Raw genomic sequence first — 57,671 nt, forward strand, 5'->3', positions numbered from 1 at the left:
TCCAGTGCTGCCGGCTGCGCTTCTCAGCGCGACCTGGCTGGCACCGTCTTAAGAAATTGACTGCGGTTTCCGCAATCTAGCTTCTTCTTGGGCTTGCTATTTGGTTTTCAAAGACCGAGTCGCTTGTGCCGCCAGCGACTTCTTGCTACCGTCTTCTTCGTTGCTGCCTCGCCGTCTTTTCGTCCGGCGGGGCGTCAGCTTCTATTTCAACTCGGCGTCTTTTATCAAGCTGCTTTTTCGCCGTCCTGCTGGCTTCCGGAGTCTTCAGCGCCGCCCAGTGGCTTCCGCTGCTTCTTCCGGAGGGGCGCGGCTTCTACCGCTTCGCCGCCCTCCCTGTCAACCGCTGCGCTTTGTTGACTCCCTCGACTCGCCTGCCCTTTTCTTCCGGGCTTCTTCGTCGGGGGCGCGGCTTCTACCACCGCCGCGTCTCTTGTCAACCCGCTGCGTTGACCACCGTATTCCGTATTTTCGTGCTGACTCGCTCGAAGTGTCTTCCGCGCCAGCGCGCGGGCTTCTTTGCGAGGGGCGCGGCTTCTATCACCGCCGCGCTTCCTGTCAACCGCTCGAGCGCCCCACTCCTGACGATCGACCGAACACCCCAGCTCCATCTCCCGTTGAGATGGCTACCCACTCACCTGCCACCCGCCCGCTGGTTCACGACCTCAACACCCACGCGCCTGATTCCGCTCCCAATGAAGATGAGAGATGTGGGTACTCGCGACCCGGCGGACGCCTGTGTGACGCCCGCGCAACGCGGCGAGGTGTGGTCGCTTATCCATCAAGCGATCGGGCTGCGCAAGAAGTTTGATTCCGAACACTTCCGCCGAGGCGGTCAGCCGCCGATTCCCAGGCCCAACTTCGACACGTCCACACGTCCGCGCCGGCAACGCTCCGCGACCACCACCGAGCGCAGCTCACCGTAGGCACGCTCAATGTCGTCATTCACCACGACGTAATCGTAGGACGCGATGCCCCGCTCGATCTCCGAGCGAGCCGCCAGCATTCGGCGCCGGATGGTTTCGTCGGAGTCCGTCTGACGATCCCTCAGGCGCCGTTCCAGTTCCTCCATGGAGGGCGGCAGCACGAAGATGGTCACCGCATCCGGGTGCTTGCGCTTGATGGCCTGACCGCCCTGCACGTCGATGTCGAAGATGGCCGCGCTCTTGCGGACACGCGCCTCGTCCACCACTGACTGGGGGCTTCCATAAAAGTGGCCGTGGACCTCCGCCCACTCCACGAACTCGCCGCGCTCAATCTTCGACTGGAAGGTCGCGACGTCGACGAAGTGGTAGTCCACCCCCTCGCGCTCCTTCCCTCGAGGCCTTCGGGTGGTGACGCTGATGGAGAACACCGCATCCGGCGTTTCCTTGAGGAGCCGGTGCGCAAGGGTGGTCTTCCCCGCCCCGGAAGGAGCGGAGAGCACGAGCAACAAGCCAGGCGGGAGCACGGTATTCTCGTTCATTCGACGTTCTGCACCTGTTCGCGGATGCGCTCGACCTCGGCCTTCATGGCCACCACGCGCACGGAAAGCTCGGCGTGCTGGCTCTTGGAGCCGGTCGTGTTCACCTCGCGGTGCATCTCCTGCACGAGGAAATCCATTCGACGGCCAGTGGGCTCGTTGCTGGCCATGAGGACACGGAACTGCTCCAGGTGACTCGCCAGGCGGGTGACCTCCTCGGCGATGTCCGTGCGCTCGGCGAAGAGCGCCACTTCCTGGGCCAGCCGCTGCGGGTCCACCGCGACGCCGCTCGCGAGCTCGGCAATCCGGTCGGTGAGCCGCTGCTGGTACTCCTGCACCGCCTTCGGAGTGAGTAGAGCCACTTCCTTGCTCCAGCCTTCCAGCAGCTTCACCCGGGCATCCAGGTCCGCATAGATGGCCTCACCCTCGACCTGGCGCATCTTCTCCAGCGCCGTGAGCGCCTGGTCCAGCGCCGCCTGGAGCGCCTGGGAGGCGGCGTCCAGCTCCACGCCCTTCTCTTCCAGGCGGACCACGCCGGGCTGGTTCGCCACCTGCGACCAGGCGACGTCTCCCGGGAGTCCCAGCTCGCTGGCCAACTCCCGGAACGCGCGCACGTACTCCCGCGCCAGGCCGAGATCCACGGTGGGGACCGTCCCCGACGAGGTGGGGGCCTGCCGCTTCACCAGCAGATCCACCGAGCCTCGGGCGAGCCGGTCCTTCACCTGCTTGGACACCAACGGCTCCTGGGACGACAGCTCCCGCGGAAGCCGCACCTTCACTTCACAGAACTTGTGGTTGAGTGAGCGCAGCTCCACGGAGACTTCTTCGTCCCCCACGCGCGCGCGGCCCGCGCCAAACCCCGTCATGCTCTTCAACATTGGGCGGTTGCTAGGGGCTTTCGGGTCCGAGGTCAAGCCGCGCGCTTGCACCGCCTCCAGTTCTGTGTAGGGTCCCGCCGCGAGATGTCCTGGCACAAGCGGCTCGAATCATGGGCGAAGCTGGCACTGGCGTTCGTGGCGTCCGCCCTGCTGTGGCGCCCGGGCCGCCGGCGGCGTCCTGGCACCCCACTTCCCGCGCCTCGAAAGGTGCTGCTCGTGCGGCCCGACAACCGCGTGGGCGAGGCGCTCCTCACCACGCCGTTGATGAGGACCCTCAAGGCGCACCACCACCCCGCGCCCGAGGTCCACGTCCTGGTGCACGCGAAGGTCGCTCGAGTCCTGAACGGGCACCCGGACGCGGACGTCATCATTCCCTTCGACCGGCGCAGAATCTGGATGGGGCCCCTGGCGCCTGGCATCGCCGCGCTGCGACGCGCCCGGTATGACGTCGTGGTCGACTGCGCCAACTGGGAGTCGCCCTCGGTCACGAGCGCGCTCGTGTCCCGGCTCGCGGGCCCCGAGGCTGTCGTCATCGGGCCCGACCTCTGGCCAGTGTCCCGCCTGCACTCCCTGCCCGTCCCCGCTCGAACGGACACGCGGAACGAAGCCGTTCAACGAACGCACCTGCTCACCCCGCTCACGAACGGCGCGGTGGCGCGCGGATTGTCCTTCCGCGAGCCCACCGTGGGCCCGGCCATCCGCGCCTATCTCGACGTCCTGGCCGGGAAACCCTTCGCGGTCATCAATCCCGGGGGGCGGCTGGGACCTCGGCGGATTCCACCCGCGGCCTTCGCCGCCGCGGCTCGGGCACTGGTGGCGTTGGGGCGTACCCCCATCGTCACCTGGGGCCCTGGGGAAGAAGCACTGGCACGTGGGGTGGTGGATGCCGCCCCTGGCGCCGAGCTCGCGCCCGCGAGCAACCTGGACGAGCTGGCCGCCCTGATGCGCGCGGCCGGATTCACCCTCTGCAACAACACGGGGCCCATGCACCTGTCCGTCGCGGTGGGTGCCCCCACGCTGGCCTTCTTCCTGCGGATGGACATGGAGCGCTGGGGCCATGCGTACGCCCCCCACCGCATGGTGGACCTCACCCCCCTGGTCGATGGTGCAGGGGGGCAGGGTTTGGAGGAGCGGGCCGCCGAAGAGGTCAGGGCGTTCGCGGCGAGCCTCCCCTCCTGAGGATTCACGTCCCGGACACGGGAGGCTCCACCACCGCGTGTTCGGGCGTCAGCCTGGGGATTCCCTCTTCCACGGGCCAGCTCAGGCGGCACGGCTCGCAGGAGACTTGCTCTTGAGCCTCCCGCGCCTGAAGCGGTGACTTGCAGTGAAGGCATCCCAGGACGGCCCACACCTCCGCGGCGATGAATGACACCGGCTAACCCGTGCCCTCGCGGCCCAGCCGCCGGGCCAGGTCCGTGGTGCTGTGGTCCTTCGGGTCTCCGGAGACGGCCGTTCGCCCGCCATAGGCGCGGACCTCATCGGCCTCGGGGATGCTGTCCGGGGTGTAGTCCGTGCCCTTCACGTGCACGTCCGGCTTCAACGCCCGGATGATGACGCGAACGTTGGACTCGTCGAAGACGATGACCCGGTCCGTGCAGGCCAGCGCCGCGACGAGTTCCGCCCGCTCGCACTCGGGGATGTAGGGCCGGCCGGGTCCCTTGTAGGCCCGGGTGGAAGCGTCCGAGTTCACCGCCACCACGAGGACATCCGCCAGGGCCCTGGCCCCTTCCAGGTAGCGGACGTGCCCCACGTGCAGCAGGTCGAAGACGCCATTGGCCAGCGCGACCGTGCGTCCTTCGGCCCGCCAGCGCTCGCGCTCTTCCGCCACCTTCGCGAGCGATTGGATTTTCTCGAGGGTGCTCATCTCGCGCTCCGAAGCTCTTCGAGCAGTTCATCGCGGGACACCGTCGCGGTGCCTGGCTTCTGCACCACCAACGCGCCCGCCACGTTCGCCAGCCGCGCCGCATCACCAAGCGAGGCCTTCGCGGCCAGCGCCAGCGCGAACGTCGCAATCACCGTGTCTCCCGCGCCCGTCACATCCACCGCCGCCTTCGCGCCATGGACGGGGATGAAGTCCACGCCTCCGTCCGCATCAAAGAGCGCCATGCCGTGGCGGCCTCGCGTCACCAGGAGCGCGCGGCACGCCAGCCGCTTCAACGCGGCGTGCCCCGCCTCCAGCATGTCCTCCTGGGTCCGAACGGGGCGCCCCGCGAGCGCCTCCAGCTCCGGCTCGTTGGGCTTGCAGACCGTGAGCCCCGAGAAGGAGGACAGGGCATAGCGGCTGTCCACACACACGGGCACGCCGTCCGCGGCCAGGCGACGCAGCACCTCGCGCACCTCGTCCCCCAGCACCCCCGCCCCGTAGTCGGACACGACCACCGCGTCCGCGTCCTGGGCGGAGCGTTCGACCTGCCGCGCCAGCGCCTTGCGCATCTTCGGAGGAAGCTCGCCCCGCTGGCCCCGGTCCAGTCGCAACATCTGCTGCCGCGTGGTGCTCACCCCACCGGCCAGGATGCGCGTCTTCGTCTCCGTCTCGATGCCGCGGCCGCTCACCGCGTCCAGTTGGATGCCGGACTCGGCGCAGAGGCGGCGCAGCTCCTTGCCCATCTCGTCCTGGCCCAGCGCGCCGACCGCGGAGACCTGCCCGGACAGGGCTCGCACGTTGGCCGCCACGTTGGCGCCCCCCCCGAGCTTCACCTCCGCGGACTCGTAGCGGACGATGAGCACGGGCGCCTCCCGGCTCACCCGGTCCGTCTGTCCGTAGATGTAGTGGTCGGCGACGAGGTCGCCCACCAGCAACACCTTGCGGCGGGCAAACGCGTGCGGCAGGCGGGCGAGCGACGGCATCGAACGAGCGGGCGAGACTGCGGCCATGGCGGCGGTTTGTCCCACAGGCGTCCCCACCTCACAAGCCGCGCGGTGCATCCTCCAATCCAAGCGCCCGCCGCAGATGGGACTCGCCTTCCAGGACGTCGACCCCCAGGCGGACCACCCAGGCCTCGAAGCCCGGCGGCAGACGCACCGCGTCCTTTTCCGTCGTCACCACCCGGGCCCCCTGCCGGGCCGCTCGCGCCTGGACGTCGCGCAGTTCGGCCGCCGTGAAGCGATGGTGGTCCGGGAACAACGCGGCGTCGCGCACGTCCGTCCCAAGTGCCCGCAGGGTCTTCAGGAAGCCCCCCGGCCGGGCAAGGCCCGCCAACGCGAATACCGGCTGGCCCGTGAGCGCTGCCACGGGATGAAGGTTCCCCTCCGGGTCCACCCAGGCCGTGGGCCGATAGCGCGTCCTCACCCTGGGAATCCCCGGGCTCGAGGGCAACCACCCGCCGAGCGTGTCCTCGGCCCTCGTGAGCGGGAGCACAGCGGATTCCGCCGCCGTGGCGGACGCCCTCAGCCAGAAAAGCGTCGCGCGGCGGAGTGACGCAGGGGGCTCACGCAACGGCCCTCGTGGAAGCATGTGGCCGTTGCCCAGCCCCACGGACTCATCCACGACGACAAAGTCCTCATCTCGCGCGAGGCGGCGGTGCTGGAACCCATCGTCCAGCAGCACCGTGTCCAGGCCGAACTCGTCCCGCGCGCGGTAGGCACTCGCGACGCGGTCCGAGCCCACGAAGAGCCGGACCTGGGGACAGCGACGCGCCAGCAGGAGCGGCTCATCGCCCGCGAGCTCCGAGGAAGGAAGCGGCTCCGACCCGATGAAGGTCAGCGGCTCACGCGAGGCGCGGCCATACCCGCGCGTCAAGATGCCCACCTTGCGGCCCGCTTGGACCAACTGCTCCGCCAGGTGGAGCACCGCGGGCGTCTTTCCCGTGCCCCCCACGTTGACGTTGCCCACGGAGATGACCTTGAGCCCCTCCACCCGCGCCGCGCGCAGCAGTCCCGCGTCGTAGAGCGCCGCTCGCACGTGCACGGCGGCAGCATACGTCCACGACACCAACGTGAGCGGCGACAGCAGGGCACGGCGGCCCCAGGGCTCTGGCGACGATGGGTAGAACACCCGCTCGATGGCGGTGGGGGCCTCCGGAGACGTCACGGGGCGCGCCTCGCTCGTGCATAGAGCGCGAGGACCTCCGCGGCGATCTGCTCGTTCGTCGGGTGTCGCACGGGTGCCCGCTGGGCGGACAGCGCCGCGGCGACCACGGCTTCGGGCGTCGGTGTCTCCACCCGTGCATCCGCGAGGTCCGGCAGGGCGCCTTCGTCCACCGCCACCACGCGGACGCCGCATGCGCGAGCCTGGGCCGCCGCGCGGGCACTCCAGTCATTGCCCAGCCCGAGCAGCCAGACCTCATCCAGCGCTCGCAGCCACCGCGCGAAGGCGTCCCCTTGTTGGTAGCCGGCGAACGTGACGGCATCCGTCAGCCCCAAGCCCTGGACCTGTTCGCGCGTCTGCTCCAGCAAGCCGCCGTCCCCCACGAGCACCAGACGCGCCCCGGGACGCTGCTTCCGATACAGGGCAAAGGCGTCCACCCCCACCGCGTGCCGGCGTGACGGCTGGAACGTAGAGACCATTCCGATGATGGGGGTGCCTTCGAGCCCGAGCTCTGCTCGCAGCGACCGCGCGTCCGGCGCCGGCTGGAACCGGGCGTCCACCAGGGCTGGCAGTACCTGGGCAGTCGCGCCCTTCCCCAACAAGCGAGGAAGCAGTGCGCTCGCCGGGACGGTGAAGGCGTCCGCGGCCGGGAGCGAGGAGCGCAATGAGCGCGGGGCGTGCAGCGAGCGCACCAGGATGGCTCCTGAAGGCCGTCCCCACCTCGCCAGCAGGTGGTCATGGCTGAAGTGCGAGTGCACCACGTCCACCGTCCGCGCCTTCAAGCGGCGCAGGTCACGCCACATCCGCCAGGGCGGGGACTTCACGGACAGCTCCATGCCCCCTTCGTCCAGCAGGCCGAGCGCCTCGAAGCGCGGAGCCGCGGGCTCCTCGGCCAGCACCTCCTTGCGCCGACGGTCCACCGCCACCGTGACGTCGTGCCCCGCGGCGCGCTGCGCCTGGGCCAGGAGCGCCACGTTCTCGGCCGGGCCGCTGTAGAAGGGACTCGCGAGCAGGTGGAGGATTCGCATCCGGTCAGCGCTCCCCGGCGGCCCGGTACACGTCGGCCAGGGCTCGCGCCTCGTGCTCCACGCCACACCGCCGCAGGGCCTCCTCGGCCGCGTTGCGGCCTATCTCCCTGGCGCGCTCGGGCTCCCGCATCAGCATGTCCAGCAGCTCGCGCAGCCCCTGGACGTCTCCGGGCTCGAAGAAGAAGCCCGTGCGGCCGTGCTCGATGAGCGTGTCCAGGTACGGCAGCTTCGAGGCCACCACGCAGCAACCCGAGGCCATGGCCTCCACATGCACCAGCGAATAACCCTCCGCGTACGAGGGGTGCACCAGCACGCTCAGCCCCTGATACCAGGGCTCGATGACGGACTGCTCGCCGGGCAACGCGATGCGGTCTTCGATACCCGCCATCTGCTGGTTCAGCCAGTCCAGGTCCGGCCCCTTCGCGAGCCCGACCAGGACGGGTTGCCAGTCGGGATGCTGGGGCAGCAGCGGGCGGAGGGCCTGCACGAAGTCCCCCTGCCCCTTCTCCCTCCGGATGCGTCCGATGACGCCGATGCCGCGACGCCCTCCCAGGCCGAGCTTGCGCCACGCCGCGTCCCGGTCCTCGGGCGGGTGGAAGCGCGTGAGGTCAATGCCGTGAGAGACGACCGTGGACGGCAGCGCGATGACGTCCGCGACCTGCTTCGTCAACGAGACGAGCGCATCCGCGCCCCTGGCGATGAAGCGGGTGAAGCCACTAGGCGCCATCGAGGTGTGCCGGGTGAAGACGAGGCGGACCTCCCGGCCCAGCAGCTTCAGCAGCATGCCCACCAGGAGCTCGTTGTTCCGGTGCGCATGCCACACCACGGGCTCGCGGCGCAGGCGGCGGAGCAGCTCCGGCCAGGTGATTCTGGGCAGCCCCTCACTCAAGCCCGAGCCGATGACGCGCGTCTCCGAACCCGAGTCCCTGACGAGCGCGGGCACCACCGTCTCCACGTGGCGCGTCACGCCCGTGTAGCGATGGTGGAAATGTGGGTGGACGATGAGCGTCATCGTGGGTCCGGCCTCCCGTGCGGAAACAACGTCGTCATCGCCTCCGCGTTCCTCTCACTGGCGCCCGAAAGCCGGCCCACCGTCTCCAGCGCCTGGGCGCCCAGGCTCGCGAGCCGCGCTGGTGATTCAAGCAGCGACACGAGCGCCAGCTCCAAGGCCGCGGCGTCCTGAACCTGGAGCCCACCCTGCCCCGTCAGCAACGCCACGCTGTCCCGAAAGTTGTCCATGTGCGGCCCGTAGAGCACCGGCTTCCCCTGCCCCGCGGGCTCCAGGATGTTCTGCCCGCCGCGCATCGTGAACGAGCCGCCGACGAACACCACCGTCGCCAGCCGGTATGCCCTCGACAGCTCACCGATGGTGTCCAGCACCACGACCTGGCCCCGCTCCGGATTGCCCTGCGAGCGCAGCCCCACGCTCAGCCCCGCCTCGCGCGCGAGTGCCACGATTCGCGCCGCCCGGTCCACGTACCTGGGGGCAATGACCAGCCGCAGGTCCGGCCACCGCTCGCGCAGCCGCGCGTACACGCCCAAGAGCGGTGCTTCCTCGCCCTCGTGCGTGCTGCCGGCAATCCACACCCGCTCACCCTGCGCCAGGCCCAGCGCCGTGCGCAGGCTTTCGTCCTCGGGCACCGGGCCCGCGGCGAGCGCGTCGAACTTCGTGTTCCCCGTCACCTTCACCCAGTCCGGCCTGGCACCGAGCTGCCGCGCGCGGACGGCCTCTTCCTCCTCGCGCATCAGGAGGAGGTCCAAATCCCGCAGCGGGTTGCCGATGAGGCGGAACAGCGTCTGGTACTTCCCTACGTTCGCTGGCGAGAAGCGCCCGTTCGTCATCACCACTCGCGCCCCACCCCGCTTCGCCGCGCGGATGAGGTTGGGCCAGATTTCGGTGTACTCCAGCACCAACACGTCCGGACGGATGGCTCGGACCGCGCGTCGCGTCGCGCCCCAGAGGTCGTAGGGGACGTAGACGACCCCGTCGATGTCGTTCGCCAGCCGGCCCTTCGCCATCGCGTAGCCGCTGTCCGTCATGGTCGACAACACCAGGCGGCAGCCCGGGAAGCGAGCCCGCAGCGGGCCGAACATCGGCGAGAGGGCCAGCAAGTCTCCCGCGCTCGCGCCATGCAGCCAGAGGATGGGCCCGTCCCCGGGAGGCAGGTGGCTGTCCGGACCATAGAAGCCCAGGCGCTCCTTCAGCCCATGGCGCGTCTTCCGGTGCAGTGCGAGCACCGGGAACAGGACCGCGAAGAGCAGGTAGGTGGCGAGGACGTAGAGGACGCGCATGGGCGGCTTTCGCGCCGTCTATCAGATGCCCGGCCCGCGGGGCAGCACGCGCACGGGGCTCGGCACCAGCCAGGGTCGCCATTCCGTCCCGAAGAAGCGCCCAGGAGCCCGCACCCACACCTCCACCTGCGCCACCCCCGGCTCGGTCAGCTCGACGGACCGGCCATCCGACTTCAGGCGAGCGCCTCCCCACACCCGCACCTGCACCGACTCCGCGTCGGGCAGCCCTGGGAGCCGGATGGTCAGCATGTCGCCTACATGCGCTTCATGCCGCACATCGTCCAGCCCCTCCAACGCGAAGCCCCCAGGCTCCCCCAGCGCGCGGAAGGCGCACAGGGCCTGACCACCGCCCAGGGCCCGGCCGACCTGCTTCGCCGCCTCCTCCGCGTCCGGGGGCAATGGGAAGGACACCTGCGCTGGCGGCAGGTACATGGCCAGGGACTCGAAGACGGCCCGGTACGACGGCAGGCCGTGTGCGTCATGTGCGCAGAACGCCACGCGCGGCCGCTCACGCGACAGCTCCAGGAAGCGGGCCGTGGGCTCCGGCTCCGGTGCGACGAGCAGCATCACCCCATGCACCGGGTTGGTCAGTGAGGCCCCCACCGCGGGCACCAGGCGGCTCACCGGGTTGCGCACCGCGTGCCGGAAGAAGGTGTCCGCCGAGTACAGCTCGAAGCCGGGCACCGCCTTCGCGCTCGCCTCGTCCTTCCAGGGGTTGCGCTTCTGGACGGGGTGCGCCAGCACCGCCGTGCCTCCCGCCGCCGCCACGGCGCGAACCGCGTCCCCCGGCGGCATCCACGCGCGCACGCCCTCCAGCGGGCGCGACATGCCGAAGGCCACGAGGTGCCCATCCGACGTCGAAATCTCCACGCCGTGCACCAGCAGCACGCCCTGGACGTAGGCCGGCGCTCGGAGCGCGAAGTCGTTGTGGTCGGTGAGCACCGCGAAGTCCAGGCCCGCGGCCCTGGCCGCCGCCGCCACCTCTTCAGGTGTGCCTCGACCGTCCGAACGCGTGGTGTGGACGTGAAAGGCCCCTCGCGCCCATCGGGGCGCATCGTCCTTCGGGAGCACCACCGGGTAGCGCGCCATGGACGCCGAGAGCGCGAAGAAGCCCGCATAGCCCAGGACCAGCAGCACCAACCCCAGGACGGCCCGGAGCCCCTTCCCCGCCACTGCCGTCAATCGGCTCACGCCGCGCCTCGCTCCGAGGAGCCCTCCGTCTGCATCCTCCACAGCGCCGCATACCGCCCGTCCCGATTCAGCAGGTCCGCGTGCGAGCCACTTTCGACGACGCGCCCCGCCTCCATCACGTTGAGGACATCCGCGTTCACCACCGTGGACAGCCGGTGCGCAATCACCAGCGCCGTGCGCCCCGGCAGCACCGCCGCCAGCGCCGCCTGCACCTCGCGCTCGCTCTCCGGGTCGAGGCTGCTGGTCGCCTCGTCCAGCACCAGCACGGGCGCCCGCGCCAGCACCGCGCGGGCGATGCACAGCCGCTGACGCTGGCCGCCGCTGAGCGTCACGCCCCGCTCGCCGATGCGCGTGTCATAGCCTTCGGGCAGCGCGCGGATGAAGCCATCCGCGTGCGCCACCTTCGCCGCCGCCTCCACCTCTTCCCGCGTGGCGTCCGGCCTCGCGTAGCGCAGGTTGTCCAGCACCGTGCCGTGGAACAGCAGCGGCTCCTGCGTCACCAGCGCGAACTGGGCCCGGACGCTCGTGGCCGTGTAGCGGTCCGCGTCCACACCATCCAGGAAGAGCTGGCCCTTCTGCGGCCGCTCGAAGCGCAGCAGCAGCGCCGTCACCGTGCTCTTGCCTCCGCCGCTGCCGCCCACCAGCGCCGTCACCTGCCCTGCCTTCAGTTCCAGCGTCAGGCCGTCCAGCGCGGGCCGGTCCCCGTAGGCGAAGCGCACGCCTTCAAGCTGGATGCTCCGGGACAGCGGCGGCGCGGGCACCGCGTCCGGCGCGTCCTCCACGGGGTGCTTCATGTCGAGCAGCGCGAAGAGCCGCTCGCCCGCCGCGCCCGCCTGCACCGCGAACTGCGTCACCCGACCCAGGTCCTTCACCGGCTGGTAGACCAGGATGACCGCCGTCAGCAGCGACAGCAGCGCCTCCGGCTCCATCAGCCGCGCGCTCACCGCATACGCCAGCGCGCCCGCCAGCGCCGCCGCGGCCAGCACCTCCATCAGCCCCGGCACCGCGCCCCGCGCCCACGCCGCGCTCACCACCGCCTTCTCGTGCGCCTGCGCGAAGGCGGAGAAGCGCGCCAGCTCCGCCTCCTGCCCGTTGAAGGCCTGGATGGTGCGCAGCCCGCCCAGCCCTTCGTGGAGCTGCCCCGCCAGGTTGCCGAGCTGCGTCTGGCCTTCCCGCGTCCGCTTGAGCACCTTGCGCGTCAGCTTCGAGGCAGGGAGCGCCGCCAGCGGAATCACCAGCAACATCAGGCCGCCCAGCATCGGGCTCATGGACAGCGCCACCCCCGCCAGGATGATGACCTGGAGGCTGTCGCGCAGGTACGAGCCCACCGTGTACATGGCCGCCGCTTCCACGGCGCTGACATCCGAGGAGAACCGGCTGAGCAAGTCGCCCATCCGCTCGCGCGCGAGCTGGGCGGGCGACATCGCGGTGAGGCGCTGGAACAGGTCGCGCCGCAGGTCCTTCACCACGCGCTGCGCGAACAGACCCATGAAGTAGAACTGCGCCAGGTACCCCACGCCCTTCGCCGCGCCGACGATGACCATCACCAGCGGGAAGCCCCACAGGGCCGCGTCGCGAGGCAGGTCCGCCAGCCAGGGCACGCGCTGGGCGCTGGCGAAGCCTGCCTCACCGCCCGACAACAGGAAGCGCAGCGCCGGGCCCGTGAGGTACGCGTACGCGCCCGTCGTCAGTCCCACCACCGCCATGCCGATGAAGGCGAGCAGGAGCACACCCGAATGAGGGCGCGCATAGCGCAGCAACCGCAAGAGAACCGTCCGCATCGCTAGCGCCCCACCTTGCGCAACGCCGCCTTCGCGAGCTGGGAGTACGGGTTGTACTCCAGCACCCGCTGCAGCTTCTTCCGCGCCAGCGGCGCGTCCCCCAGGTCCATGTCGATGATGGCGGAGATGATGTGCAACCGCTCCACGTACGGCCCCAGCGACAGCGCCTTCTTCAGCACCTGCTGCGCCTTCTGCGCCCGCACCACCGGCGCCCCCGTGGGCATCCGGTACGTGGCCCACGCGAGGTACGCGTAATACTCCGGCTCGTCCGGATTGTGCGACACCGCTTCCTCGAAGGACTTCGCCGCCAGCGGGAAGTCACGGCGCTTCAGGGCGGACTCGCCCCGGCGCAGCACGATTTCCGCATCCACGACCACCGCCGTGTTCCGCCCCACGTCCATCCGGCTGAAGAGGTACTGGAGGTAGGCCTTGCGCTTCTCCTCCACGCTCAACACCCGGTAGGACGCGGAGAGCCGGTCCTGCACCGACTCCAGCAGGTCCTTCAGGTCGGAGATGTCGAACTCGGCGTAGGTGTCCGGGTGAAAGCGCATCGCCGTCTCGTGGTAGGCGCGCTCCACCGCCTCCGCGTCCGCCGCGATGTCCAGGCCCAGCCCTCCGAAGTAGCTGCGGGTGATGATGCGCAGCGCTTCCTCGCGCAGCGAGGCCGCCGTCTCGGGCGGCAGGGCCTTGCGCTTGCGCGGCGCGATCCGGTCCGGCAGCACCGCCGCGGACAGCACATCCGTGCCCGTGGCCACGGGCGTCGAGGAGAACGTCACCCCCCCCGTCAGCTTCAGGAACCACAGGAGCGAGTACGCCATGCGTAGCTCGCCGCGCCCGTGCGCCAGCAGGTCCTTCAGCGAGATACGGCCGTTGACCTGCATCGCAATCTTCAGGTCATCCGTGTCCAGCCCCATGGCCTGCAGGTCGCGCCCGAACTCCTGCGAGCGCACCGGGTAGTCCCCCATGTGCACCCGCAGCGAGGCCGCCATCACCTTCATGGTGAAGCAGCGACGCGCGCCATCCAGCACCGGCGCCAGCGGAGGAACCTCCACCGACGCGACCTCCGACGTGAAGTCGTCTCCCGCGTAGAAGGCGTAGCGGCCCTCGCGCATCCCCAGCACCCGCTCCACCCGGTCCCGGTTGTAGTCGCGCAACAGTTGCAGCAGCTCCTCGCCCGCCGCCTCCACGCCCGCGTCCGCGAGCGCCGCGCCGATGCGCAGACCGGAGTCCAGCGCCTCCGTCACCCGCTGCGCCTGCTGCGGGTTGAGCACGCTCCGGGCGAGCAGGTAGCCAGGCAGGGAGTCCGCCTTCGCCGTGGAGTCGTAGCTCACGGGGCCGCCGCGCAGGAAGTACACGCGCCGGCTCAAGCCCCGGTGCGCCACCACGAGCACGCCGTCCCGGCGCAGCCGGTAGATGGAGTGGAACAGCGCGGGCAGCGGGTGGCCCTTCAGCTCGCCCGAGTTGACGGCGGGCCGCGACAACGTGGCCGCCAGCCCGGTGAGTGGCACCGCCTGCGCCGCGCGCACCAGCGACTCCAGCCGGGGCACCAGCTCGCCCGGCTTGAGCGGGTCCGCCACGTAGGCGTTCACCTTGAGGTCCAGCACCGAGCTCACGCCCCGCGCGCGTCCCAGGTGACCCTTGTCGATGGCGACGATGGGCACCCTGCCGCCCTGGCCGTGGCCTCGGATGAGGTGCACCACGTGGGCGCCTTCCACGCGCGGAAGGTCCACCGACAACACCACGACATCCGGGTTGTCCGCCGCGAAGTGCTCCAGCGCCGTCACCGGATCGTTCACCGCGCGAACGGTGTACCCAGCCTGGGAGAGCAGGCCTTTCAGGTGCTCGAGCGTGGGGGGGTGGCTCTCGGCGAGCAGAAGCGTCTTCAAGGGGGCCGCAGTCTACACCTTCACCCGCTCCCGCATCAGGTACGATGCGCGCCCTTCACATGACGAATCCCCCCCGAATCCTCGTCGTCGCCGGCGAGGCGTCAGGCGATACCCACGCCGCCGAGCTCGTCGCCGCCCTCCGGGCCCGCCGTCCCGACCTCACCTTCTTTGGCATGGGTGGTGCCCGCCTGGCCGCCCAGGGAGTGGAGCTGCTCTTCGACGCCCGGGAGGTGTCCGTCATGGGCATCACCGAGGTCCTGCCCCGGATTCCCCGCATCCTTCAGATTCTGAAGGGGCTGGCCGAGGCCTCCGCCGAGCGCAAGCCGGACGTCGCCATCCTGGTGGACATCCCCGACTTCAACCTGCGCCTGGCCAAGAAGCTCAAGGCGCTGGGGGTGCCCGTCGCCTACTACGTGTCGCCCATGATCTGGGCCTGGCGCCGGGGCCGGGTGCGCACCATCAAACGGTTGGTGGACCGGATGCTCTGCATCCTCCCCTTCGAGGAGGACTTCTACCGGGAGGCTGGCGTCAGCGCCCGCTATGTCGGCAGTCCGGTGGTGGAGCAGGTCCCCGCCCCCGACACGGCCGCGGCCTTCCGCGAGCGGCTGGGGCTGGCGAAGGACGCCCCCACGCTCGCGCTGCTGCCCGGCAGCCGGATGGGCGAAATCCGCCGCCTGCTCCCCGACATGGTGGAGGCGGCGAAGCGGCTGTCCGCCGAGCGGCCCGGACTCCAGGTCGTCGTCCCCGTCGCGCCTACCATCGACCGGGCGGAAATCACGTCCCGCTTCGAGGGCAGTGGCGTGACACCCATCCTGGTGGAGGGCCGGGCGCCCGAGGTCGTGGGTGCCAGCGACGCCGCGGTGGTGGCCTCCGGTACCGCCGTACTGGAAGCAGGGCTGATGCAGCGCCCCCTGGTGGTCGTCTACCGCGTGTCGCTCATCACCTACTGGGTGGGCCGGTTGATGCTGAAGGTGGCCTTCGTGTCCCTCATCAACCTGCTGGCGGGCCGGCGCGTCGTCCCCGAGCTGCTCCAGGGGGAGCTGACGCCCGAGCGCATCGCCGAGGAGGTCCGCCGCGTCTGGAGCCCCGGTGCGCCCCGGGAGGAGATGCTCCAGGGGCTGGCGGAGATGCGCGGCCGGCTGGGCGAGACGGGCGCGGCCACCCGGGCGGCGGAGTCCGTGCTGGAGCTGCTGCCCCCAGGCCGCGTTTAGGGTATGTCGGCCGGGTCATGAACCCAGCCCTGGTCTGCATCCCCACGTACAACGAGCGGGAAAACATCGAGGCCATCGTCCAGGCTGTGCTGGAGGCCGACCCCAGGGTCGACATCCTCATCGTGGACGACAATTCGCCCGATGGCACCGGGCAGCTCGCGGACGGGCTCGCCGCGCGGGACTCGCGCGTGCGCGTCCTCCACCGCGAGAAGAAGGAGGGCCTGGGCCGCGCCTACCTCGCCGCGTTCCGCTGGGCCCTGGCCGAGCAGTACACGTACATCCTGGAGATGGACGCGGACTTCAGCCACGACCCGCGCTACCTGCCCGGCATCCTGGATGCGGCCGAGGCCGGCGCGGACCTGGTGCTCGGCTCGCGTTACGTCACGGGCGGCGGCACGGTGAACTGGGGCGTGGGGCGGCAAATCATCAGCCGCGGCGGCAGCCTCTACGCCCGGTCGATTCTGGGCGTGGGCATCCAGGACCTCACCGGCGGCTTCAAGTGCTTCCACCGCCGGGTGCTGGAGGACATCGAGCTGGACTCGGTGAAGAGCACCGGCTACGCGTTTCAAATCGAGCTGACCTACCGCACGCTGCGCAAGGGCTTCACCGTGCGCGAGGTGCCCATCGTCTTCGAGGACCGGCGCGTGGGTCACTCCAAGATGAGCAAGAAAATCTTCGCCGAGGCTCTCACCATGGTGTGGAAGCTGCGGCTCACGGTGTAGGCACAGGCTGTCATGCCGGAATACGTGTCGCTGTTCCTCGTCTCGCTGTCGGCCATCTTCTTCGTGGTGGACCCCATTGGCGTCGTCCCGCTGTTCCTGGCGATGACGGCCGGGGACACGCAGGAGAAGGTGCGCCGCACCGCCATGCGCGCCTGCCTGGTGGCCTGCGGGATGATGCTGTTCTTCGCCCTCTTCGGCGGCGTCATCTTCAAGGTGTTCGGCGTGTCGCTGGGCGCCTTCCGGGTGGCCGGCGGCATCCTCCTGCTCATCACCGCGCTGGACATGCTCCGCGCCCGCCCGTCGGAGACGCGCACCACGCCGTCCGAGGAACAGGAAGGCGTGGTGAAGGAGGACGTGGCCATCGTCCCCCTCGCCATTCCGCTGCTGGCGGGCCCGGGCGCCATCGCCACCGCCATGGTGTTGATGGCCAAGGGCGACACGCTCGTCTCCGCCATCCCCGTGCTGGCCGCCGTCGTGCTGACGTTCGTGGCCAGCTACTTCATCCTCCGCGCCTCCGGGCTCATCCAGCGCGTGCTGCGCCAGTCCGGCGTGGCCATCGTCGAGCGGGTGATGGGCCTCATCCTGGCCGCCATCGCGGTGCAGTTCATCGCGGACGGCGTCAAGGAGCTGCTCAGGTAGGTCCGGGGATGGCCACCCACTCCGGGCCCCTGCGCTTCAGCAGGCCCTGCGGCTTGCCCTCCAGTGACAGCTCGTCGTGGCTGGCCCGGCGCGCGTCGTACGCGTAGCCGTCCTGGACCTCCTGCAGGTACACCACCACCGCGTCGAGCACGTTCTCCTGCACCACCTTGAAGGTGGCGTCACCGCAGCTGGGCGCGTCGCCGGAGAAGAAGCGCTCCAGCATCGCCTCCTCCGGACGGCGCACGTACACCACCACCGGCGCGGGCTCATCGCGACCGGCCGCGGCGACTTCGCGGACGACCTGGGATGGCACCGGCTCCCGCAGCAGCCGATGCACGAGCTCACACTTCTCCGCCTCCACGCCCTGACGCTCCGCGACACGCGACGGGTGCGCGCACCCCGTGCTCCCCAGCATCCCCAGCCCGAGCAACGCCCATACCTTCTGGTGGAATCGGTCCATGCGTCTTTTCCTCTCCCTCGGTGACTGCGCTACAGCTTTCGCCACCGCGGAGGGCGAGGCGCGTGCTGAAGCACGGGGTCCTCCACCGCGATGATGTATTCCGCGCGGCGGTTGCCCGCCTCCGCTGTCTCGTCGGGCGTCGCGACGGCCGGGGCCTCTTCTCCCAGCCCTTCGTAGAAAACGGGCACCCGCAGCCCCTTCTTCCGGAAATAGGCCGCAAGACTCTTGGCCCGCCGCACGGACAGGCCCTGGTTCTCCGCCGTGGCCCCCACTGTGTCCGTGTGGCCCATCACGTAGAGGCGCAGCGACGCGAAGCGCCCGTACTTCGCCAGCGCGTCCACGATGAGGGCGTGGCTCTTGTCCAGCTTGCCCCGCTCCGCCGCCGGGATGTCCGCGCGGCCCGAGGCGAAGTTCACCTCCTCGTGCGGAATGTCCACCTGCCACGGATACAGGTCGACGCCCGTGTAGAACTCCGCCGTGTCGAACGCACGGAGGGAGATCTTCATCACCCGCCCCTCCGCCGCCGGCCACGTCAGCTCCAGTGGCGTCCCCGCCGCCTCACCCTTGAATGGCACCTCGCCCTCGAAGGCCTTCTTCCCGGTGTCCATCAACACCGTCAGCTCCGCGCGCTTCGCGGGCCGGGACAGGACGAAGCGCAGCCGCCGCGCCGCCACGTCCACGTCCTCCTTGCGCACGTCCAGCGTCAGCGCGCCGTAGAGCTCCGTGTCGAAGGACAACGGCATCTCGCCCGATTCCGCGTCCGGGAAGCGCACCGTGAGCGCTCCCTCGTAGTGGAAGCGGCCCTCCGGCTGCTTCAGCTCGATGCGGCGCGTGAGGCCCGGATTCCCGCCGCCCTTCACCTCCACCACCTCCCCGTCGCTGCGCTTCAGCTTCACTTCAAAGCCCGCGATGGGCTCCTCGATGTGGACCAGCAGCGCCGGGAGCTGCTCCCCCAGCACGGCGCGCCCCTCCAACGAGACCCGGATGGCATCCGCGAGCGCCGGCATCGGCGAAGACAGAGCAAAGGTGAGCAGCAGCAGGCGGGCGTTCATGGCGCGGTGTAGTCCTCTGGCGTCACGGGCCGCGACCAACCGCGGCACGTGTGAGTGGATTCCTCCGCGAGGGTAGGACGAGGTGGCGTGCAGGGAAACGCTCCCCGCGGGGGACGTTGGAGGTGCGGCGGTATTCAATCACCCCCCGTCGCGGGGGAGCCCGGGCAGGGGAGCGAGGCGCTTGCCTCTCGTTACCCCTCCCCGCTGCCCGCCAGGCCATGGCGCTCCAGCAGGCGCCGCAGCTGCGTCCGGTGCATGCCGAGCGCCCGGGCCGTGGCGGCGACGTTGCCCCCATTCGCCCGGAGCGCCTCCTCCAGCCGGGCGCGCTCAGCCTCGTCCAACGGCTTGCCCCGGGAGGCCCCCTGCCCGGGAGTGGCCGCGGACGCCACCTGTGGCTCCGCGAGCGGCGGGCCGAACACCGCGCCGGCGGTGGGACTCAGGTGTCTTGCCTCGAGGCGCGGCGCCTCGTGAAGCAGCGCCTCCTGGGCGGCGCTGCGCACCTCCACGCGGAGCTCGCGCACGTTGCCCGGCCAGGCCCGCAACAGGCAGGCTTCGTGGAAGCCCACGTGCACGGGCAGGCGCGCCCCAAGCTCCTCGAGGAAGCGCTCCACCAGGAAGGCCACCTCCTCGGGGCGGCGGCGCAGGGGCGGCAAGCCAGCCTCCGGCCTGCCCAGGCGGAAGTAGAGGTCCTCGCGCATCCGGCCGCTGGCCACCTGCGCGCGCAGGTCCTTGTTTCCGGCGGAGCACACCCGAACGTCCACCTTTCGCGGCTTGGAGCCCCCCAGGGGGAGGACCTCGCGCGTCTCCAGCGCGCGCAGCAGCTTGGCCTGCACTGCCAGGTCCAGCTCAGCCACCTCGTCCAGGAACAACGTCCCGCCGTCCGCGGCCTGGAGGTAGCCCTCCGCGTCGTCCGCGCCGGAGAAGGCGCCGCGCCGCGCGCCGAAGAGGAGCCGTTCGGCGAGCCCCTGCGGAATGGCCGCGCAGTTGACGGCCACGAAGGGGCCCGACGCGCGCGGGCCGCGCTCATGGAACGCGCGGGCCACGCCTTCCTTGCCGGTGCCGCTCTCCCCGTGGATGTGCAACGTGAAGCCGTGCTCCGCCGTGCGCGCGACCTGGTCCAGCAGCCGCTGCATCGCGGGCCCTCGCACGAAGTCGCGCGTCATGACGACGCCGCGCCGGGCCACCGGCCCCACGTCCGCGCAGGGAAGGAAGAGCGAGTCCCCCATGCGGATGACGCGCTGGGCCTCGCGGGGCGTGCCGGCCACCAGGGGTGCCCCATCCACGAACGTGCCATTCTGACTGCCCTGGTCGGTGACCCAGAAGCGGCGGCCGTCGTACCGGACCTGGGCGTGGCTGCGAGACATCCGCGGGTCCTGGTCCGTCCCCAACGAAGCGGCGCCCCGTCCCAGCAACAGCGCGCCGTCCAGCGGCAGGGCCACCGCCATCGCGCTCCCCGCGCACAGGACGCGAAGCAGGCCCGGCACCGGGGCCTCGCCGGAGTCCACCCCTCGCCCCCTGGCGTCGCTCTGCTGCAAGGTCGACCGGTCGTGTTCCATGTGCCTCCATCCTACGCGTGTGTCACTGGCACACGGCACCGTGCCAGCGGGCTGTGCCACCCGGGCCCCAGCTCCGCGGCGCTGCGCCGTGGCGCCTCGTGTACAGGACCGGACCTCCGATGGCATGACCCTGGCTATGACGCGGGGCCAGACCACGGCACCCGCCGTCACTTCGAGGAGACACCTGTGCTCAACACCTTCCCCACCTGGCTCATGGGCCCGCTGCTGCTGGCCGTCGCCGCGGGCTGCACCCTCCCCATCGCCGGTGCCAAGCCCCCCGTCGGCGCCCGCCCTGATTCCCCGTCCGGCGGCGGGAGCTGTCCGACGGGCCAGTGCGACCCCGACCCGAACGGCCTGGGCATCTACGTCACCGAGGGACACAGCTACTGCTTCTTCCATGAGAAGACGCCGGTGGCGTGCCTGGAGGGCTTCGTCAATACCCCCAAGGGCGTGGCGCTGCACGTGCGCTCCATGTACCAGAGAGACCAGACGCTTCAGCTCCCCCTGCACCTCCGGAACTCGGGCAAGCCCGATGATGGGGAGCACCCGACCCTGGAGGCCATTCACGGCAACGTCAGCGACTTCTTCCTCGCCGTCCGCAAGGGGGACGAAGCCAAGAAGCTGCGGGGCGAGTCGGTGTCGCGGCTGGTGTTCGGGTTCAAGCTCCCGGTGCGCCTGGACGGCGTCATGGAGGGCCTCGCCTACGAGCTGTCGCTCGAACCCGTGTCCGGCAACCGCCTCGTCGTGCGCTACCGGCCCGCGCCCAGCACCGTCTGGCTGCGGCAGTGCCAGTCGCCAGGGGACCAGAACGTCGCGTCCGTCCTCCTCCCGCAGCGCCAGGTCGACGGCCTGAACGCCGCGGTGCGGCCCCACGACGAAACCCTCACCGTGGCCTGTGAGACAGGCGCGATTGGCGCATGCATGGACTGGGGCTACCAGCCGTGGACTCCCGAGACGCACCAGCCCGACGCGGACCGCGAGTTCGTCTACGGCGCCTGCCTCCAGGCCAAGCGCGCCGCCTACTTCGTGGGCCAGGGCGACCTGAGCACGTACACCGTCAACGGCACGGAGATTCTCCGGCGCGACGCCCACGGGTTCGGGCGCGGCAGCAACAACAAGCTCCAGGACCTCGGATACCTGGAGGCCCTGTGGAGCCCCCGGGGCGCGGAGTGCCTCAACCTAGCGAACCGTCGCGGCAGGGTGCCCATCCAGAATGGCCTCACGCTGCCTGCCTGCGGGCCGTCCCCCACATGGAGCTCCCAGGCGCGGTTCGCGACAGGCGTGGAGCAGCCCTCAAAGCCCTGAGTCTGGAGCCCCGGCGGCGCGAAGGGCGGCTTGCTCCGCGCCGTCCAGGGGGACCACGTAGCGGCTCAGCCAGGGCACCTGGGCCGTGGCGCGGCGCCACGCCGCGTCAGCCTCATGGAGGGACGCTTCCCACCCTACCGCCGGCCGCTGGCGCCGGGCACGCAGCAGCAACAGCGCGCCTCGCACGGCGTGGGCCTCCGGCAGCCCGGGGTCCAGCTTCAGCGCGAGGTCCACCTGCGCCAGCCCCTCCTCCACGAGGGCGGACGGAGCGCCGGTGTCCCGCGCCAGCCGCCAGGCCGACCGGGCAAGTGTGAGGTGGCTGTCGTAGTAGGGGTAGAGCGACACGGCCCGCCGGGCCTCGGTGAGGGCCTTGCGCAGCAGCGCGGCACTGGAGCGCCCGTCGCGCCGCGCCTGCTCCGCCGCCGCCAGCGCCAGCTCCGCCCCCAGGCTCCGGCAGTCCGCGCAGGTGGGGCTCAGCCGGTACGCCTCCGCCAGCGCGCGCTGCCCGCTGGCGAGCGCCGCGCTCGCGTCGCCCGCTCCGCGCAAGGCCTGGAGCGCTTCGAGCAGGTGCGCGCCGGCCGCATGGAGCCAGGCGCGGTCGGAGCGGGCGTTGACGCCTCGGGAGCGCTCCGTCGCCTGGAGCGCGCGCGCCAGGGCCGGACGCGGGTCGCCGCCGGTCTCCAGCAAGTAGCGCGCGCGCGTCAACTCCGCGGCGGCGGCATGGTCGTGGGCGGAGTGGAAGCGCTCGTCGAGGCTCAGCGCCTGCGCGCTGGCCTCCAGCGCCGCGTGCACGTCGGCCTCCGGGTCGCGCCCACGGGAGAGCAGGAGGGCCGCCCGGGCGGCGTACAGCTCCGCGAGGTTGGAGTGGGCGAACAGGTACTTCGGGTCCCCCTGGACGGCCCGCTGGAAGGCGCGCTCCGCTTCGGCGTAGGCCGGAAGCGGGTCCTGCCCGTGCTCCCGCTGATAGTTGCCCCGCCAGCGGTGCACGAGCCCCAGGTCGTTGAGCGCCCAGGGGTAGTGCGGCTCCAGCTCAATCGCCCGCTCCAGCCATTGAATGGCCCGTGCCCAGGACGCCTCGGGCGCCTCGCCCGCGCGCGCCTGGCGCAGACCGCGCATGAAGTAGCTGTACCCCAGCGAGTCGTGCGCGAGCACGTTGCGCGGCTCCAACGTCCCAGCCCGCGAGGCCGCGTCCGTCCAGGCCTCGAGCAGGGCCTCCGCGCCGCGCGCGTCCGGCGCCCCCTGGAAGGTCACCGCGCGGTACTGGTTCATCAGCACCTGGGCCTTCTTCGTGTGGCCGGAGGCCCGGTCCGGGTCGGCCACGAGGCTCCGGTCCGCGGCGGCCTCCGCCTGGTCCAGCGCGGCCTTGCGTGAGCGCCCCTCCCGCTTGTCCAGCTCCGACAGTTGCAGCCACACCTCCGCGAGCGCCTCGTGGGCCCAGGCGTCGCTGCGCGCCAGCTCCACGGTCCGCTGGTAGCGGGACTCCGCCTCCATGAGCCCGGTCCGCGCGCCCGCGTAGTCCCCCTGCTCCAGCAAGGCCATTGCCCGCGCGAGCGCCACGTCCCCGGCGAGCATCCGCACCTCCGGCATCCACGACGCCTGCGCCACGGCGTCGCGCGCGGCCCGCTCCGCGCCGTCGTAGTCCTTGCGGTACAGCGCGATGAGCCCTTCGAGGTACCGCGGAGACTCCAGCTCCACGCCGCCGCTGCGCTCCAGGGAGTCGAGCGCGGGCGCCAGGTAGCGCGCCTCCAGTTGCCGCCGCCGCGCGGCCACCCACGCCGCGCCGCCGCTGCGCCGCGCGTCCTCCACGGCCAGGCGGTACTGCTCCCCCAGCACCCTCCCCAAGGCGTAGTGGAGCCCCGGCGAGTCGACGCCCAGCTCGCGCGCCCGCGTCAGCTCCCGGTGCGCCTGCTCGAACTCGCGCATCGCCAGGTGGCCCCTTCCCAGCGCCTGCCGCACCAGCCCCTCCCCCAGGCCGTCCAGGCCAGGTCGCAAGGCGCCCATGCGCGCCATTCGCGCCCGGACGCGCTGCTGCTCGGGCCGCGTGTCGTGCAGGGGCAGGCCCTGGAAGGCGCGCACGAAGGCCTCGATTTCCTGCACCTGCTGGCCCAACTGCTCGGCCAGCCGGACGCGCGAGGCCGTGCGCGCCTGGAGGTCCCGCTCCGCCAGCCAGGCCCGGGCCCCGAAGCCCGCGAGCAGCAGCATGCCCACCAGCGAGACGCCGGAGACGAACACCACCCCGCGGTGCCTGCGCGCGGCGCGCCGCAGCCGGTGCGTCAGGCGGGGCCGCTGTCCGAGGATGGGCGCGCCGTCCAGGTAGCGGCCCAGGTCCTCCGCCAGCGCCCGGGCGGAGGCGTAGCGCAGCGCTGGCTCCTTGCTCAGGCACTTGAGGCACACCGTCTCCAGGTCGGCGTCCAGGTCCGGCACGCGCTCGCGGGGTGGCACCGGGTCGTCGTGGAGCACCCGGTTCAACGTCTCCAGCGGCGTGGCACCCGTGAAGGGCGGCTCGCCGACGAGCAGCTCGTAGAGCGTGGCGCCCAGGCCGTAGACGTCCGTGCGCGCGCCGATGGCGTCCAGCTCCCCACGGGCCTGCTCCGGCGCCATGTACGCGGGCGTGCCCATCACCGCGCCAGTGGACGTGAGGCCGTGCCCCTCCCCCGCCTCGTACGCGAGGCCGAAGTCCATGATGACGGGCTCGCGACGCGCGCCCTCACCCGGGAGCACCATGATGTTGGAGGGCTTGAGGTCCCGGTGGATGACGCCCAGCACATGGGCCGCCTCCACCGCCTCCGCCGCGGCCTTCAACCACCGCGCCTTCTCCAGGGGCGCCAGGCCCCGCGCGGCGACGTCCATCCGCTCGCCCTCCACGAGCTGCATGGCGATGAAGGCCTGGCCGTCCGTCTCCCCCGCATCGAACACCTTGCAGACATTCGGGTGGTCGATGCGGGCCTGGGCGCGGGCTTCCCGCAGGAAGCGCATGGCCCGCTCCGGGTCCGCGCCCCGCAGGAACTTGAGCGCCACCGGCCGCCCGAGCGTCCTGTCCCGCGCGCGGTACACGTCCCCCATGCCGCCTCGGCCCAGCAGCCCCAGCACCTCGTAGCGGGCCCCTGGCGCGGCCGGCGCGGTGCCCGGCGGCTCGGACGGAGGGCCCGCCACCGTGGCCCCTTCCTCGGCCGGCCGCGCGGCCGTCTCCGACGGAAGGGTTGGCGCGAGGCGTGACATGGGCAAAGCCTATCAAACGCATACAGCCGCGGCACGGTGGCACACCGTGGCCTGTGCCACCGTGCCACGCGAGGGTGTGCCACCTCAGGTGTGTCGAGCACGTCTTCAGAGGGAGCCACGGGGCCACACGCCGCGGCATACGCCTTGCTCAAGCAGCGACACGGCAAGGACGGGTGCGCGGCCCTCCGCCACACGCACCGCGCCGTCTCAACACCTCACACCACAGGAAAACCACCCATGTCGAAGCTGCGTCACGCACTGATTGCCCTGTCCATGCCCGCCGTCCTGTGGGGCTGCGGTCCCGAGGACATGATGGACGTCTCCGCCGAGCCCCCCGCCGCGCAGGACCTGACGACGCAGGGTCAGGAGCTGGCCACGGCCAACATGTACACCTGGAGCCAGGGCAACATCGCCACGCCCATGGGCACGACGTCGAACCGGACCTGCTACCTCATGCGCGTGGGCGGCAACTTCGAGGGTGGCGGGGAGCGCGTCGAGATTTTCCACACGGGCAGCTCGTGGTACCTGGGCGGCGCCTCGGGGCAGACCGGCATCAACGGCGCCGCGGGCTGCATCAACGTGGCGGACACGGGGACCGAGTACACGTGGAGCCAGTCGTCGAGCTACCCCACGTACATGGGCTCCTCCGCCAACCGCGTGTGCTACCTGACGGGCGTCAAGGGCAAGTTCCATGGCACCGGTGAGTGGCTCCACGTCTATGAGACGGCCGGGAGCTGGTACATGACGGGCAACTCCAGCCAGAGCGGCGTGCAAGGGCGCGCGCGTTGCATCAACCTGGGCGCTGGCAACACGTTCAGCCCGGAGTACACCTGGAGCCAGGGCAACTCGGCCACGGCCATGGGCGGCACCAGCAACCGCTCCTGCGCGCTGACGTTCGTCCGGGGCAAGTTCGAGGGCGGCGGCGAGTACGTCCGCACCTACCAGGCGGGCGGCTCGTGGTACCTGGGCGGCGCCTCGGGGCAGACCGGCGTGTCCGCGCGCGCGCGCTGCTTCTAGTCCCACCGCGTAGGGGGGCGCCGGGGCTCAGGGCACGCCGATGAGGGTGATGCCCGCGGCCTCGGCGCCCGCGAAGAGGGCCGGGGCGTCCAGCAGCACCGTGCGCCCCACCTCGAGCGCCAGCACGCGCGCGCCCACCTCCTGCATGACGTCCAGGGTGCGAGGCCCGACAGCGGGCAGGTCGAAGCGGAGGTCCTGCTGCGGCTTGCAACGCTTCACCACCACGGCGCCGCCGCTGCCACCCAGCCTGCCGCCCCGGCGGATGGCCTCGTCCGTGCCCTCCACCGCCTCCAGCGCCAGGACGTGGCCGTTGTGCACCACCACCGTCTGTCCCACGTCCGCCTGGCCCAGCAGCACCGCCACCTCGCGGCCCAGGGCCACGTCCTTCTCCTGCGCCGGGTGCAGCCGGGGCCCAGCCAGGTGGCCCTCCGGGCACAGCACCTCGCCCAGGAAGTCCGTGGGGGCGATGATGGTGACGCCGCGCGCCTCGAAGTCCGAGGCCACCGCGCGCAGCAGCGCGTCATCCCGGAAGCTGCGCAGCCGGGAGATGATGCGCACCGCGCCCAGGTCCGGCCGCGCCTCCGCCAGCGCCCGCACGCGGCCGATGCCGCCCGCCATGGCCGCCTGCTTCACGCCCGCTTCCCGGAAGGCCTTCTGGATGCGGTCCACCTGACCGACGCGCACCCACGTCAGCCGGTCCACCTCCGCGGCCAACGCCGGGTCCGTCTCTCCACGGTGCGCCACGGCCACGACTTCCAGGCCCTGCTTCCGCGCAGCGCGCGCGAAGAGAAAGGGCAGCCGGCCGTTGCCCGCGATGAGGCCAATCCGCTCCACCGCCGACTTTCCTCCGTCGCTCACGGTGTCAGCGCGTGAGGCCGCGCTTGCTCTGCTGGATGAACTGGATGAGGTGGTCCACCTCGGAGTGGCCCGCCAGCTCCGCGCGCAGCCGCACCATGGCCTCCTGGAGCGTCAGCTTCGAACGGAACAGGATGCGGTGCGCTTCCTTCACCCGCTCAATCTGCTCCTTGGAGAAGCCACTGCGCTCCAGGCCCACCGTGTTGAGGCCCACCAGCTCCGCCCGGTCTCCCTGGGCGGTGGCGTACGGCGGGATGTCCATGGTCACCATGGCGCCGCCGGAGATGAAGGCGTGCTGACCCAGGCGGGTGAACTGATGCACCGCCGCCAGGCCGCTGATGATGACGTGGTCCTCCATCGTCACGTGACCCGCGAGCGCGGAGCCATTGCCGATGCGGCAGCCATTGCCCACCACGCAGTCGTGCGCGACGTGACAGTTGGCCATGAAGAGGTTGCCACTGCCCACGCGGGTGGCGCCGCCGCCGCCCGCGGTGCCCTTGTGCAGCGACACGAACTCGCGAATCTGGTTGTCGTCGCCGAGCACCAGCTCCGTGTCCTCGCCCGCGTACTTGAGGTCCTGCGGGTCGGCGCCGACGGAGGCGAACTGGAAGACGCGGTTGCGCTCGCCCAGCGTCGTGCGGCCTTCGATGACGACGTGGGGCCCCACGCGGGAGCCCGCACCAATCGTCACCTGGGGGCCGATGATGGAGTAGGGGCCGACCTCAACGGTGTCGTGGAGGCGGGCGCTGGGATGGACCACCGAGGTGGGATGAACCTGAGCCATGAAGTCTCCTCGTGCTCGCGGGGCGCGAATCAGGATGCCGCGCTCTGTGCCGCGTTGGCGTCCTTGTCCACGACGGTTGCCAGGAACTCGCCTTCGGCGACCCGCGCGCCGTCGACCGTCGCCAGGCCCTTCGTCTTCCAGACAGCGCCCTTGTGACGCACCACTTCGATGTCCAGTTGGAGGCGATCCCCCGGCAACACCGGCTTGCGGAAGCGCGCGCCGTCCACGCCCATCAGGTACGTGAGCTTGCGCGCCGGGTCCATGTTCTCGCTCTTGTAGGCGAGGATGGCCGTCGCCTGCGCCAGCGCCTCCAGGATGAGCACGCCCGGCATCACCGGGTGACCGGGGAAGTGCCCGTTGAAGAAGGGCTCGTTGATGGTGACGTTCTTGTAGGCCGTCAGCTTCTGGCCCGGGACAATCTCCACCACCCGGTCCACCAGCAGGAACGGGTACCGGTGCGGCAGCAGATTGAGAATCTCTCCGATGTCCATCACGGCCCCTTTTCCTTCTCCAGCGTCTCGACCCGGCGCCGCAGGGCGCGCACTTCCTTGAGCAGGTCCGCCATCTGGCCCGCCGCGGCGCTGGCCCGCAGCCACTCCCGGTGGGGAACGGCGGGGCTCCCGCTCACCACCTGGCCGTCCGGCACGTCGTGCGCGACGCCGGACTGCGCGCCCACCTTGGCCAGGTCTCCCACGCGGATGTGCCCCACCACGCCGACCTGCCCCGCGAGCACCACGCCCGTCCCAATCTCCGCCGAGCCGGACACGCCAGCCTGCGCGCAGATGAGGGACAGCGGGCCCACTCGCACGTTGTGGGCAACCTGCACCAGGTTGTCGAGCTTCGCGCCGCGCCCCACCACCGTCTCACCCACCGTCGCGCGGTCGATGCAGGTGCACGCCCCCACCTCGACGTCGTCCTCGATGCGCACGATGCCGACCTGGGGAATCTTGAAGTGCTCCGGCCCCGCCTCGCCCTCCGGGTTGAAGGCGAAGCCGAACCCGTCCGCGCCCACCACGCTGGAGGCGTGGAGGATGACGCGCGCGCCCACGATGCAGCGCTCGCGCACCGTCACGTTGGGGTACAGGACGCAGTCCTCCCCCACCTCGGCCTGTTCGCCCACGTAGGCGCCCGGATAGAGCACCGTGCGCGCGCCCACCCGTCCGCCCCGGTCCACCGACGCGCCGGGCAGCAGCACGGCCTCCGGGTGGATGGTGGCCTCGGGATGGACCCAGGCGCCGGGCCTCACGCCCGCGGCGGGGCGCTGGGGCGCGTGGAACAGGCGCAGCAGCTTCGCGTACGCCAGGTGGGGGTTGGCCACCCGGACGAGCGCCACGCCCTCGCGGGGTGGCACGTCGGCGCCCACCAGCACCGCCGAGGCACGGGAGGCCTCGAACTGGCGCCGGTAGCGCGGGTTTCCGTAGAAAGACACGTCTCCCGGGCCGGCTTCTTCAAGCCCGTTGAGTCCGTGAATGAGCTGTGAGGGATCACCGAGGAGCTCTCCACCCACGTGGGCGGCGAGCTCCCCGAGCTGGCGGGGCATGGGAGCGGTCTGCACGAGTTGGGAGTGACGGCTACTTCTTCGTCGGGGCGTCCTTGGCCGCCGTCTTCTTCGAGCTGTTGTACGCCCGGATGACTTCGTTGGAGATGTCGTGCAGGGAGCGGGCGTAGACGATTCCGGAGTCGCGGCGCTCGAGGACGAAGCCCAGGTCATCGCGCTCGGCGATGGTGTTGATGATGGAGTCGATCTTGTCGATGATCGGCTTCATCTCCTGCTGCTCCTTGTTGGCGGCCTCGGCGCGGCTCTTCTCCCACTTCTGGGCGAGCATCATCACCTTGCGCTGGAGCTCGGCCTCCTTCTGGGCCTTGATGTCCGCGCTCATGGCGCTGGCCTGCTTGTCGAGCGTCTCCTTCTCGGCGCGGAGCGCGTTCTGCTCCTTGTCGATTTCCTTCTGGCGGTCGTTGAGCCACTTCTGGAGACGGGACTTGGCGGCCTTTCCGTCATCCACCTCCAGCATGACTTTCTGGAGGTCCACGTAGGCGACCTTCAGCTCGGCGGCCGAGGCGGCCACCGGGAGGGCGAGCGACAGAGCGGCGGCCGTGGCCGCGATGGTGGTGCGAAGCGACATGTTCAGCAACTCCTCAAGAAGGGTACAGGCTCCGACGTACGCCTATCGGGCATCTTCAATTCCCTCCGCCCGTGGGAGCGGACGCCGGACGACGGGCCAAGGGCTTATCAGAAGAAGTTGCCGATAGTGAACTCGAACAGGATGTTGTCGTCCTCCGGCCGCCTGTTGAGCGGGATACCCCACTCGAAGCGCAGGGGGCCAATGGGCGAGAACCAGCGGAAGCCGAAGCCCGCGGAATGGAAGAGCCCGAGCGGCAGCCGCTCCTGGCGGTCCTCGAAGAAGCGCTCGTTCGCCGCGAAGGCGTTACCCGCGTCGTAGAAGATGACGCCGCGCAGGCCGGCCTTCTCGAAGATGGGGAACTCCAGCTCGAAGTTGAAGGTCAGCTGCTTGTTGCCGCCCACCCGGAAATCAGTGACGGTCGCGTCCGGACTGCCGGAGCGGGGCACCTTCACGGAGGGGCTGATGCTGCGCAGGAAGTAGCCGCGGACGCTGTTGATGCCGCCCACGTAGTAGAGCTCGGAGATGGGCAGCGGCTTGTTCTGGTCCAGCTGCTGGATGTAGCCAATGGTGGCGTTCGTCTTGAAGACGAAGCCCAGCGGCATGGGGAAGTACAGCCGCGAGTAGGCCGTGTACCGGTTGTAGAGGAACGTGCCGCCCAGGAAGTCCGGGGCGAGCTCCACCGAGCCGTAGTGGATGAAGCCATCCGACGGGAACAGGCGGTTGTTGCGCCGGTCGAAGGACAGCGACAGGCGGGCGGCGCTCGTCGTCCCCGACAGGAACTGGTTGGCCAGCAGCACCGCGCCCAGGTTCTGCCCCGCCTCCACGTTGACCCACTCCCGCGAGTAGCCAATGGTGCCCAGCAGGTCATCGATGAACTGGTAGCCGATGGACACCGTGCCACCGGTGGAGCTGCGGATGAAGCCCTCGTAGTCCGCCTGGATGCGGAAGAACTCGGCCGACAGCAGGTAGCGCGTGTCCAGGAAGTACGGGTCGTAGAAGGACAGCTGCACCAGGGAGCGCAGGCCGGAGATCTGCGCGGACGCGGAGACGCTCTGCCCCCAGCCCAGGAAGTTGTTCTGGGCGATCTGCGCCGTGAAGATGAAGTTCTCCACGTTGGAGAACCCGAGGCCGACCTGGAAGGTACCGGTGGCCTTCTCCTTCACCTCCACCTGGAGGATGATGGTGTCGTCCGCCGAGCCGGGACGCTGGGTGATTTCCGCCGTCTCGAAGAAGCCCAGCGCGGTGACGCGCTCGCGGCTGCGGCGCACGCCGGTGCCGTTGTAGAGCTCGCCTTCGTAGACGCGCAGCTCGCGGCGGATGACCTTGTCACGCGTCTTGCTGTTGCCCACCACGTCGATGCGCTCGATGGTGACCTGGGGCCCCTTCTGCACGTCGAAGGTCAGGTCCACCGTGCGGTTGTCCGCGTTGACGCTGGTGATGGGGTTGATGTTCGCGTAGGCGTAGCCGCGGTCGTAGTAGACGTCCGAGACGGAGAGGATGTCCTGCGACAGCTGCGAGCGGTTGAAGCGCCCGCCGGTGGCGGACTTCATCAGCGCCGCCATCTCACCCTTGGTGACGTCGTCGAGCAGGTCACCGGAGAAGTCGATCTTCCCGATGTCGTACGGCTCGCCCTCCGTCACCCGGAGGGTGATGAAGATGAAGCGCTTGTCCGCGGAGAGCTGGACGGTGGGCTTGTCCACCCGGACGTTGATGAAGCCCTTGTCGTAGTAGGCGATCTGGATGACGGCCAGGTCGCGCTGGAAGGCATCCTCGCGGTAGGTACCCTCACCGGTGAAGAAGGAGAGGAACCCGCCCTCGCGGGTAATCATCGTCTCCTTCAGCTCCGCGGCGGGCACCTTCTCCGCCCCCAGGATGGTGATCTGCTTCACCATCACCTTGGCGCGCTCGTTGATGTTGAACACCACATCCACGTTGGCGCCGCCCTCGACGGGCTTGAGCTGGTGGCTGACCTCGGCGAGGAAGTAGCCCTTCTCCACGTACTTCGCCTGGATCTTCTGCACGCTGGAGCGCACCAGCTCCATGTCCAGGATGGTGGCGGGCTTGACGTCAATCTCCTCCTTCAGGTCGTCCTTGTTCAGCTCCTCGTTGCCCACGAGCTGCACGAGCCGGACGGTGGGGCGCTCCTCCACGCGCACCACGTAGGCGACGCCGCGGGCCAGCCGCTGGACGAGCAGCTCCACGTCCTGGAAGTAGCCCAACGCCCACACCGCCCGGAGGTCCTGGGCGGTGCGCGTGGGGCTCAGCTCGTCGCCCACACGGGTGCGGAGGGCGCGGCGGATGGCTTCGGCCTCGACGCGCCGGTTGCCTTCGACGCGGACCTCCACCACCCGGCGGGCATCCTCCGGGGACACCGGGGCGTCATCGGGGAGCGCGGGCTCGGAGGCCACGTCGGCGGGAGCAGCGGGGGCGGTGACCTCGGGCACGACTGAAGGCGCGGCGGCGCCCTCATCCTCTTGCGCCAGCACGGAGCCGGGCACGAGGGACCACATGGCGACCGCCAGCAGCGGGAGCAGTGACTTGCGCGACAGAACGGGGTGCCTCAAGGGGAGACCGGCCAGGAAAAGGCGGGGCAATCTACGGGAAGGCCCCTGAGGGCCTCAATGCAAAATTGCCAGGACATCACGCCTCCGACACCTCACCCCCGGCCAACCTGAGGCGGCGGGGCATGGAGCGGGCGAGCGTCTCGTTGTGGGTGACGACCACTGCGGTGATTCCCTGCTCGCGGTTGACCTCCCGCAGGAGCTGGTGGATGCCCTCGCCCGTCGCCGGGTCGAGGTTTCCGGTGGGCTCGTCCGCCAGCAACACCGCGGGCTTGAGCACCAGGGCGCGCGCCAGGGCCACGCGCTGGGCCTCACCACCCGACAGTTCTCCTGGACGGTGGTCCACGCGGTGTCCCAGTCCCACCCGCTCCAGCAGTTCACGGGCATAGGCGTAGGCGCCGGTGCGATCCTGTCGCCGGATGAGGGCGGGCATGGCGACGTTTTCCAAGGCGGTGAACTCCGGCAGCAGGAAGTGGCTCTGGAAGACGAAGCCGATGGTCTGGTTCCGGAACTCGGCGATCTCCGCGTCGTTCATGGAGAACACGGGGCGGTCATCGAACAGCACCTCGCCGGCGGCCGGGGCATCCAGCGTGCCCAGGACGTGCAGGAAGGTGCTCTTCCCCGCCCCGGACGCGCCCACCAGCGAGACGAGCTCTCCCCGCTGGATGTCCAGCGACACGCCCCGAAGGATGTCGATGCGCTTGCCGTGCAGGAAGTAGCTCTTGAAGACGTTGCGGATGGACAAGAGCGCCATGGCTATTCCGCCTTGAGGCCTTCCACCGGCTCCACGCTGCTGGCCTTGAGGGCCGGGTAGATGGAGGCGAGGTAGGTGACGAGCACCGCGATGACCACGGCCAGCACGGTCTGCACCGGCTCGATGCGCACCGGCACCGCCGGAATGTAATAGACGTCCGGGTCCAGCTTGATGCCGGCCTTCTCGATGAAGAGGCACCAGGACAGGCCGGAAATCAGTCCGAGGAAGCCGCCCGCGACGCCAATCTGCAGGCCCTCCGCGAGGAATATCTTCACGATGCCACCATCAGGTACGCCCAGGGCCTTGAGGACGGAGATCTCCTTCCGCTTCTCCAGCACCAGCATGATGACGGTGGCGACGATGAGGCCCGCGGCCACGATGATGATGATGGAGAGGATGATGCCCATCACCAGCTTCTCCAGACGCAGCGCGGAGAAGAGGTTCTTGTTCATCTCTCCCCAGTCACGTGCCCGGTAGGGATAGCCCCCCAGCACCTTCACCACCTGCGAGGCGATGCGCCGCGCGTCGTCGATGTCCGCCACCTTCAGTTCGATGCCCGTGGCCCCCTTCACGCCGAAGAAGTCCTGAGCCTCCTTGAGCAGGATGTAGACGAACTTGGAGTCGTACTCGTACATGCCCGAATAGAAGACAGCCGCCACGCGGAAGGCGCGGCTCTTCGGAATCGGGCCGGAGGGGCTCAGCTCCGTGCCCAGCGGGGAGACGACGTTCACCCGGTCTCCCACCACCACGCGCAGCGACGCCGCCAGCTCCCGGCCAATGACGATGCCCGGCAGCACCGGCGCCTTCTTGGGCGTCCCGGAGCGGCGGATGATGTCGTCCTCCTCCACCCCGCTCTCCTCCGCGGGCTCCTCGTCCGGCAGGCCGCGGTGGACGATCTTCTCCGGCGTGTAGAGGATGTCGAGCGAGCCGCCACCGAGGATGTTCTTGGGCAGGTCCGTCACCTCGCCCACCGTGCCCGGGTCGATGCCCTTGATGATGACGCCGTCCACGTTGCCCTCGGAGGCAATCATCACCTGGTTGATGATGAAGGGCGTCTGTCCCACGACGCCGGGCACCTTGCGGACGGACTCCATGACCTTGGCGTACTCGGGCAGGTCGCCCGCGTACTTCGACACCACGGCGTGCGCGTTGGTGCCCAGAATCTTCTGCTGCAGGTCGGCCTCGAAGCCGCTCATCACCGACAACACGATGATGAGCGCCATGACGCCCACGCCCACGCCGCCCACCGACAGGGCGGTCATCATCATGGTGGGCGACTGCTCCCGCAGCTTGAGGCGGTTGAGGTCGGAGGCCGCCGCCAGCGGGTCCTTCAGACCCAGCGCGCGGATGCGGGTGCGCTCCACGGCCGCTTCGGCGGAGCGGATGATGAAGTAGATGAGCAGCGGGGGGATGATGCCGAACATCAGCACCGCCAGCGTCCCCAGCAGCAGCGACGGCCGGAACACCGCCACGTGCCGGCGCGCGACGAAGAGCTCGAACCCCAGCTTCAGGTCCACCCGGCCGCTGCCGGCGGCGATGAAGCCGGTGTTGATGCCCAGCACCAGCGCCAGCACCAGGAAGGTGAAGACGAGCCAGTACCCCAGCTCCGGGCGGCCAATCAGCCCCGCGACGTACGTCACCTCGCGCAGCCGGTAGCCCAGCGCGAGCTGCAGCCCGGGCAGCCGCTCCATCAACGTGAGGACGATGGGGATGGGCAGGCCCAGGTACAGCACGCCGATGGTGGCCTCGGGCAGCGACAGCCGCTGCGCCCGCGACGCGCCGATGAAGCCGGAGATGAAGGCCACCATGCCGCCCGCGAGCAGCGCGATGGCGAAGGCGCCGGTGGGCGGCAACGACAGGCCGCTGCTGGCGCCCTTCCCCGCCGCGCCCAGCTCCGTGGCGGACACGCCGCTGGACAGCACCGTCTGCAGGAGGATGAGGACCACCTCCGCCAGCAGCATGCCGCCGCCGTAGGCGCCCAGGGTGCTCCAGTAGAAGTCCCGGTAGCGCGCCAGGCGCGGGTACAGCGTGGCGCCCGCGGCCGGGCTGGGCCCTTCGGTGGGCTCCGGCGCGCGGCGGATGCCGGCGGCGATGAGCGCCCACCCCGCCAGCCAGACGACGGAGCCCGCGACGAGGAGGCCCGTGTTGGGAACCCGCGCGACGGGCTGCTCGGACACGAGCAGCAGCGCGTTGAGGACCTGGACCAGGCCGCCCCACCCCAGCAGGGACAGCCCCAGGGAGGGGCTGGTCTCCAGCCAGGCCTGAGAGGACGTGAGCGCCACCCCGAGCAGGCTGAAGCCCACCAGGGCGACCAGCGCCCCAATCCAGATGAAGGTCCAGCGATGGACGGTCTGCCGTTCGGCGGAGTGCACGCGGCCTCCTGGCTACTTCGCCAGTGGCTTGAGGAGGGGAAACAGGATGACGTCTCGGATGCTCTGCGAATCCGTGAACAGCATGGCGAGCCGATCAATCCCGATGCCTTCACCGGCGGTGGGCGGCATGCCGTGCTCGAGGGCCCGGATGTAGTCCTCGTCGTAGTCCATGGTCTCCTGCTGGCCCCGCTGCTTCGCGTCCAGCTGGGCCTGGAAGCGGCCCTTCTGGTCCAGCGGGTCGTTCAGCTCGGAGAACGCGTTCGCGATTTCGCGGCCCGCCACGTACAGCTCGAAGCGGTCCGTCACGTCGGGGTTCGCGTCATTGCGCCGGGCCAGCGGCGAGACGGCGGTGGGGAAATGGGTGATGAAGGTGGGGTGGATGAGCGTGTGTTCGACGTGGTGCTCGAAGAGCGCGCCCACCAGCTCACCGTGGTGCATGGTGTCAATGGCCCGCCGCTCGGCCTCCGAGTGGCGCGTCTTGAGCAGCTCGTGGCGCAGCCGGTCCGCGTCCGCCATGTCCTTGTCTGACAGGCCGCTCACCACCTCGCGGATGGCCTCCGTCATGGAGATGCGCTTCCAGCCCTTGCCGAAGTCGAGCACGTGCTCGCCGTACTTCACCTTCGTGTCGCCGGTGACGGCCTTGGCGGCCTCCGAAATCATCTCCTCGGAGAGGTCCATCAGGTCCTCGTACGTGGCGTACGCCTGATAGAACTCCAGCATCGTGAACTCGGGGTTGTGCCGGGTGCTGATGCCTTCGTTGCGGAAGTTGCGGTTGACCTCGTAGACGCGCTCCAGGCCGCCCACCACCAGGCGCTTGAGATACAGCTCCGGGGCGATGCGCATGTACAGGTCGATGTCGAGCGCGTTGTGGTGCGTGGTGAAGGGCCGCGCCGCCGCGCCGGACACGAGCGGGTGCATCATCGGCGTTTCGACCTCGACGAAGTCACGCGTGTCGAGGAAGTCGCGGATGAAGCGGATGAGCTTGTTGCGCCGGAGGAAGGTCTGCTTCACGTCCGGGTTGGACACGAGGTCCAGGTACCGCTGACGGTAGCGAATCTCCACGTCCGTCAGGCCGTGCCACTTCTCCGGCAGGGGCCGCAGGGACTTGGTGAGCGGCGTGAACTTCGTGGCGGACAGCGTCAGCTCACCCGTCTTCGAACGGAACACCGGGCCGGTGGCGGCCAGGAAGTCGCCCAGGTCACAGAGCTTGAAGGTCTCATAGGCGTCCCCCAAGGCGTCCTTCTTCATGTGGACCTGGATTTCGCCCGAGCCGTCTCTCAGCTTGATGAAGGCGGCCTTGCCGAAGGAGCGCATGGCCACGACGCGGCCGGCGACGTCATAGGGCGCAGGAGCGGCCTGCTCGATTTCCTCGGCGGACTGAGCGGCGTGCTTCGCGTGGATTTCGGCGGCCTGATGCTGGGGACGGTAGCCGTTGCCGTACGGATTGAAGCCGGCCTCGCGCCACTTCTCGGCCTTCTCCAGCCGCTGGTCGTAGATTTCCTGTTCCTTCGTCCCGAGGTCGCCCTCGCCCACGCTCTTCTCGCTCTTGTTCTCGGTCTCGGCCATGACGCGCTTTCCCAAAGGCGCGGCACCGTAGCCAAGGCTCCCCCGGGAAGCAACGCAACACAGCGGAAGGCCGCTCAGGGAGCGATCAGCGCCAGGAAGGCGGCCACGGCGGCCGCCAGCAGCAGCGGGATGAGGACCTCCACCGGGAGGCGGTGGTTCATGTGCGCGGTGTGCAGGCCCCGCAGACCGAAGCGGCGCTTGCGGCGCACACGGCTCATCACCAGGGAGGCGAGCGCGGGCGGGGCCTTCTCACGCGCCACGTGATGGAGCCGCTGCACCGTGCTGGCATAGCGCTGCCAGCCCTGGCGGCAGTCGTCGCAGCCGTCCAGGTGGGTGCGAACCTCCTGCGCCTTGGGGGCGGGGAGCTCGTCGTCGGCGAGCGCGAGGAACAGCGCCCTCGCCTCGCGATGGTTCATCCGCGGTTCCACGTCCCGCAGTCTGCGATGAATGCCGTTCATGGCTCAAGCCGCCCCAGGAGGTCCGCCAGTTTTTCCCGGGCCCGGTGGAGCCGGCTCTTCACCGTTCCCTCCGGTAGCTCGGTGATGTCGATGATTTCGTCGTAGCTGAGGCCTTCGATGTCGCGCAGCGCCACCAGCATGCGCGCGTCCGGCTCCAGCTGGGAGATGGCCCACTGCACCCGGGCGCGCTCACGCGCGGACTCCAGGGCCGCGTCCGGGCCAGGCGCCGTGCCCCCGCCTTCGGAGCGCAGGGCCGCGGCCTCGTCGAACACTTCGGAGCGGCCCCGGCCCCGGCGCTTCAGGTACTTGAGCCGGTTGATGCAGTGGTTGCGGGTGATGCGGAACAGCCAGGTGGACAGCTTCGAGTCCTCGCGGAACCGGCGGACGTTCTGGTGCACGCTGACGAAGATCTCCTGCACCAGGTCGTGGGCTTCCTCACGGTCTCCCACCATGCGGACGCAGAAGTCGTAGAGCCGGTCCTGGTGCGTGCGCACCAGCAGCTCGAAGGCGTCCGGCTCCCCTCGGCGCAGCCGGGCCAGCAGCGCGGCGTCCTGACGGCGCGACTCGGACGCGACCGCGGCGGCGGCCTCTTCCTGTCCGATTTCGAGCACGCCGCCCGATGACACCCGTGTCCTCCCGCGACAGCCCCTCCACAGGAGGTGCCACCGTCCCTGAAGCCTACCTTCGTCCCCTGCCCCGCGGCCCTCCGACAGCAGGGCCGCGGAAAAGGTTCCGGGCGAAGGCGAGGAAACAGTGAGGCGCGGCGCCTGCTCAGTCCGCGCCCGCGCTGCGGTTGGGGTTCTTCACGCCCAGCAGCTGGGCGGTGACGAACTCCTCCAGGTCCCCATCCAGCACGGCGTCCACGTTGCCCGTCTCGATGCCGGTGCGCAGGTCCTTGACCATGCGGTACGGCGCCAGCACGTAGGAGCGGATCTGCGAGCCGAAAGAGATGTCCTTCTTCTGCGCCTCGGCGGCGTCACGCGCGGCGTCGCGCTTCTTCATCTCCAGCTCGTACAGGCGGCCTCGCAGGATCTTGAAGGCCATGTCCTTGTTGGCCGACTGCGAGCGCTCCGTCTGGCAGGTGATGATGATGCCGGTGGGCAGGTGGCGCAGCTGCGCGGTGGACGACGTCTTGTTCACCTTCTGGCCGCCCGCGCCGCCGCCGCGGATGAACTTCAAATCGATGTCCTTCTCCGGGATGTCGATTTGAATGGTGTCATCCACCTCCGGATAGACGTCCACCGACGCGAAGGCCGTCTGCCGGCGTGCGTTGGCGTCGAAGGGCGAGATCCGCACCAGCCGGTGCACGCCCACCTCTGCCTTCAGGTAGCCGTAGGCGAAGTCACCTTCGATGCGCAGGGAGACGTTCTTGAAGCCCGCCTCTTCCCCCGGCACCTCGTCGTTGATTTCGACCTTCCAGCCCTTGTGCTCGCCGTAGCGGGTGTACATGCGCAGCAGCATGGCCGCCCAATCCATGGAGTCCGTGCCACCGGCGCCGGCGTTGATGTCCATGAAGCAGCTGCTGCGGTCCTGCTCGCCGGACAGCATGCGCGCCAGCTCCAGCCTGGCGACGTCGCCCTCCAGGCCCGTGAGGGAGCCTTCCGCCTCCTGGGTGGTGGCCTCGTCATTGGCCTCGGCGGCCAGCTCGAAGAGCGCCTGCGCGTCATCCAGGCCACGCATCACCTTGTCGTAGGCGCCGACGCTGGCCTCCAGCGTGGACTTCTCCTTCAGGAGCGCCTGCGCCTTGGTGTTGTCGTCCCAGAAGGTGGGCCGCGTGGAGTCGCGTTCAATCAGCGCGATGCGGGACCGCTTGCGGTCGAGGTCAAAGATGCCCCCGGAGCGCCAACACGCGCTCCCTCAGGCCGTTGATCTTCTCCATCGAATCGTTCGCCATGGCTTCTTTCCGTGTCCTCTAGGGAGTCTTCAGCGATGCGACGGTATCCCGCCGTCCGGCTGACGCGCGGTCCGCCCCGGGGAGGCGCGCCAGCACCCGGTCCAGACCGAATGCGCCCGCCATGCCCAGGGAGATGGGCAGGATGAGCGCGATGAGCCGCCAGTTGTCCTGGTCGAAGGGCGGCAACACCTTGAGCACCACGCCCAGCACCCCCAGCGCCGCAAGCAGCGTCCACACCTTGAACAGGCGCGCGCGGGCCTTCTTGCTGCCCCACGTCAGGGCCACGCCGAAGGGCAGCGCCAGCAGCGTCAGCGGGTTGGCCAGGAAGAGGTTCTCGTTACGGAACGTCACCGTGTGGTCCGTCACCAGCCCCATGATGAACAGCGCGGTGCCCGGCAACCCGAGCGCCAGCCCCACCACGGCGTTCTCCAGCCCGAGCAGCAGGCGGGCCACGCGGCTGCCCCGCTGGCGCTCCCACACCGCCAGGCCCACCGCCAGGCCGCCCAGGCCCAGGCCCAGCGCGAGAAGCCACGGCCCCCACGGAGGAGGCTCCGCTGGCGGACGCCGACGCTTGGAGGATTCGTAGTGGTTCCAGCTCTTCGCCGCGAGCGACCCACGCTGCCCGTCCGCGCCCTTCACCTGGAGCGCCGCGACTTGCGCTTCCAGCTCGTCCGGGAGGAAGGCCTCCTCCCACTTCGTGATGGGACGGTCGATCTCGTCGTTCATCATGAAGTCGAGCAGCACGCTCATGGGCGCGTTCACCGCGGTGTAGCGCCGGGTGTGCTCGCGCAGCGTCATCCGCCCGGGTGCCCGGTCCGCCTCGCGGAGCTGGCCGCCCGTGGCCACGTCAATCATGTCCCGCAGCCGCGTGACGCAGTTGTCATTGTAGTGGTGGTACAGGTACTCGCGGTTCTCCGGCAGCACGTTGTCCGCCAGCCGCTTCGCCACGACGACGCGCTGCTCGGGCGTGAGGTTGAGCTCCTGCACGCGGACGTCGCGGTCCTCGGCCTGGTAGTGGCGGAAGGTGCCGCCCACCGACGACTGGCCCACCCAGAACTCCAGCCGGCCCATGGCGAAGCGCGCGAGCATGGCCTCGTCGAAGGAGAACATGCCGTAGTTGTAGAGGCGCGACATCCGCCGCCGCCGGTCCTCCACCACCAGCGAGCCGTGGCCCCACCAGGAGGGCACGTCATCCCCGGGACTGAACGTCACCAGGAGGATGGCCAGGTCCTCGCCCTGGCTCTCTCCCGTGCCCCACGGCGGCAAGGTGGCCGCGCGCGCGGGCGCCGCCAGGAGCAGCAGGCCGAGCAGGCAGGAGGCGATGAGGGATGGGCGGAGCATGGCTGGGTCCAACACGCGGGAGGCCGCCTACCTATCACGCACGCCGCCCGGCTCAACGGGGTGGATGCCGGATTGTCCAGCGGGGAGCCAGCGGAGGGCCTACATGAGGCTGCGGGCGCGGCGGGCCCTGGCATCCACCTGGAGCGAGTCCGCCACCATGCCCCGCTCGCCCAGGAGTTGCTCCTCCAGGGCCGCCATGCGCTTGGCGTCCCGGGGGCGCTCGTGGTCGTGCCCCAGCAGGTGGAGCAGGCCGTGCGCCAGGTAGCGCGCCAGCTCCGACTCCAGCGTGCGGCCGTACTCCTTGGCCTGCCGCTTCGCCGTGTCCAGGGAGATGACCACGTCCCCCAGCGGGCGCGGTCCCGGCGTGCCCTTGGGCAGGTCGCCCGCGGGGAAGCTCAGCACGTCCGTCGCCTTGTCCTTCTGGCGCCAGGTGCGGTTGAGCCGACGGATGGCCCGGTCGTCCACCAGGGACAGGGACAGCTCCACGCCGGACAGCTCGAGCTGCATCAGGTAGTCCTTGGCCCAGGTCGTCAGCAGGCGCGCGAAGTCGCGCCCCTGGCCATGGGCCACCTGGATGACGACGTGGTTCTCCTGGACGCGGGGCTTGGGCGCCTCCATGTGCGCCAGCTCCGGGCGGAACGCGGGCGCGCACACCGACCAGTAGTCACACGCGCCCTGTCCGTCGTTGCGGTACACCACCCGCTTGCCGCGCGGCACCAGTCCGACCTCGCCCGCGGGGATGCGCTCGCGGCGGCCCTCCACGACGACGGTCAGCTCGCCCGTGAGGACGATGACGACCTCGTCGAACTCGGGGCGCTGCGCCGGTTCGGACCAGCCCGGGGGGGCCAGCATCCGCGCGACGGACGCCGCGTCCGTGTGGGTGGTGGCCGCGCCCACGAACTCCTCGATGCGCTTGCCGTCGTCACGGGGAATCAGCTTCCCCTTGCGCAATCTCACGCCATTGCCCCTTCGTGCTCCGCTCATGCCCCCCCCGCGGTCCGCGCCTTGTCCTTGCTGCCTTCCACGGGCCGAGGCACCGCGCCCGCCACCACCAACGGAGGCGCCTTGCCTCCACCCACGGCGCCCGCCGGATAGGCCGGACGCGTGTGGTAGATGCCCTCGAGCGTGTGCAGGAAGGACTGAGAAATGAGGTTGAGGTCCTTCAACGTCAGGTCACACTCGTCGAGCTGACCCTCGGAGAAGATGAGGTTGATGATCTTCTGCACCTGCGCGTGGAGCTTGGGCGTGGTGGGGTCCGTCATGGAGCGCGTGGAGGCCTCCACCGCGTCGGCGATCATCACCAGCGCCGCCTCGCGGAACTGGGGCTTCGGGCCCGGGTAGCGGTAGATGCTCTCGTCGATGGGCGGAGCGCCTTCCTTGCCCTCCTGCTCCTTCAAGGCCTTGTGGTAGAAGTAACCCACCGTGCGCGTGCCGTGGTGCTGCGGAATCGCGTCCGCCACCAGCTTGGGCAGCCGGTACTGACGGGCCATCTCCAGGCCCTCCGTCACGTGGCGCTTGATGATGACCGCGCTCATCGCCGGCGCGAGCGCGTCATGGCGGTTCTCACCCTTCTGGTTCTCCCCGAAGTAGAGCGGATTCCGGCCCTTGCCGATGTCGTGGTAGTACGCACACGAGCGCGCCAGCAGCGGGTTGGCCCCAATCGTCTCCGCCGCGTTCTCCACCAGCGAGCCGATGATGATGGAGTGGTGGTACGTGCCGGGCGCCTGGACGATGAGCTCCTTGAGCGCCGGGTGGTTCAGGTTGGCCAGCTCCAGCAGCTTGATGTCCGACGCGTAGCCGAAGGTGGCCTCGATGAGCGGCGTGAGCGCCATCACCATCACCGGCACCGCCAGCGAGGAGCCCACGAAGGCGCTCAGCGCGGTGAGGAGGGTGTCGGCCGACAGGCCCTTGCCTTCCACGAGGAAGAGGAAGAGCACCGCCACCAGGTTCACCGCGCCCGTCACCAGACCCGCGCGGAAGATGCCCACGCGGTCCTTCGCCTTCACGATGCGGTCGGCCGCCACCAGCGAGCCCAACAGCGTGAAGACGCCGAAGGCCAGCGAGTTGCCCAGCATCACGCCGGTGAGACAGGAGAAGACGAGCGCGAAGAAGAGCGCCAGCTCCTGCGTGAGGATGAAGCGCACCAGCATGGCGCCGGCCGCCACGGGGAAGGCGTAATAGAAGGCCTCGATGGGCAGCGCGGTGTAGCGGTCCTGCACCGCGTCCGCGATGGACACCCAGACTTGCAGCAGACCCAGCAGGCCCAGGAGCAGCAGGCCCAACAGCACGCCGTCCTTGCGCGTGGGCCGGAAGCGCCGGAAGGCGGCGCTGCAGAAGAAGTAGAACGACACGATGAGCAGGCCCACCAGGCCAGTGCCGCCCGCCTGGAGTTGGACCAGGTCCAGCCGGTCCGTCTCCGCGCGCATGCCGCGCAGGATGACCAGGTGCGACTCATTGACGAGCTCCCCGTCGCCGATGACGCGCTGGCCCTTCTTGATGGAGATGACGGCGTCCTTCACCGCCTGGGCCGCCTGGGTCCGGCGCGCGTCCGACTCCGCGATGTTGATGGTGAGGTTCGGCCGCACCAGCCGCTGGGCCAGCCGGAGGATGGCGCGGCGCTGGACGCCCGGCGCGTCCGGCATCAGGTTGCCGGGCACCGAGGCGAAGCGCTCCATCTCCTGGTGCGCCTCGGGGACGTCCACCACCTGGGTGGAGCCCCCGGACAGGGACTCCTCGGCCTTGTTCACCACGTCGCGGACGGTGAGTCCCTGATGCGCCTCCCGCGCCAGCTCCTCCCGGGAGCCGGCCACATGGACCGCGCCGCGCTCGGAGCGATACGCCCGCTCCAGCACCAGCAGCGTGGCCGTCTCCGCCTCCTGTGAGAAGCGGGTGGCGTAGAGCGCCTGGAAGTCCTCGGCCTCCAGCACGGCGTCGCGCTTGCCGAAGAAGCGCTCCTGGAGCTCCGCCCGCATCTTCTCGCGGGTGCCGCGCTCCAGCTCCACCATCTCCGGGGACGCCGCGGGCTTGCGCCGGCGGGGCGCCTCGCGATCCTCGGGCTCCGCTTCGGTCTGCGCCTCCGCGAGCTCGTCCAGATGCAGGCGCATGGACGAGAAGGCGGAGCTCACCGTCGCCCGCAGCTGCCCCAGGACGGCGGGGTTCAAGTCGTACACGGGTTTGACGGCCGCGCGCGCGTCCTGGCGCCGCTGCTGCGTCATGGCGCGGTGGACGACCTCGTAGTCCCGCGCGGCCTTGAAGCCCGCGGGCGAGCTGGCCCGGAACGGCTTGCCGAGGTGCTCCTCCGCCAGCGCCGGAATCTGCTGGCTGTAGAGGCCCGGCGAGATGACGAAGCCCGCGCCAATGGAGACGGCCAGCAGGAGAAGGACCTGGATGGCGCGCCGCCCCCAGACGCCGTTTTCCAGTCCGAGGCGTTCGGCGAGCGCGTCCAGTGGACTGCGCCCAGGGGGCTGCGTTTCCGATTCGGCCATGGGGGTCCTCACCCTAGATAAGGCGTCGCGGATCCTTCAAGGACGCAGCGCCTGGGAATATTCGCAAGGGTGGGATGGGGTACGCCCGCCCGGCAGGGTATGCGCGGGTGGGCGCAGGTAGGTTCTGTCGCCGTTACTCGACGGCAACGGGCTCGGTTGCCGCCGTCGCGGTGGGGGCCGGGGCGGCAGCAGTGGCTGCTCCCCGCGCCGCCTGGGCTTCGCGCTGGGCGAGGTCCGCCCGGTCGTAGGCGCGGATGACCTCCTGGACCAGCGGGTGGCGGACCACGTCCACATCGGAGAACTCCGCGAAGTGGATGCCGTCGATGTTCTTCAGCACCGCGCGGGCGTGATTCAACCCGGACATCTTCCCCGTGGGCAGGTCCACCTGCGTCACGTCACCGGTGATGACGGCCTTGCTGTTGTAGCCCAGGCGCGTGAGGAACATCTTCATCTGCTCCACGGTGGTGTTCTGGGCTTCGTCCAGGATGACGAACGCGTCGTTGAGCGTGCGGCCACGCATGAAGGCCAGCGGGGCCACTTCCACCACGCCCTGCTCCAGCAGCTGCGCGGCGCGCTCGGCCGCCATCATGTCGTGCAGCGCGTCGTAGAGCGGCCGCAGGTAGGGGTTCACCTTCTCCTGCAGGTCGCCCGGCAGGAAGCCCAGCTTCTCCCCCGCCTCCACGGCGGGACGCGCGAGGATGATGCGCTTGACCTTGCGCTCCTGGAGGAAGGCGACCGCCATGGCCATGGCGAGGTACGTCTTGCCCGTGCCGGCGGGACCGACGCCGAAGACGATGTCGTGGGAGCGGATGGCGTCCACGTAGCGCTTCTGGTTGATGCTCTTGGGGGCGATCTGCCGGTTGCCGGAGCTCTTCAGCACCGGGCCCAGCATGACCTCCTGCAGGGACTCCGCGCCGCGGCCGAGCACCTTGATGCCCTGCTCCACGTCCTCGCGGTAGACGGGGCGGCCGGCGCGGATCATCTCCTCCAGGTTCTCCAGGAGACGGACGGAGAAGGCCACGGCGTCGGACGGACCGGAGAGGTGGAACTCGGTGCCGCGTTGTCCCACCCGGACCCCGAGGCGCCGCTCCATCAACTTGAGGTTTTCGTTCTGGCTGCCGCAGAGGGCCAGGGCGGTCGCGTTGTCACGAACGTCCACCTTGGCGGAGGCGGTGAGCACTTCGGGCGCTTCCAACGTGGCGGGATTTCGCAATGCGGATTCTTCCTCGGTCTATGTCGCTACGGCTGACACCAACGTAACGCCGCCCTCAGGGCCGCGAAAGACGACTTTGTGTCAGGACTAGCGCAAGGGTGGCAGGAGAATGAACTGCCGAGCGGCCAACCGCCGGTAATAGTACTCTTCCCGCCACGGATATTTCAGTTCGCCCGGCTTCAACAGTCCAGCCTGCACCAAAGAATCCAGACGCTCGGGCAGCTCACCGCGTTCCAGACGAAACACCTCGAGTGCGGCCTCGATGCGGACGCGTTGGGCCTGGGAAACATGACGTTGGGCCGCGGCATCCGCGAACACCGCGGCAACGCCCGCCGCGGGGTCCCTGCTCACGGCCCGGGGCACCACCAGCGCCACCGCCGCCAGCACCCCCACGGTAGCGAAGAGGCGCCCCACCGGCCCCGCCACGCGAACAAGCAAGCGCTGGTCCCCTGGAGCGGGGGCCGGGGCGCCCTCCGGAAGAATCGGGCGGACGTACTCGCCCTTCACCAGGTTGTAGAGCGCCTTGCAGGTCTCGAACTCGCCCAGGCAGGAGAGGTCCACCAGCTTGCGCAAGTCCCTCCCGGGGGAGAGCTCATCGTAGATGCGCCGCTCCGAAGGACCGATGGCGCCCAGTTCCCCGCCCTCCTCCGCGCGCGGCTGAGACAGGGCCTTGATGCGCTCGAAGGTCAGGTCGTCACGGTGGATTTTCTGCCGGATGACGGGCCACTCATCCACCATCCGGAAGCCTTCCATGAGCACCGTCTCGGCGCGCAGCGGATGGATGGCTTCCGCGTCTGGCTCCACCGGCTCCTGGATGAACTCGTAGGTGCCCGACTTCCAGGTGAAGAGCCGGTAGAGGGTCTCCGTGGCTTGCAGCTGCATCATCGCCTGGAAGCGCTCGGCGGTGAGGGCCTGGCTGGAGACGAGCACGTCCCCCAGGCGCTTGAGCGTGCGGCGCTGCGTCTCCAGGGCGGCCTCGAGCTGCGTCTCGGTGATGAGCTCCGAGCGCACCAGCATGGTGCCGATGAGCTCCTTGCGCTTCCGGGTGACGCTCTCCGCCTTGATGATGTGGCCATCGTTGAAGCCGATGCGCACTTCCTGGTCCCTGGCGCGGACGTGGAGCGTGCCCGTCTTCTGCTGCTGCCCGATGAGCTGCAGGATGTCGCCAATACCAAAGTCCTTCAGGGTGCCTTGCAGGGACATCGCCGTTCACTCCCCCCGCCGCAGACGGCGCAGACCGCGCAACGACAGCAGGTGGACACCCAGCAGCAGCAACACCGCGGGCGCGAGCTTGAGGTACAGGGGGGCTTCACCGTAGGGCCCTCGGACCAGCCCCTGGTGCAGGAGCACCGCGGCCAGCGCGAAGAGGAAGCCGAACGCATACAGCGCGCCGCGGACCGGGACACCCGAGGCCACGTGCCCCGCGCCGGACAACACCGCGCCCAGGACGTACGCCACGCGGCCCGTCCAGGCCTGATGCCGGTCCACCTGGAGCTGCTTGCGCGCCCGCAGCTGCTGCGGCACCAGCCCCCGGCGGGCGAAGACGTTGACGCACTGGCCACACTGCTTGCTGCCCACGCCCAGTTCCGGGTCGCAGCGCACGCACACCGCGCGACCACAGCGCTCACACACCTTGGCCGCCTTCAAGCGGTCACCCGCGAAGCCCCACAGGGCCAAGAGCACCGCCAGCGCCGCGGCCCCCGCGGAGGCCATGGGCCCGGGAGCAAGCCCGGGGAGCAGCCAGCGCGACACCTGCGTCTCCACCTGACGACCCGCGCCCGTACCATCCGCGAGCGGAAGCCAGTCGGACTCCCCCAGCACCGGGGAAAGCAACAGCAGGTTGAGGAGGAGCCGGTCCTCCGGGGGCGGGTCCCGGACCAGCAGCGTTCCATCCAGCGCCTGCGCCGAGGCCATGGCCGTGGCGGCGCGGTCCAGTTCCTTGCCGACCTCCGAGTCGGGCAGCGTCTTCGCCCTGCGGCGGACCACCTGCGCCAGGTTGTAGTGCGGAGCCGCCAAGTCCGGTGCCGACTGCGAGGCCTGCACGTAGAGCAGCGCCGCGCCGTCCGCGTCTCCCAGCGCGACCAGGGTGTTGCCGAAGCGCGTGAGCAGGCGCGCATCCGAGTTCTTCAGCGCCGAGGCCGCCTTGAAGTGTGTCCTCGCCTCTTCCAGCAGGCCGCGCCGGGATTCGAAGTACGCCAGCGACAGCACCTCCACGAAGGTCGCCGTGCGGGACGCCATCCGCGTCAGCACGCGCGCCCGCGCCTCCTCGGCGGACAGGCCACCCCGCTCCAGGAGATAGACGTCCTCGGCCGGCGTGCCCGCGAACGCCGTGACGCGCGCGAGCTGCCCCGCCGCCAGCGGCAGGAGCCCCACGCCCGCCACCAGCACCGCCGCCACCACCCGCTCCGTCCGCGAGAGATAGAGCGACACGGTGGCCAGCATCACCAGCAGCGCGGGCAGCACCCCCAGCCCCAGCACCCACGGCAGGCTCAAGAGCAGCAGCCCCAGGACCAGGGACTGCCACCGGGAGACGACTCGCGGCAGCAGGTGGTGGAAGTCATGCAGCGCGTAGCGGAGCTTCCGTAGGAAGAGCAGGCCCATCAGCAGCACCGCGGTGGCGCCCCAGGCCAGCAGCACCAGCGCGCCCAGGTCCGCCAACGCGGGCCGGCGATAGCGGGCATCCCGCGCCAGTGTCGTCAGCGACTGCCGCACCTGCCCCAGGGCGCGAGACACGTCACCCGGCTTCTCCAAGGCGTAGAGCTCGGCGAGCTCGAAGCGGGCGTAGGGCAGCCCCGGTGACAGCTCGACCGCCACCTCCGCCAGCCGCACCGCGCCGGCCATGTCCCCCGCGCGGCGGCGCACGGCCGCTTCGCGGAGGAAGCCCGCGCTCAGGGGCTCCAGGTCCGTGGCGGCCAGCTCGACGCGCAACGTCCGCAGCTCCTTGAGGGCCGCAGCCGCCGCGTCTCGATCATTCGTCGCCCGGGCCTGCCGCCACCGGTTCCAGAGGGCTTCCAGGTCCGCATCCGTCACCCGCGGCGCCAGCACCGGACTCAGCGTCACCGGCCTGGGGGTGATGACCGTGGGTTCCTCGACCGGCGGAGGACTGGCCGCCGCGGGCGTCCGGCCATTGCCGGGGACCGCTTCGGAGGCCCTGATGTTGCGCGCGGGCGCTTCGTCGGCGTCCTCGGTGGAGGCATCCTCCTCCACGGGGACGTCTTCTTCCGGCACGTCCTCCGCGTAGGCGGCGTCATCCACCGGATCCATGGACTCATCCCGCAGGTCGGGCTCCATGGGACCCGGATCCACCTCTGGAAGGCGCGTGGGGGCTTCCAGCTGCGCGGACGCCACGACGGGCACCAGAAGCGTGAATCCACTGAAAAGGAGGGCGAGAAGCGGCAGGCGGATCATCCAGGGGGTGGATTGTAGGCGACCCAGGGCCAACCGCGAAAACGAACGCCAGTCAGGCCGCCCACCTGCCGCGTTTGCCGGACAGCACCAGACCCGTGCGTGCTACAGGACTGTGCATGGCGGACACGACGCTGACCCCCGGGGCGGAGTTGGAGCGACTGGTCGACATCATGCGGCGGCTGCGCGCTGAAGGCGGCTGCCCGTGGGATCGCGAACAGGACCTCCGCTCGCTGCGGCCCTACCTCCTGGAAGAAGCCTTCGAGGTCCTGGAGGAGATGGACCGGGTGGCCTACGGCGGCTCCTGGCGGACCTTCTGCGAAGAGCTGGGAGATCTGCTTTTCCAGATTGTCTTCCATGCCCAGCTCGCCTCGGAGCTGGGGGAGTTCTCCCTGGCCGACGTGGCGAAGGCCATTGGCGACAAGCTGGTCAGCCGGCATCCCCATGTCTTCGGCGACGGCCAGCGCCTGGAGGGCGCCGAGCAGGTCCTGGACAACTGGGCCAAGCTCAAGGCCGCGGAGAAGAAGCGCAAGACGGGCCGGGAGGGCTCGGTGCTGGACGGCGTCCCCGTCGCCGCCCCGGCGCTGATGCGGGCCGAGCGGCTCTCCGAGAAGGCCAGCCGCATCGGCTTCGACTGGCCGGACGTCGCCAGCGTGCGCGCCAAGCTGACAGAGGAGCTGGGCGAGCTGGACGAGGCCATCGCCGCGAATGATCGGGACGCCATCGAGCACGAGCTGGGGGACGTGCTGTTCTCGCTCGCCAACCTCGCGCGCTTCGTCGGAGCCCCGGCCGAGGACGCGCTGCGCATGGCCATCCGCCGCTTCACCGCCCGCTTCCAGCACATCGAGTCCGCCCTGCGCGCCGAGGGTGTCGCCCTGGGGGATGCCACCCTGGAGCACATGGAGCGCCACTGGCAGGACGCCAAGGCGCGCGAAAAGGCCCTGCCGTCTCCGACCTGGGTTCCTCGCGCGCCCGTCACCACGCTGCGGCTAGGTGTGGTGGATCTCCCCGCGCAGCGCGCGTTCTGGGACGCCCTGGCGCCCCGGCTGGGGTGGACCCCTCGTCGGACTCCCGCCGTGGATCAGGCTCTCTATGAAGACGGGGGCCTCCGGATCGCCTTCGAAGCGGCGGGGACGCCCACGACGGGCCTGAGGCTGACCCTGACGGCCCCCTCCACGGCGGCGGTGGAGCGACTCCCCGGCATCCTGGCGGAGATTCAGGGGGGCCGGCTGATCCAGCACCAGGCCGGCCGACTCACCTTTGAGGATCCATCAGGGCTGGTGTGGGAATATACGACTTCGGTAGAGTGATTTTCCTCGCAGGTGCCCTCGGCGGGGCGTCCAGAGCCCGGAAATCCCGGCTGGAGGCCCACACCCGCCTTGACGCCCGCGAGGCGTCGCAGTAAGGACGGCCCCTCTTTTAGCCTGCCATTACCGCTGGAGATTTCTCTTGGCCAACACCAAGTCCGCAGAGAAGCGTCACCGTCAGTCCCTGAAGCGCCGTGCGCGCAACGTCACCGTGCGCGGTGAGGTGAAGACCGCCGTCAAGTCCGCTCGCGAGGCGCTCGGCAGCAAGGATGGGGCGAAGCTGACGGACGCCATCAAGTCGGCCTCCAAGGCGCTGAGCAAGGCCGCCACCAAGGGCGTGCTGCACAAGCGCACCGCTTCCCGCCGTATCTCGCGTCTCGCGAAGGCCGCCACCAAGGCCGCCCGCGCGCAGGCCTAGTCGAAGCCCTGGGGCCACCTCGCGTGGCCCTGCTTCATCCGTGCAGGCTGCCGGGAGGAGGCTCGTGCCTCCTCACCAGGCGCCCGCGAGTCTGTCGTACCCGTCCCGCATCAAGACCTCCGCGAGGCGCTCGAGCGCGACCTGCCGGTTCGCCTCCGCCTCCAGGATGTCTCCGCTCCCCAGCACATAGTCCTCCGTGCCGAAGACCTCCGTCTGCTTGAGGACCTGTCCGTCCTTCACCACACGGAGCTGGGCCCGAGCGGAGACGCGGAAGAAGAAGCCCGGGCTGGTGCGCTTGCCCACCACGGTGGTGGGGGTGTTCGCCACCGACAGCACCGTGCCCTCCATGCGCGCGTCGCAGGACTCCGCGCTGCCCAGCCGCCCCACGCGGATCAGCTCCTGCCGCAGGAAGCGCGTGAAGACTGTTTCCAGCGTGGGCTCGGGTGTGGCGTTGACGAAGACGGGCGCGCAGAGGGACGTCACGCCGGCCGGCAGCCCGTCTCCACGAGGCGTCAGGCGGTAGCCACAGCCCGCGGCCGCCCACATTCCCACCACCACGCCAATCCAAAGGCGCCGGGAGCTCACAGCGCAGGGTCGCGACATGCGCGGCACCCTACCCGGCCCGATCCGCCCGTCAAGCCAGAGGGCCGCCGTCGCGCATCGACGGAGGCGGCGGTGACGCCTCACCGTCGACAGCCACGCCGCGCACCCGCAGGGCCTCCGCCAACGACGTCCACGCCGCTAGCAGCCGCGTGTCCCGGGATGAACCCCGCCGCGCCAGTCCCAAGGGCCAGCGTACCGTCGGCCCCTGCCGAGGCACCAGGACGAGCCCGTGTGAGCGGCACGTCAACGCCAGCAGGACGCCCAGCGCCGCCATGCCCAACCCCAGCACCTTCAGCGCGATGGGCTGCGCCCACAGGCCCAGCAAGGCGAAGACGGTCAGCGCCAGCGCCTCCCGGAAGTAGCGCGACTCCAGCCGCGCCTCCCGCAGCGAGTCCAACTCCACGGGAGGAACCATGACCGACGGGTGCGGCTGATAGGAGAGCCGCGTCCCCTGACCGGAGAGCATGCGCCCTCCTCCCAGGTTCGCGACGAAGAAAGGCTCCCCCGGTGCCGGGCCCCCGGGAAGGGGCGCTTCGGGGAGCACGGCCTCGCAGGCAATGCACCGCGGGCGGCCCGCGAGTTGGGGCCGCCCACATGCACCGCACATGACGAGGACGTCGGTCGGCACCCGGGTCCCCGCTCAGGTGGCGACGAAGTTCACGAGGCGCTTGGGGACGAAGACGAACTTGCGCAGCGTCTTGCCCGCCAGGGCCGCCTGGACCTTCTCATCCGCTTCCGCCGCGGCGCGCACGTCCGCCTCCGCCGCGTCCGCCGCCACGCGAATCTCCGCGCGCAGCTTGCCGTTCACCTGCACGGCGTAGGGGATGACGTCGTCCACCACCAGCGCCGGGTCGAACTCCGGCCAGGCCTGCGCGACGGTGAAGTCCTTGCCGCCATAGGCCTCCGAGATTTCGTCCGCGATGTGCGGCGCGAACGGCGTGAGCACCGCCGCCAGAAGCCGCACGGCCTCCGCCATGGCGGCCTTCTCCGCGGCCGTCTCGGGCGTCCCCTGGGCGTAGAGCGCGTTGACGCCTTCCATGATGCCGGCGATGGCCGTGTTGAAGGACAGGCGCTCGATGGCCTCCCCTACCCGCTTGAGCGTCTTGTGGGCGGCGCGGCGAATCTCCAGCGCCTTGCCCTCGGAGGGTCCGTCATAGGTGGCACCCGCCGTGGCCGCCTGGTGCGTGGCGGCCAGCGTCCAGACGCGCTTGAGGAAGCGGAATACGCCCTCCACCTGGTCATCGGACCAGTCGAAGTCGCGCTCCGGCGGGCCGGCGAACATCACGTAGGCCCGCGCCGTGTCCGCACCGTACTTCTGGACGATGGAGGAAGGCGCCACCACGTTACCCCAGCGCTTGGACATCTTCCGGCCATCCGGACCGTTGACGATGCCCTGGGTGATGAGGCGCGTGACGGGCTCATCCACGGGGCTGAGCCCCAACAGCTTCATCACCCGCGTCCAGAACCGGAAATAGAGCAGGTGCATCACCGCGTGCTCGGGGCCCCCCACGTAGATATCCACGGGCAGGAAGCGCTGGGCCTCCTTCGGGTCGAACGGCGCGGCGTCGTAGTGCGGCGACAGGTAGCGCGCGAAGTACCAGCAGGAGTCGACGAAGGTGTCCATCGTCTCCGTCTCGCGCCGAGCGGGCCCGCCGCACTTCGGACAGGTGGTGTTGACCCACGAGGCGACCTTCGCCAGCGGCGGCTCGCCCTTGCCGGTGAGCACCGCCTGGGTGTCAATCTCCGGCAGGCGCACGGGCAGCTGGTCCAAAGGCACCGGGATGCCGTTGCGGTCCGGGTCGCACTTCTCGCAGTAGACGATGGGGATGGGCGTGCCCCAGTAGCGCTGGCGGCTGAAGCCCCAGTCCTTCTGGCGGTACGTCACCGTCGCCTTGCCCTTGCCGTCCTTCTCCAGCGACGCGGCCATGGCCTGACGCGCCTGCTCGGACGTCTGGCCCGTGTAGGCGCCCGAGTCCTCCAGCACGCCGTACTCCGTATAGGCCGCCTCCAGCTTGTCGCCCGGCGGGAGCTTGTCACCGGACGCGGGCTGGATGACGACCTTCACGGGCAGGCTGTACTTGCGCGCGAAGGCGAAGTCTCGCTCGTCGTGCGCGGGCACGCTCATCACCGCGCCGGTGCCGTAGTCGCTCAGCACGAAGTTGGCGATCCAGATGGGGACCGCCTGTCCGGTGAAGGGATTCTCCGCGTAGGCGCCGGTGAAGACGCCCTCCTTCTCCGTGCCCTCGCCCAGGCGCTCCGTCTTGGACTGGGCGGCCATGCGTTTGGCGAAAGCTTCCACCTCCGCGCGGCGCTCGGGCGTCGTTACCTGGGCCACCAGCTTGTGGTCCGGCGCCAGCACCACGTAGGTGCAGCCGAAGATGGTGTCGATGCGGGTGGTGAACACGCGCAGCGCGGCGTCATGCCCCTGCACGCGGAAGTCGGCCTCGGCGCCGTCCGAGCGGCCAATCCAATTCCGCTGCGCGGCGGTGATGCGGTGGGGCCACTCAGTGAGCGTATCCAGCGAGTCCAACAGGTCCTGCGAGTACCGGGTGATGCGGAACGCCCACTCGGGCATCTCCTTGTCCACCACGGGGGAGTCGCAGCGCTCGCAGACGCCGTCCTTCACCTGCTCGTTGGCGATGACGGTGTGGCAACCGGTACACCAGTTCACCTTGCTGAAGCGGCGATAGACGAGCCCACGCTCCAGCATCTGGATGAAGAACCACTGGTTCCAGCGGTAGTACTCGGGGTCGCTCGTGTTGACCTCGCGCTCCCAGTCGTAGCAGTAGCCCAGGCTCTTCACTTCCTTCTTGAAGGACGCGATGTTCTCCGCCGTGCGCACCGCCGGGTGCACGCCGTCCTTGATGGCCGCGTTCTCGGCCGGCAGGCCGAGCGCATCCCAGCCCAGGGGATGCAGCACGTCGAAGCCCTTCATCCAGAAGTAACGCGCGTACACGTCCCCGAGCAGGTAGTTGCGGACGTGCCCCATGTGCATCTTCCCGCTGGGGTACGGCAGCATCTCGAGCACGTACTTCTTGGGTGCACCGGGGCGTCTGCCTGCCCGGAAGACGCCCGCGTCGTCCCAACGGGTCTGCCACTTACCTTCAATCGCCTGCGGCTCGTAACGCTCGTTCATCGCCATATCTATCGAGTCTCTTAGAGGAGGGACGTGCCCCGGGCAACTAGTCTTGCCGGGACAAATCCGTCCTGAACGGACGGCGGCCCCAGGTCTTCGGCCCTCCAAGGATGACCTCGCCTCCTTGGCCGGTGACGCGCCGCGCCTCCCCAGATGACAGACGTAAATCGCGTGGGCTCCAGCGGCGGGCAAACATTCTCGTCAACCTGCATTCAAAGATTAACATCAAAAGTGAGGATATGCCGTTGACGGCCAATCGTTGACCCGGTGACGATTCCCCTCACCGGCATCCTGCCTTGGGGGGAGCCGTCCATCCGCAGCGAGTGAGGACTGAATGACGCTGAGAAGGGCGTTGATTCCGGGGTGCGTGTTTGCACTCTTCTCGTTGGAAACGCTGGCACAGGACGCGAATATCGCGCCAGCCGTTCCCGAAACACAGACACCAGCGGCACCCGCGCCGCAGCCGGCGCCCATGGCCCCCGCGCCCGCGCCCGCGCCAGTGAGCGGGCGCACGGTGAAGGGCCGCGTCGCCGACCGCCTCACCAATGAGGGACTGCCCCTGGTGCGCGTCATCATCAAGGGCACCACGCAGGGCGTGGAGACGGAGTTGGACGGCACCTTCACCCTGCCCAACGTGCCCGCCCGCGCGGTGACGCTGCTCTTCTCCAGCCAGGACTACGGCGAGCGGGAGGTGCAGATTGGCGCCAACCAGCGCACCGTGGAGGTCGCGCTGGAGAACATCTTCTCGGAGGAGATGGTCGTGGTGGGCCGCGCCAGCGAAGTAGCGCGAAAGAACCTGGCCAACTCGGTGGCCTCGGTGAACGCCGAGGAGATCAACCGCGCCCCCGCCCAGACGGTGGACCAGGCGCTCCAGGGCAAGGTCGCCGGCGCCAACATCCAAAGCAACGGCGGCGCGCCCGGTGGCGGCCTCCAGCTCCGGCTGCGCGGCGTGTCCACCATCAACGGCTCCTCCGCCCCGCTCTACGTCATCGACGGGGTGCTCGTCAGCGACGTGGCCATTGCTTCGGGGGTGTTCGCCGTCACCGAGTCCGTGGCCGGCGCCAACGCGAACCCCACCCAGGACAACCAGGTCAACCGCATCGCGGACATCAACCCCAACGACATCGAGAGCATCGAGGTCCTCAAGGGCGCGTCCGCCGCCGCCATCTACGGCTCCAAGGCCGCCAACGGCGTGGTCATCATCAACACCAAGCGGGGCCGCTCCAGCGAGCCGGAGTTCGCGGTGACGCAGCGCCTGGGCATGTACACGCTGGCCAACAAGATTGGCACCCGCCGCTTCAACAGCGTGGACGAGGTGCGCGACACGTACGACGAGGCCGCGACCCAGTACTACGTGGAGGGTCGCCGGTTCGACCACGAGTCCGCCCTGGCTGGCCGCCGCGACTTGTCCTCGGAGACGCTGGCCAGCGTCAGCGGCGTGACGGGCAACACGAAGTACTTCGCGTCGGCGATGATCAAGAACGACGAAGGCATCATCGCCAACACCGGGTACGAGAAGCAGTCGTTCCGGCTGAACCTGGGCCAGAAGCTGGGTGAGGCGGTGGAGGTCAACGTCGCCACCAACCTGATTCACTCCCTGGGCCAGCGCGGACTGACGAACAACGACAACGCAAGCATCAGCAACTACATGGTGCTGCCACACGCGCCGGAGTTCCTCCCGCTGGAGGCCAACTCGGACGGCGTGTACCCGCAGAACCCCTTCCTCTCCAACGGCGCCAACCCCTTGCAGACGGCCGCGCTGGTGAAGAACGACGAGAACGTGTGGCGCTTCATCGGGTCCGGCGACCTGACGTGGCACCTGTGGAAGACAGAGGCCCATCACCTGCGCGTGCTGGCCAACGCGGGCGTGGACCGCTTCCAGCAGGAGAACTCGCTCTTCTTCCCACCCGAGCTCAATTTCGAGCCGCTGGATGACGGTCTTCCGGGCTCGTCGCTCTTCGGCACCAGCCAGGTGCGCAACCTGAACTCCGGCCTGAACCTGGTGCACACCTACAAGCCCACGTCGGGCAGCATCGTGGCGACCACGTCTGGCGGCCTCCAGTTCGAAGAGCGCAACATCGACTCCGTCTACATCGTCAGCAAGAACCTGAACGCGGGTCAGCAGAACGTGGACAGCGGCACGGTGGTCAACCTGCGGCAGAACCGCTCGCTGGTGAGGGACCGGGGCTACTACGTCCAGGAGGAGGTGCTCATGCTGGACCAGCGGCTGACGCTGGTGGGCGCGCTGCGCGCCGAGCAGAGCAGCGCCAACGGCAACCCCAACGCGCTGTTCCTGTACCCGAAGCTGGCCACCGCCTACCGGATCCCCTCGTTCCACCCGAAGGTGAACGAATTCAAGGTCCGCGCGGCCTACGGCGAGACAGGCAACCTGCCGCTGTACGGCATGAAGTTCAACGGCCTGCGCGCCACCGGCAACATCGCCGGCAGCCCGGGTCTGGTGGGCACCGGCATCGCGGGTGACCCGAACATCCAGCCAGAGCGGCAGCGCGAGCTTGAAGCCGGCGTGGACGCCCTCCTGTTCGGCGGCGACGTGGTCGCGGAAGTGTCCATCTACCAGCGCAACATCAGCGACCTGCTGCTGCAGCGCGCCCTGGCCCCGTCCGGCGGTTTCACTACGCAGATCTTCAACGGCGGCTCGCTGCGCAACCGTGGCGTCGAGGCCATGCTCCAGGTGACGCCCGTGCGCGGCGGCTTCGAGTGGACCAGCGGCGCCACGTTCGCCCTCAACCGGAGCCGGGTGACGGACCTGCCCGTACCCGCGTTCCTCGCCGGCGGGTTCGGCACCAGCCTGGGCGCCTTCCGCATCGAGGAAGGCGCGACGGCGACACAGATTGTCGGCAACGACGGCGTCGATGAGAACGGCCGCCCGATTGTCCGGAAGATTGGCGACACCGAGCCCACCTTCCGCATGTCCTTCACCAACAGCCTCAAGTACCGGGACTTCAGCCTGTCCTTCCTGTTCGACTGGCAGCAGGGCAGCGACGTCATCAACCTGACGCGGTACATCTACGACGGCGCCGGGACGTCACCGGACTACACGACGGGCGGGCGCGAGCGGATCGCACGGCGCAGCGCGCACGCGGACGCGTACCTCGAAGACGCCAGCTTCCTCAAGCTGCGTGAGGTGACCTTCATGTACCAGTTGCCCAAGGACTGGGTGTCCATGGTCCCCGCGGTGAAGTCCGCCCGGCTGAGCCTGAGCGGACGCAACCTCCTCATGTTCACCGGGTACTCCGGGCTGGATCCGGAGGTGAGCAACTTCGGCAACCAGGCCATCGCCCGAAACATCGACGTGGCCCCCTTCCCTCCCAGCCGCAGTTTCTGGACCTCCATCGACGTCGGGTTCTGAGCCATGACCATCCAACTGACCAAGAAGACCTTCGTGGGGCTCTTCGCTGTCCTGGGCCTGAGCGGCTGCGGGAGCATGGACGTCCCGGACCTGAACAACCCCAGCCTCGATGACTTCCGTGAGCGGCCCACGCGTCCCGCGGTGCTCACCGCCGCCACGGGCCTGCTCGTCGGCCACCGCGCTGGCGTCGCCGCGCCCAACGGCTACGTGGCCCAGCTCGGCATCATCGGACGTGAGGCTTACGTCTTCGACCCCTCGGACCCGCGCTCCGTCAACGAACTGCTGGGCCCTACCCTGGAC

46 protein-coding genes (1 of these 46 running past the window's edge) are annotated in these 57,671 nt (G+C 69.8%); 10 read left to right on the plus strand and 36 right to left on the minus strand.

The features are described 5' to 3' along the window. Positions 1-832: 832 nt before the first annotated feature. Both gmk and HV824_RS08270 read right to left on the minus strand, forming a co-directional pair. A complete protein-coding gene (gene gmk, locus HV824_RS08265) occupies positions 833-1,462 on the minus strand; it encodes a guanylate kinase (protein ID WP_176418461.1) in 630 nt (209 codons plus the stop codon). Further along, positions 1,459-2,337, minus strand: coding sequence for a YicC/YloC family endoribonuclease (locus HV824_RS08270; RefSeq protein ID WP_176418460.1), 879 nt, complete (start codon positions 2,335-2,337; stop codon positions 1,459-1,461). Before HV824_RS08270 ends, gmk begins: the two co-directional genes overlap by 4 nt. A gap of 84 nt (positions 2,338-2,421) precedes the next feature. Between HV824_RS08270 and HV824_RS08275 the strand changes: the two genes are divergently transcribed. Then, the gene (locus tag HV824_RS08275; protein WP_176423027.1) at positions 2,422-3,516 is read left to right on the plus strand and encodes a glycosyltransferase family 9 protein; all 1,095 of its coding nucleotides are present in this window, start codon (positions 2,422-2,424) and stop codon (positions 3,514-3,516) included. Positions 3,517-3,712: 196 nt separating this feature from the next. Here the strand turns inward: HV824_RS08275 and HV824_RS08280 are convergent, their stop codons facing one another. From HV824_RS08280 to HV824_RS08320, 9 genes are read right to left on the minus strand one after another with little or no spacing between them, the layout of a single operon-like run. Beyond that, positions 3,713-4,201: an adenylyltransferase/cytidyltransferase family protein gene (locus HV824_RS08280; RefSeq protein ID WP_176418458.1), complete on the minus strand. Its 489-nt coding sequence runs from the start codon at positions 4,199-4,201 to the stop codon at positions 3,713-3,715. Beyond that, positions 4,198-5,211 (minus strand): bifunctional heptose 7-phosphate kinase/heptose 1-phosphate adenyltransferase, encoded by a 1,014-nt coding sequence (locus HV824_RS08285; protein WP_255207860.1) that lies wholly within the window; start codon positions 5,209-5,211, stop codon positions 4,198-4,200. The genes HV824_RS08280 and HV824_RS08285 overlap by 4 nt, the downstream gene beginning before the upstream one ends. 31 nt (positions 5,212-5,242) lie before the next feature. Continuing rightward, complete coding sequence (gene lpxK / locus HV824_RS08290) at positions 5,243-6,367, minus strand: tetraacyldisaccharide 4'-kinase (protein ID WP_176418457.1); 1,125 nt, start codon at positions 6,365-6,367, stop codon at positions 5,243-5,245. Further along, complete coding sequence (locus HV824_RS08295; RefSeq protein ID WP_176418456.1) at positions 6,364-7,392, minus strand: glycosyltransferase; 1,029 nt, start codon at positions 7,390-7,392, stop codon at positions 6,364-6,366. The genes lpxK and HV824_RS08295 overlap by 4 nt, the downstream gene beginning before the upstream one ends. A gap of 4 nt (positions 7,393-7,396) precedes the next feature. Beyond that, a complete protein-coding gene (locus tag HV824_RS08300; RefSeq protein ID WP_176418455.1) occupies positions 7,397-8,404 on the minus strand; it encodes a glycosyltransferase family 4 protein in 1,008 nt (335 codons plus the stop codon). Then, the gene (locus HV824_RS08305; RefSeq protein WP_176418454.1) at positions 8,401-9,684 is read right to left on the minus strand and encodes a 3-deoxy-D-manno-octulosonic acid transferase; all 1,284 of its coding nucleotides are present in this window, start codon (positions 9,682-9,684) and stop codon (positions 8,401-8,403) included. Before HV824_RS08305 ends, HV824_RS08300 begins: the two co-directional genes overlap by 4 nt. Positions 9,685-9,705: 21 nt before the next feature. Further along, a complete protein-coding gene (locus HV824_RS08310; RefSeq protein WP_176418466.1) occupies positions 9,706-10,866 on the minus strand; it encodes a PHP domain-containing protein in 1,161 nt (386 codons plus the stop codon). Positions 10,867-10,871: 5 nt separating this feature from the next. After that, positions 10,872-12,656, minus strand: a complete 1,785-nt coding sequence (locus tag HV824_RS08315; RefSeq protein ID WP_176418453.1) for an ABC transporter ATP-binding protein — start codon at positions 12,654-12,656, stop codon at positions 10,872-10,874. A gap of 2 nt (positions 12,657-12,658) precedes the next feature. Beyond that, positions 12,659-14,542 carry a DUF4388 domain-containing protein gene (locus HV824_RS08320; RefSeq protein WP_176418452.1) on the minus strand — a complete coding sequence of 628 codons (1,884 nt, stop codon included), beginning with the start codon at positions 14,540-14,542 and terminating at the stop codon, positions 12,659-12,661. Between the two features lie 59 nt (positions 14,543-14,601). Between HV824_RS08320 and lpxB the strand changes: the two genes are divergently transcribed. Genes lpxB through HV824_RS08335 form a run of 3 tightly spaced genes read left to right on the plus strand, consistent with a single transcriptional unit; the run spans position 14,602 to position 17,114 of the window. After that, positions 14,602-15,753 carry a lipid-A-disaccharide synthase gene (gene lpxB / locus HV824_RS08325; protein ID WP_176423028.1) on the plus strand — a complete coding sequence of 384 codons (1,152 nt, stop codon included), beginning with the start codon at positions 14,602-14,604 and terminating at the stop codon, positions 15,751-15,753. Positions 15,754-15,770: 17 nt separating this feature from the next. Beyond that, positions 15,771-16,475 (plus strand): polyprenol monophosphomannose synthase, encoded by a 705-nt coding sequence (locus HV824_RS08330; protein WP_176423029.1) that lies wholly within the window; start codon positions 15,771-15,773, stop codon positions 16,473-16,475. A 12-nt stretch (positions 16,476-16,487) separates the two neighbouring features. After that, positions 16,488-17,114, plus strand: a complete 627-nt coding sequence (locus HV824_RS08335) for a MarC family protein (protein ID WP_176418449.1) — start codon at positions 16,488-16,490, stop codon at positions 17,112-17,114. Here the strand turns inward: HV824_RS08335 and HV824_RS08340 are convergent. From HV824_RS08340 to HV824_RS08350, 3 genes are all read right to left on the minus strand, one after another. Then, positions 17,107-17,574 (minus strand): hypothetical protein, encoded by a 468-nt coding sequence (locus HV824_RS08340; RefSeq protein WP_163782457.1) that lies wholly within the window; start codon positions 17,572-17,574, stop codon positions 17,107-17,109. The two genes, HV824_RS08335 and HV824_RS08340, sit on opposite strands and share 8 nt — an antisense overlap. A gap of 29 nt (positions 17,575-17,603) precedes the next feature. Continuing rightward, positions 17,604-18,626, minus strand: coding sequence for an OmpA family protein (locus tag HV824_RS08345; RefSeq protein WP_255207861.1), 1,023 nt, complete (start codon positions 18,624-18,626; stop codon positions 17,604-17,606). 191 nt (positions 18,627-18,817) lie between these two features. Continuing rightward, complete coding sequence (locus HV824_RS08350; RefSeq protein ID WP_176418447.1) at positions 18,818-20,182, minus strand: sigma 54-interacting transcriptional regulator; 1,365 nt, start codon at positions 20,180-20,182, stop codon at positions 18,818-18,820. A gap of 186 nt (positions 20,183-20,368) precedes the next feature. On the opposite strand from HV824_RS08350, the gene HV824_RS38165 reads away from it, so the two are divergent. Beyond that, positions 20,369-21,487: an ADYC domain-containing protein gene (locus tag HV824_RS38165; RefSeq protein ID WP_176418446.1), complete on the plus strand. Its 1,119-nt coding sequence runs from the start codon at positions 20,369-20,371 to the stop codon at positions 21,485-21,487. On the opposite strand, the gene HV824_RS08360 is transcribed toward HV824_RS38165, so the two are convergent. After that, a complete protein-coding gene (locus HV824_RS08360) occupies positions 21,476-24,706 on the minus strand; it encodes a protein kinase (protein WP_176423030.1) in 3,231 nt (1,076 codons plus the stop codon). The two genes, HV824_RS38165 and HV824_RS08360, sit on opposite strands and share 12 nt — an antisense overlap. A 237-nt stretch (positions 24,707-24,943) precedes the next feature. Between HV824_RS08360 and HV824_RS08365 the strand changes: the two genes are divergently transcribed. Beyond that, on the plus strand, positions 24,944-25,723 hold the full coding sequence (locus tag HV824_RS08365) for a hypothetical protein (RefSeq protein WP_176418444.1): 780 nt from the start codon (positions 24,944-24,946) through the stop codon (positions 25,721-25,723). A 27-nt stretch (positions 25,724-25,750) separates the two neighbouring features. Here HV824_RS08365 and HV824_RS08370 read toward each other — a convergent pair whose 3' ends face one another. The 18 genes from HV824_RS08370 to HV824_RS08455 all read right to left on the minus strand — a co-directional run bounded on the left by HV824_RS08370 (position 25,751) and on the right by HV824_RS08455 (position 48,540). Then, the gene (locus HV824_RS08370; RefSeq protein ID WP_176423040.1) at positions 25,751-26,557 is read right to left on the minus strand and encodes a UDP-2,3-diacylglucosamine diphosphatase LpxI; all 807 of its coding nucleotides are present in this window, start codon (positions 26,555-26,557) and stop codon (positions 25,751-25,753) included. 28 nt (positions 26,558-26,585) lie between these two features. After that, positions 26,586-27,362, minus strand: a complete 777-nt coding sequence (gene lpxA, locus HV824_RS08375; RefSeq protein ID WP_176418443.1) for an acyl-ACP--UDP-N-acetylglucosamine O-acyltransferase — start codon at positions 27,360-27,362, stop codon at positions 26,586-26,588. Between the two features lie 29 nt (positions 27,363-27,391). Further along, the gene (gene fabZ / locus HV824_RS08380) at positions 27,392-27,853 is read right to left on the minus strand and encodes a 3-hydroxyacyl-ACP dehydratase FabZ (RefSeq protein ID WP_176418464.1); all 462 of its coding nucleotides are present in this window, start codon (positions 27,851-27,853) and stop codon (positions 27,392-27,394) included. Further along, the gene (lpxD, locus tag HV824_RS08385; RefSeq protein ID WP_176418442.1) at positions 27,853-28,902 is read right to left on the minus strand and encodes a UDP-3-O-(3-hydroxymyristoyl)glucosamine N-acyltransferase; all 1,050 of its coding nucleotides are present in this window, start codon (positions 28,900-28,902) and stop codon (positions 27,853-27,855) included. Before lpxD ends, fabZ begins: the two co-directional genes overlap by 1 nt. Before the next feature lie 31 nt (positions 28,903-28,933). Further along, positions 28,934-29,488, minus strand: coding sequence for an OmpH family outer membrane protein (locus HV824_RS08390; RefSeq protein ID WP_176418441.1), 555 nt, complete (start codon positions 29,486-29,488; stop codon positions 28,934-28,936). A 107-nt stretch (positions 29,489-29,595) separates the two neighbouring features. Beyond that, positions 29,596-31,998 carry an outer membrane protein assembly factor BamA gene (bamA, locus tag HV824_RS08395; protein WP_255207867.1) on the minus strand — a complete coding sequence of 801 codons (2,403 nt, stop codon included), beginning with the start codon at positions 31,996-31,998 and terminating at the stop codon, positions 29,596-29,598. Positions 31,999-32,128: 130 nt separating this feature from the next. Further along, entirely contained in the window at positions 32,129-32,803 is a 675-nt protein-coding gene (locus tag HV824_RS08400; protein WP_176418439.1) for an ABC transporter ATP-binding protein, read from the minus strand. A 2-nt stretch (positions 32,804-32,805) separates the two neighbouring features. Beyond that, entirely contained in the window at positions 32,806-35,175 is a 2,370-nt protein-coding gene (locus tag HV824_RS08405) for an ABC transporter permease (protein WP_176418438.1), read from the minus strand. Between the two features lie 12 nt (positions 35,176-35,187). Beyond that, positions 35,188-36,741 carry a lysine--tRNA ligase gene (lysS, locus tag HV824_RS08410; RefSeq protein WP_176418437.1) on the minus strand — a complete coding sequence of 518 codons (1,554 nt, stop codon included), beginning with the start codon at positions 36,739-36,741 and terminating at the stop codon, positions 35,188-35,190. A gap of 74 nt (positions 36,742-36,815) precedes the next feature. Next, positions 36,816-37,157: an anti-sigma factor gene (locus HV824_RS08415; protein ID WP_255207862.1), complete on the minus strand. Its 342-nt coding sequence runs from the start codon at positions 37,155-37,157 to the stop codon at positions 36,816-36,818. Between the two features lie 38 nt (positions 37,158-37,195). Next, positions 37,196-37,825, minus strand: coding sequence for a sigma-70 family RNA polymerase sigma factor (locus tag HV824_RS08420; RefSeq protein WP_176418435.1), 630 nt, complete (start codon positions 37,823-37,825; stop codon positions 37,196-37,198). A gap of 145 nt (positions 37,826-37,970) precedes the next feature. After that, positions 37,971-39,093, minus strand: a protein-coding gene (gene prfB / locus HV824_RS08425) for a peptide chain release factor 2 (protein WP_255207863.1) whose coding sequence is annotated in 2 segments (ribosomal slippage) — positions 37,971-39,023 and positions 39,025-39,093 — 1,122 coding nt in all. Because the reading frame shifts where the segments join, the coding sequence is not laid out codon by codon here. A gap of 18 nt (positions 39,094-39,111) precedes the next feature. Then, positions 39,112-40,434 carry a DUF4105 domain-containing protein gene (locus HV824_RS08430; RefSeq protein WP_176418434.1) on the minus strand — a complete coding sequence of 441 codons (1,323 nt, stop codon included), beginning with the start codon at positions 40,432-40,434 and terminating at the stop codon, positions 39,112-39,114. Positions 40,435-40,533: 99 nt separating this feature from the next. Further along, complete coding sequence (gene ybeY / locus HV824_RS08435) at positions 40,534-41,418, minus strand: rRNA maturation RNase YbeY (RefSeq protein ID WP_176418433.1); 885 nt, start codon at positions 41,416-41,418, stop codon at positions 40,534-40,536. Further along, entirely contained in the window at positions 41,415-43,919 is a 2,505-nt protein-coding gene (locus HV824_RS08440; RefSeq protein ID WP_176418432.1) for an HD family phosphohydrolase, read from the minus strand. Before HV824_RS08440 ends, ybeY begins: the two co-directional genes overlap by 4 nt. Positions 43,920-44,052: 133 nt before the next feature. After that, positions 44,053-45,132 carry a PhoH family protein gene (locus HV824_RS08445; protein WP_176418431.1) on the minus strand — a complete coding sequence of 360 codons (1,080 nt, stop codon included), beginning with the start codon at positions 45,130-45,132 and terminating at the stop codon, positions 44,053-44,055. An 87-nt stretch (positions 45,133-45,219) separates the two neighbouring features. After that, entirely contained in the window at positions 45,220-46,335 is a 1,116-nt protein-coding gene (locus HV824_RS08450; protein ID WP_176423032.1) for a DUF4388 domain-containing protein, read from the minus strand. 6 nt (positions 46,336-46,341) lie between these two features. Further along, positions 46,342-48,540 carry a hypothetical protein gene (locus HV824_RS08455; protein ID WP_255207864.1) on the minus strand — a complete coding sequence of 733 codons (2,199 nt, stop codon included), beginning with the start codon at positions 48,538-48,540 and terminating at the stop codon, positions 46,342-46,344. 116 nt (positions 48,541-48,656) lie between these two features. Here HV824_RS08455 and mazG point away from each other — a divergent pair, with 116 nt between their 5' ends. Continuing rightward, positions 48,657-49,847: a nucleoside triphosphate pyrophosphohydrolase gene (mazG, locus tag HV824_RS08460; RefSeq protein ID WP_176418428.1), complete on the plus strand. Its 1,191-nt coding sequence runs from the start codon at positions 48,657-48,659 to the stop codon at positions 49,845-49,847. Positions 49,848-49,986: 139 nt separating this feature from the next. Then, on the plus strand, positions 49,987-50,262 hold the full coding sequence (rpsT, locus tag HV824_RS08465) for a 30S ribosomal protein S20 (protein ID WP_163779232.1): 276 nt from the start codon (positions 49,987-49,989) through the stop codon (positions 50,260-50,262). 72 nt (positions 50,263-50,334) lie between these two features. On the opposite strand, the gene lptE is transcribed toward rpsT, so the two are convergent. From lptE to leuS, 3 genes are all read right to left on the minus strand, one after another. After that, positions 50,335-50,865: an LPS assembly lipoprotein LptE gene (gene lptE / locus HV824_RS08470; protein ID WP_176418427.1), complete on the minus strand. Its 531-nt coding sequence runs from the start codon at positions 50,863-50,865 to the stop codon at positions 50,335-50,337. Between the two features lie 31 nt (positions 50,866-50,896). Continuing rightward, positions 50,897-51,331 (minus strand): hypothetical protein, encoded by a 435-nt coding sequence (locus tag HV824_RS08475; protein WP_255207865.1) that lies wholly within the window; start codon positions 51,329-51,331, stop codon positions 50,897-50,899. A gap of 174 nt (positions 51,332-51,505) precedes the next feature. Further along, positions 51,506-54,007, minus strand: coding sequence for a leucine--tRNA ligase (leuS, locus tag HV824_RS08480; RefSeq protein WP_176418425.1), 2,502 nt, complete (start codon positions 54,005-54,007; stop codon positions 51,506-51,508). A 466-nt stretch (positions 54,008-54,473) separates the two neighbouring features. Here leuS and HV824_RS08485 point away from each other — a divergent pair, with 466 nt between their 5' ends. Together HV824_RS08485 and HV824_RS08490 are read left to right on the plus strand one after the other, a co-directional pair. Next, positions 54,474-57,371, plus strand: a complete 2,898-nt coding sequence (locus HV824_RS08485; protein WP_217917217.1) for a SusC/RagA family TonB-linked outer membrane protein — start codon at positions 54,474-54,476, stop codon at positions 57,369-57,371. A 3-nt stretch (positions 57,372-57,374) separates the two neighbouring features. After that, positions 57,375-57,671 carry the 5' portion of a RagB/SusD family nutrient uptake outer membrane protein gene (locus HV824_RS08490; protein WP_176418424.1) on the plus strand. The gene runs 1,047 nt beyond the window's last position, so only the first 297 of its 1,344 coding nucleotides appear in the window; its start codon is at positions 57,375-57,377; the stop codon falls past the right edge of the window.

The organism is Myxococcus sp. AM009, from assembly GCF_013372605.1.
GTDB classification, from domain to species: domain Bacteria; phylum Myxococcota; class Myxococcia; order Myxococcales; family Myxococcaceae; genus Myxococcus; species Myxococcus vastator.

Bases quoted from the DNA above. Each gene is read 5' to 3' on its own strand.
- gmk (WP_176418461.1), bottom strand. From the start codon at position 1,462: ATGAACGAGAATACCGTGCTCCCGCCTGGCTTGTTGCTCGTGCTCTCC.
- HV824_RS08270 (WP_176418460.1), bottom strand. From the start codon at position 2,337: ATGTTGAAGAGCATGACGGGGTTTGGCGCGGGCCGCGCGCGCGTGGGG.
- HV824_RS08275 (WP_176423027.1), top strand. From the start codon at position 2,422: ATGTCCTGGCACAAGCGGCTCGAATCATGGGCGAAGCTGGCACTGGCG.
- HV824_RS08280 (WP_176418458.1), bottom strand. From the start codon at position 4,201: ATGAGCACCCTCGAGAAAATCCAATCGCTCGCGAAGGTGGCGGAAGAG.
- HV824_RS08285 (WP_255207860.1), bottom strand. From the start codon at position 5,211: ATGGCCGCAGTCTCGCCCGCTCGTTCGATGCCGTCGCTCGCCCGCCTG.
- HV824_RS08295 (WP_176418456.1), bottom strand. From the start codon at position 7,392: ATGCGAATCCTCCACCTGCTCGCGAGTCCCTTCTACAGCGGCCCGGCC.
- HV824_RS08300 (WP_176418455.1), bottom strand. From the start codon at position 8,404: ATGACGCTCATCGTCCACCCACATTTCCACCATCGCTACACGGGCGTG.
- HV824_RS08305 (WP_176418454.1), bottom strand. From the start codon at position 9,684: ATGCGCGTCCTCTACGTCCTCGCCACCTACCTGCTCTTCGCGGTCCTG.
- HV824_RS08315 (WP_176418453.1), bottom strand. From the start codon at position 12,656: ATGCGGACGGTTCTCTTGCGGTTGCTGCGCTATGCGCGCCCTCATTCG.
- lpxB (WP_176423028.1), top strand. From the start codon at position 14,602: ATGACGAATCCCCCCCGAATCCTCGTCGTCGCCGGCGAGGCGTCAGGC.
- HV824_RS08330 (WP_176423029.1), top strand. From the start codon at position 15,771: ATGAACCCAGCCCTGGTCTGCATCCCCACGTACAACGAGCGGGAAAAC.
- HV824_RS08335 (WP_176418449.1), top strand. From the start codon at position 16,488: ATGCCGGAATACGTGTCGCTGTTCCTCGTCTCGCTGTCGGCCATCTTC.
- HV824_RS08340 (WP_163782457.1), bottom strand. From the start codon at position 17,574: ATGGACCGATTCCACCAGAAGGTATGGGCGTTGCTCGGGCTGGGGATG.
- HV824_RS08345 (WP_255207861.1), bottom strand. From the start codon at position 18,626: ATGAACGCCCGCCTGCTGCTGCTCACCTTTGCTCTGTCTTCGCCGATG.
- HV824_RS08350 (WP_176418447.1), bottom strand. From the start codon at position 20,182: ATGGAACACGACCGGTCGACCTTGCAGCAGAGCGACGCCAGGGGGCGA.
- HV824_RS08360 (WP_176423030.1), bottom strand. From the start codon at position 24,706: ATGTCACGCCTCGCGCCAACCCTTCCGTCGGAGACGGCCGCGCGGCCG.
- HV824_RS08365 (WP_176418444.1), top strand. From the start codon at position 24,944: ATGTCGAAGCTGCGTCACGCACTGATTGCCCTGTCCATGCCCGCCGTC.
- lpxA (WP_176418443.1), bottom strand. From the start codon at position 27,362: ATGGCTCAGGTTCATCCCACCTCGGTGGTCCATCCCAGCGCCCGCCTC.
- fabZ (WP_176418464.1), bottom strand. From the start codon at position 27,853: ATGGACATCGGAGAGATTCTCAATCTGCTGCCGCACCGGTACCCGTTC.
- lpxD (WP_176418442.1), bottom strand. From the start codon at position 28,902: ATGCCCCGCCAGCTCGGGGAGCTCGCCGCCCACGTGGGTGGAGAGCTC.
- HV824_RS08390 (WP_176418441.1), bottom strand. From the start codon at position 29,488: ATGTCGCTTCGCACCACCATCGCGGCCACGGCCGCCGCTCTGTCGCTC.
- bamA (WP_255207867.1), bottom strand. From the start codon at position 31,998: ATGTGGTCCCTCGTGCCCGGCTCCGTGCTGGCGCAAGAGGATGAGGGC.
- HV824_RS08400 (WP_176418439.1), bottom strand. From the start codon at position 32,803: ATGGCGCTCTTGTCCATCCGCAACGTCTTCAAGAGCTACTTCCTGCAC.
- lysS (WP_176418437.1), bottom strand. From the start codon at position 36,741: ATGGCCGAGACCGAGAACAAGAGCGAGAAGAGCGTGGGCGAGGGCGAC.
- HV824_RS08415 (WP_255207862.1), bottom strand. From the start codon at position 37,157: ATGAACCATCGCGAGGCGAGGGCGCTGTTCCTCGCGCTCGCCGACGAC.
- HV824_RS08430 (WP_176418434.1), bottom strand. From the start codon at position 40,434: ATGCTCCGCCCATCCCTCATCGCCTCCTGCCTGCTCGGCCTGCTGCTC.
- ybeY (WP_176418433.1), bottom strand. From the start codon at position 41,418: ATGAGCGGAGCACGAAGGGGCAATGGCGTGAGATTGCGCAAGGGGAAG.
- HV824_RS08440 (WP_176418432.1), bottom strand. From the start codon at position 43,919: ATGGCCGAATCGGAAACGCAGCCCCCTGGGCGCAGTCCACTGGACGCG.
- HV824_RS08450 (WP_176423032.1), bottom strand. From the start codon at position 46,335: ATGTCCCTGCAAGGCACCCTGAAGGACTTTGGTATTGGCGACATCCTG.
- HV824_RS08455 (WP_255207864.1), bottom strand. From the start codon at position 48,540: ATGATCCGCCTGCCGCTTCTCGCCCTCCTTTTCAGTGGATTCACGCTT.
- mazG (WP_176418428.1), top strand. From the start codon at position 48,657: ATGGCGGACACGACGCTGACCCCCGGGGCGGAGTTGGAGCGACTGGTC.
- lptE (WP_176418427.1), bottom strand. From the start codon at position 50,865: ATGTCGCGACCCTGCGCTGTGAGCTCCCGGCGCCTTTGGATTGGCGTG.
- HV824_RS08475 (WP_255207865.1), bottom strand. From the start codon at position 51,331: ATGCTCTCCGGTCAGGGGACGCGGCTCTCCTATCAGCCGCACCCGTCG.
- leuS (WP_176418425.1), bottom strand. From the start codon at position 54,007: ATGGCGATGAACGAGCGTTACGAGCCGCAGGCGATTGAAGGTAAGTGG.
- HV824_RS08485 (WP_217917217.1), top strand. From the start codon at position 54,474: ATGGCCCCCGCGCCCGCGCCCGCGCCAGTGAGCGGGCGCACGGTGAAG.